General features: G+C 36.4%; 56 protein-coding genes and 1 tRNA gene (1 of these 57 only partly in view). 23 read left to right on the top strand and 34 right to left on the bottom strand.

Features of this window, described 5'->3' with window-relative positions; all coding sequences use genetic code 11:
- Positions 1-39: 39 nt before the first annotated feature.
- From M0G43_RS05575 to M0G43_RS05550, 6 genes are all read left to right on the top strand, one after another.
- Positions 40-1,659: a gliding motility-associated C-terminal domain-containing protein gene (locus M0G43_RS05575; RefSeq protein WP_317231447.1), complete on the top strand. Its 1,620-nt coding sequence runs from the start codon at positions 40-42 to the stop codon at positions 1,657-1,659.
- Between the two features lie 12 nt (positions 1,660-1,671).
- A complete protein-coding gene (locus M0G43_RS05570; protein ID WP_248024239.1) occupies positions 1,672-2,607 on the top strand; it encodes a type IX secretion system membrane protein PorP/SprF in 936 nt (311 codons plus the stop codon).
- Positions 2,608-2,618: 11 nt separating this feature from the next.
- Positions 2,619-4,571 carry an OmpA family protein gene (locus tag M0G43_RS05565; RefSeq protein ID WP_248024236.1) on the top strand — a complete coding sequence of 651 codons (1,953 nt, stop codon included), beginning with the start codon at positions 2,619-2,621 and terminating at the stop codon, positions 4,569-4,571.
- A 123-nt stretch (positions 4,572-4,694) separates the two neighbouring features.
- Positions 4,695-5,234, top strand: coding sequence for an isopentenyl-diphosphate Delta-isomerase (gene idi / locus M0G43_RS05560; RefSeq protein ID WP_248024233.1), 540 nt, complete (start codon positions 4,695-4,697; stop codon positions 5,232-5,234).
- Positions 5,218-5,628 carry a 6-pyruvoyl trahydropterin synthase family protein gene (locus tag M0G43_RS05555; RefSeq protein ID WP_248024231.1) on the top strand — a complete coding sequence of 137 codons (411 nt, stop codon included), beginning with the start codon at positions 5,218-5,220 and terminating at the stop codon, positions 5,626-5,628. The genes idi and M0G43_RS05555 overlap by 17 nt, the downstream gene beginning before the upstream one ends.
- Positions 5,629-5,634: 6 nt before the next feature.
- Positions 5,635-6,612 (top strand): type I phosphomannose isomerase catalytic subunit, encoded by a 978-nt coding sequence (locus tag M0G43_RS05550; RefSeq protein ID WP_248024229.1) that lies wholly within the window; start codon positions 5,635-5,637, stop codon positions 6,610-6,612.
- Positions 6,613-6,652: 40 nt separating this feature from the next.
- On the opposite strand, the gene M0G43_RS05545 is transcribed toward M0G43_RS05550, so the two are convergent.
- Complete coding sequence (locus M0G43_RS05545) at positions 6,653-7,033, bottom strand: hypothetical protein (RefSeq protein WP_248024227.1); 381 nt, start codon at positions 7,031-7,033, stop codon at positions 6,653-6,655.
- 444 nt (positions 7,034-7,477) lie between these two features.
- On the opposite strand from M0G43_RS05545, the gene M0G43_RS05540 reads away from it, so the two are divergent.
- Together M0G43_RS05540 and M0G43_RS05535 are read left to right on the top strand one after the other, a co-directional pair.
- A complete protein-coding gene (locus tag M0G43_RS05540) occupies positions 7,478-7,747 on the top strand; it encodes a hypothetical protein (RefSeq protein ID WP_248024225.1) in 270 nt (89 codons plus the stop codon).
- Between the two features lie 58 nt (positions 7,748-7,805).
- Positions 7,806-7,879 (top strand) — tRNA-Thr (locus M0G43_RS05535).
- A 66-nt stretch (positions 7,880-7,945) separates the two neighbouring features.
- Here M0G43_RS05535 and M0G43_RS05530 read toward each other — a convergent pair.
- The 10 genes from M0G43_RS05530 to M0G43_RS05485 all read right to left on the bottom strand — a co-directional run bounded on the left by M0G43_RS05530 (position 7,946) and on the right by M0G43_RS05485 (position 17,666).
- Complete coding sequence (locus M0G43_RS05530) at positions 7,946-10,261, bottom strand: transglycosylase domain-containing protein (protein ID WP_248024222.1); 2,316 nt, start codon at positions 10,259-10,261, stop codon at positions 7,946-7,948.
- Positions 10,262-10,354: 93 nt separating this feature from the next.
- On the bottom strand, positions 10,355-11,053 hold the full coding sequence (locus M0G43_RS05525) for a DUF4369 domain-containing protein (protein ID WP_248024221.1): 699 nt from the start codon (positions 11,051-11,053) through the stop codon (positions 10,355-10,357).
- A 52-nt stretch (positions 11,054-11,105) separates the two neighbouring features.
- Positions 11,106-12,398 carry a DUF819 domain-containing protein gene (locus M0G43_RS05520; RefSeq protein ID WP_248024790.1) on the bottom strand — a complete coding sequence of 431 codons (1,293 nt, stop codon included), beginning with the start codon at positions 12,396-12,398 and terminating at the stop codon, positions 11,106-11,108.
- 472 nt (positions 12,399-12,870) lie between these two features.
- The gene (locus tag M0G43_RS05515) at positions 12,871-13,059 is read right to left on the bottom strand and encodes an Arc family DNA-binding protein (protein ID WP_248024220.1); all 189 of its coding nucleotides are present in this window, start codon (positions 13,057-13,059) and stop codon (positions 12,871-12,873) included.
- A gap of 1 nt (position 13,060) precedes the next feature.
- Complete coding sequence (locus tag M0G43_RS05510; protein ID WP_248024219.1) at positions 13,061-13,996, bottom strand: alpha/beta hydrolase; 936 nt, start codon at positions 13,994-13,996, stop codon at positions 13,061-13,063.
- A complete protein-coding gene (locus tag M0G43_RS05505) occupies positions 13,993-14,499 on the bottom strand; it encodes a DUF1648 domain-containing protein (protein WP_248024217.1) in 507 nt (168 codons plus the stop codon). The genes M0G43_RS05510 and M0G43_RS05505 overlap by 4 nt, the downstream gene beginning before the upstream one ends.
- A gap of 1 nt (position 14,500) precedes the next feature.
- Positions 14,501-14,671 (bottom strand): DUF4177 domain-containing protein, encoded by a 171-nt coding sequence (locus tag M0G43_RS05500; protein ID WP_248024216.1) that lies wholly within the window; start codon positions 14,669-14,671, stop codon positions 14,501-14,503.
- A gap of 1 nt (position 14,672) precedes the next feature.
- A complete protein-coding gene (locus M0G43_RS05495) occupies positions 14,673-15,533 on the bottom strand; it encodes an SPFH domain-containing protein (RefSeq protein WP_248024214.1) in 861 nt (286 codons plus the stop codon).
- A 248-nt stretch (positions 15,534-15,781) separates the two neighbouring features.
- The gene (locus M0G43_RS05490) at positions 15,782-16,705 is read right to left on the bottom strand and encodes an alpha/beta hydrolase (protein WP_248024212.1); all 924 of its coding nucleotides are present in this window, start codon (positions 16,703-16,705) and stop codon (positions 15,782-15,784) included.
- A 328-nt stretch (positions 16,706-17,033) separates the two neighbouring features.
- The gene (locus M0G43_RS05485; protein WP_248024210.1) at positions 17,034-17,666 is read right to left on the bottom strand and encodes an alpha-ketoglutarate-dependent dioxygenase AlkB family protein; all 633 of its coding nucleotides are present in this window, start codon (positions 17,664-17,666) and stop codon (positions 17,034-17,036) included.
- Positions 17,667-17,698: 32 nt separating this feature from the next.
- Between M0G43_RS05485 and M0G43_RS05480 the strand changes: the two genes are divergently transcribed.
- A complete protein-coding gene (locus M0G43_RS05480) occupies positions 17,699-18,373 on the top strand; it encodes a M15 family metallopeptidase (RefSeq protein ID WP_248024208.1) in 675 nt (224 codons plus the stop codon).
- Between the two features lie 4 nt (positions 18,374-18,377).
- Here M0G43_RS05480 and M0G43_RS05475 read toward each other — a convergent pair whose 3' ends face one another.
- The 4 genes from M0G43_RS05475 to M0G43_RS05460 all read right to left on the bottom strand — a co-directional run bounded on the left by M0G43_RS05475 (position 18,378) and on the right by M0G43_RS05460 (position 21,944).
- Positions 18,378-18,731, bottom strand: a complete 354-nt coding sequence (locus tag M0G43_RS05475; protein WP_248024207.1) for a MauE/DoxX family redox-associated membrane protein — start codon at positions 18,729-18,731, stop codon at positions 18,378-18,380.
- Positions 18,724-19,701, bottom strand: a complete 978-nt coding sequence (locus M0G43_RS05470; RefSeq protein ID WP_248024205.1) for a hypothetical protein — start codon at positions 19,699-19,701, stop codon at positions 18,724-18,726. Before M0G43_RS05470 ends, M0G43_RS05475 begins: the two co-directional genes overlap by 8 nt.
- On the bottom strand, positions 19,691-21,490 hold the full coding sequence (locus M0G43_RS05465) for a DUF885 domain-containing protein (RefSeq protein ID WP_248024203.1): 1,800 nt from the start codon (positions 21,488-21,490) through the stop codon (positions 19,691-19,693). The genes M0G43_RS05470 and M0G43_RS05465 overlap by 11 nt, the downstream gene beginning before the upstream one ends.
- A 106-nt stretch (positions 21,491-21,596) precedes the next feature.
- Positions 21,597-21,944 (bottom strand): DUF6249 domain-containing protein, encoded by a 348-nt coding sequence (locus tag M0G43_RS05460; RefSeq protein ID WP_248024201.1) that lies wholly within the window; start codon positions 21,942-21,944, stop codon positions 21,597-21,599.
- A gap of 28 nt (positions 21,945-21,972) precedes the next feature.
- Here M0G43_RS05460 and M0G43_RS05455 point away from each other — a divergent pair, with 28 nt between their 5' ends.
- Entirely contained in the window at positions 21,973-22,683 is a 711-nt protein-coding gene (locus tag M0G43_RS05455) for an RNA polymerase sigma factor (RefSeq protein ID WP_317231426.1), read from the top strand.
- Positions 22,664-23,077 (top strand): hypothetical protein, encoded by a 414-nt coding sequence (locus M0G43_RS05450; RefSeq protein ID WP_248024200.1) that lies wholly within the window; start codon positions 22,664-22,666, stop codon positions 23,075-23,077. The genes M0G43_RS05455 and M0G43_RS05450 overlap by 20 nt, the downstream gene beginning before the upstream one ends.
- Here M0G43_RS05450 and M0G43_RS05445 read toward each other — a convergent pair.
- Together M0G43_RS05445 and M0G43_RS05440 are read right to left on the bottom strand one after the other, a co-directional pair.
- A complete protein-coding gene (locus M0G43_RS05445) occupies positions 23,074-24,309 on the bottom strand; it encodes a DEAD/DEAH box helicase (RefSeq protein WP_248024198.1) in 1,236 nt (411 codons plus the stop codon). The two genes, M0G43_RS05450 and M0G43_RS05445, sit on opposite strands and share 4 nt — an antisense overlap.
- 81 nt (positions 24,310-24,390) lie before the next feature.
- Entirely contained in the window at positions 24,391-26,640 is a 2,250-nt protein-coding gene (locus M0G43_RS05440; RefSeq protein WP_248024196.1) for an FUSC family protein, read from the bottom strand.
- 118 nt (positions 26,641-26,758) lie between these two features.
- On the opposite strand from M0G43_RS05440, the gene M0G43_RS05435 reads away from it, so the two are divergent.
- The gene (locus M0G43_RS05435) at positions 26,759-27,622 is read left to right on the top strand and encodes a bestrophin family protein (protein WP_248024194.1); all 864 of its coding nucleotides are present in this window, start codon (positions 26,759-26,761) and stop codon (positions 27,620-27,622) included.
- Here the strand turns inward: M0G43_RS05435 and M0G43_RS05430 are convergent.
- Both M0G43_RS05430 and M0G43_RS05425 read right to left on the bottom strand, forming a co-directional pair.
- Positions 27,615-28,685, bottom strand: a complete 1,071-nt coding sequence (locus M0G43_RS05430; protein ID WP_248024192.1) for a sensor histidine kinase — start codon at positions 28,683-28,685, stop codon at positions 27,615-27,617. The two genes, M0G43_RS05435 and M0G43_RS05430, sit on opposite strands and share 8 nt — an antisense overlap.
- 14 nt (positions 28,686-28,699) lie before the next feature.
- Positions 28,700-31,192 carry a M14 family metallopeptidase gene (locus M0G43_RS05425; protein WP_248024189.1) on the bottom strand — a complete coding sequence of 831 codons (2,493 nt, stop codon included), beginning with the start codon at positions 31,190-31,192 and terminating at the stop codon, positions 28,700-28,702.
- 114 nt (positions 31,193-31,306) lie between these two features.
- On the opposite strand from M0G43_RS05425, the gene bshC reads away from it, so the two are divergent.
- The 6 genes from bshC to M0G43_RS05395 all read left to right on the top strand — a co-directional run bounded on the left by bshC (position 31,307) and on the right by M0G43_RS05395 (position 37,685).
- On the top strand, positions 31,307-32,905 hold the full coding sequence (gene bshC / locus M0G43_RS05420) for a bacillithiol biosynthesis cysteine-adding enzyme BshC (RefSeq protein WP_248024187.1): 1,599 nt from the start codon (positions 31,307-31,309) through the stop codon (positions 32,903-32,905).
- A 98-nt stretch (positions 32,906-33,003) separates the two neighbouring features.
- Positions 33,004-34,539 (top strand): glutamine-hydrolyzing GMP synthase, encoded by a 1,536-nt coding sequence (gene guaA, locus M0G43_RS05415; RefSeq protein ID WP_248024184.1) that lies wholly within the window; start codon positions 33,004-33,006, stop codon positions 34,537-34,539.
- Positions 34,540-34,589: 50 nt separating this feature from the next.
- A complete protein-coding gene (locus M0G43_RS05410) occupies positions 34,590-36,509 on the top strand; it encodes a LysM peptidoglycan-binding domain-containing protein (RefSeq protein ID WP_248024181.1) in 1,920 nt (639 codons plus the stop codon).
- Complete coding sequence (locus M0G43_RS05405) at positions 36,506-36,907, top strand: OsmC family protein (RefSeq protein WP_248024178.1); 402 nt, start codon at positions 36,506-36,508, stop codon at positions 36,905-36,907. Before M0G43_RS05410 ends, M0G43_RS05405 begins: the two co-directional genes overlap by 4 nt.
- On the top strand, positions 36,907-37,455 hold the full coding sequence (locus M0G43_RS05400; protein ID WP_248024175.1) for a DUF922 domain-containing protein: 549 nt from the start codon (positions 36,907-36,909) through the stop codon (positions 37,453-37,455). Before M0G43_RS05405 ends, M0G43_RS05400 begins: the two co-directional genes overlap by 1 nt.
- Complete coding sequence (locus tag M0G43_RS05395; protein WP_411039852.1) at positions 37,455-37,685, top strand: DUF3820 family protein; 231 nt, start codon at positions 37,455-37,457, stop codon at positions 37,683-37,685. Before M0G43_RS05400 ends, M0G43_RS05395 begins: the two co-directional genes overlap by 1 nt.
- 3 nt (positions 37,686-37,688) lie before the next feature.
- On the opposite strand, the gene M0G43_RS05390 is transcribed toward M0G43_RS05395, so the two are convergent.
- The 4 genes from M0G43_RS05390 to M0G43_RS05375 all read right to left on the bottom strand — a co-directional run bounded on the left by M0G43_RS05390 (position 37,689) and on the right by M0G43_RS05375 (position 40,206).
- Positions 37,689-38,156, bottom strand: a complete 468-nt coding sequence (locus M0G43_RS05390) for a DUF1572 domain-containing protein (RefSeq protein WP_248024173.1) — start codon at positions 38,154-38,156, stop codon at positions 37,689-37,691.
- Positions 38,157-38,168: 12 nt separating this feature from the next.
- Positions 38,169-38,978: an anti-sigma factor domain-containing protein gene (locus M0G43_RS05385; RefSeq protein ID WP_248024171.1), complete on the bottom strand. Its 810-nt coding sequence runs from the start codon at positions 38,976-38,978 to the stop codon at positions 38,169-38,171.
- The gene (locus M0G43_RS05380) at positions 38,979-39,509 is read right to left on the bottom strand and encodes an RNA polymerase sigma factor (protein ID WP_248024170.1); all 531 of its coding nucleotides are present in this window, start codon (positions 39,507-39,509) and stop codon (positions 38,979-38,981) included.
- Positions 39,510-39,600: 91 nt separating this feature from the next.
- A complete protein-coding gene (locus M0G43_RS05375; protein ID WP_248024168.1) occupies positions 39,601-40,206 on the bottom strand; it encodes a superoxide dismutase family protein in 606 nt (201 codons plus the stop codon).
- Positions 40,207-40,456: 250 nt separating this feature from the next.
- On the opposite strand from M0G43_RS05375, the gene M0G43_RS05370 reads away from it, so the two are divergent.
- Positions 40,457-41,290 (top strand): universal stress protein, encoded by an 834-nt coding sequence (locus tag M0G43_RS05370; protein WP_248024166.1) that lies wholly within the window; start codon positions 40,457-40,459, stop codon positions 41,288-41,290.
- 83 nt (positions 41,291-41,373) lie between these two features.
- On the opposite strand, the gene M0G43_RS05365 is transcribed toward M0G43_RS05370, so the two are convergent.
- The 3 genes from M0G43_RS05365 to M0G43_RS05355 form a co-directional block, all read right to left on the bottom strand.
- The gene (locus M0G43_RS05365) at positions 41,374-41,640 is read right to left on the bottom strand and encodes a hypothetical protein (protein WP_248024164.1); all 267 of its coding nucleotides are present in this window, start codon (positions 41,638-41,640) and stop codon (positions 41,374-41,376) included.
- A gap of 7 nt (positions 41,641-41,647) precedes the next feature.
- Positions 41,648-42,526, bottom strand: coding sequence for a tetratricopeptide repeat protein (locus tag M0G43_RS05360; protein ID WP_248024162.1), 879 nt, complete (start codon positions 42,524-42,526; stop codon positions 41,648-41,650).
- Positions 42,527-42,770: 244 nt separating this feature from the next.
- Entirely contained in the window at positions 42,771-44,726 is a 1,956-nt protein-coding gene (locus M0G43_RS05355; protein WP_248024159.1) for a S9 family peptidase, read from the bottom strand.
- A gap of 172 nt (positions 44,727-44,898) precedes the next feature.
- Between M0G43_RS05355 and M0G43_RS05350 the strand changes: the two genes are divergently transcribed.
- A complete protein-coding gene (locus M0G43_RS05350) occupies positions 44,899-46,026 on the top strand; it encodes a vWA domain-containing protein (protein ID WP_248024157.1) in 1,128 nt (375 codons plus the stop codon).
- 52 nt (positions 46,027-46,078) lie between these two features.
- Positions 46,079-47,545, top strand: a complete 1,467-nt coding sequence (locus tag M0G43_RS05345; protein WP_248024155.1) for a magnesium chelatase — start codon at positions 46,079-46,081, stop codon at positions 47,543-47,545.
- 7 nt (positions 47,546-47,552) lie between these two features.
- Here the strand turns inward: M0G43_RS05345 and M0G43_RS05340 are convergent, their stop codons facing one another.
- On the bottom strand, positions 47,553-48,083 hold the full coding sequence (locus tag M0G43_RS05340) for an RNA polymerase sigma factor (RefSeq protein WP_248024154.1): 531 nt from the start codon (positions 48,081-48,083) through the stop codon (positions 47,553-47,555).
- 124 nt (positions 48,084-48,207) lie between these two features.
- Here M0G43_RS05340 and M0G43_RS15845 point away from each other — a divergent pair, with 124 nt between their 5' ends.
- Positions 48,208-48,510, top strand: a complete 303-nt coding sequence (locus M0G43_RS15845) for a hypothetical protein (protein ID WP_411039855.1) — start codon at positions 48,208-48,210, stop codon at positions 48,508-48,510.
- 147 nt (positions 48,511-48,657) lie between these two features.
- On the opposite strand, the gene M0G43_RS05335 is transcribed toward M0G43_RS15845, so the two are convergent.
- The 4 genes from M0G43_RS05335 to M0G43_RS05320 all read right to left on the bottom strand — a co-directional run bounded on the left by M0G43_RS05335 (position 48,658) and on the right by M0G43_RS05320 (position 52,022).
- Positions 48,658-49,098, bottom strand: coding sequence for a hypothetical protein (locus tag M0G43_RS05335; protein ID WP_248024152.1), 441 nt, complete (start codon positions 49,096-49,098; stop codon positions 48,658-48,660).
- Between the two features lie 203 nt (positions 49,099-49,301).
- Positions 49,302-49,688, bottom strand: a complete 387-nt coding sequence (locus M0G43_RS05330) for a hypothetical protein (RefSeq protein WP_248024150.1) — start codon at positions 49,686-49,688, stop codon at positions 49,302-49,304.
- Positions 49,689-49,984: 296 nt separating this feature from the next.
- Positions 49,985-50,443, bottom strand: a complete 459-nt coding sequence (locus M0G43_RS05325; RefSeq protein ID WP_248024147.1) for a hypothetical protein — start codon at positions 50,441-50,443, stop codon at positions 49,985-49,987.
- Between the two features lie 361 nt (positions 50,444-50,804).
- A complete protein-coding gene (locus M0G43_RS05320; RefSeq protein WP_248024145.1) occupies positions 50,805-52,022 on the bottom strand; it encodes an MFS transporter in 1,218 nt (405 codons plus the stop codon).
- A gap of 686 nt (positions 52,023-52,708) precedes the next feature.
- Between M0G43_RS05320 and M0G43_RS05315 the strand changes: the two genes are divergently transcribed.
- Entirely contained in the window at positions 52,709-53,650 is a 942-nt protein-coding gene (locus tag M0G43_RS05315; protein WP_248024144.1) for a hypothetical protein, read from the top strand.
- 60 nt (positions 53,651-53,710) lie between these two features.
- Here M0G43_RS05315 and M0G43_RS05310 read toward each other — a convergent pair whose 3' ends face one another.
- The 3 genes in view from M0G43_RS05310 to M0G43_RS05300 are tightly spaced (each overlapping or abutting the next) and all read right to left on the bottom strand, a layout consistent with a single transcriptional unit that may run on beyond the window.
- Positions 53,711-54,205 carry a YdeI/OmpD-associated family protein gene (locus M0G43_RS05310; protein ID WP_248024142.1) on the bottom strand — a complete coding sequence of 165 codons (495 nt, stop codon included), beginning with the start codon at positions 54,203-54,205 and terminating at the stop codon, positions 53,711-53,713.
- On the bottom strand, positions 54,205-54,780 hold the full coding sequence (locus M0G43_RS05305; RefSeq protein WP_248024140.1) for a YdeI/OmpD-associated family protein: 576 nt from the start codon (positions 54,778-54,780) through the stop codon (positions 54,205-54,207). Before M0G43_RS05305 ends, M0G43_RS05310 begins: the two co-directional genes overlap by 1 nt.
- Positions 54,780-55,365 carry the final stretch of a M28 family peptidase gene (locus M0G43_RS05300; RefSeq protein ID WP_248024138.1) on the bottom strand. It continues 746 nt past the right edge of the window, so 586 of the gene's 1,332 nt are visible here — the last part of the coding sequence; its start codon lies beyond the right edge, outside the window; it ends in the stop codon at positions 54,780-54,782. The genes M0G43_RS05305 and M0G43_RS05300 overlap by 1 nt, the downstream gene beginning before the upstream one ends.

Genomic DNA, 55,365 nt, shown 5'->3' with positions numbered 1-55,365 from the left:
GACTATACCATTACGCAAACGGACATCGATGCGGGCCAGGTGAGCAACCAGGCCACGGTGACCGGAACCAGTACGGGCGGAGTCGATGTGAGCGACCTTTCGGACGACAACAGCATTACCGAAGACGATACGACCGTTACCACGCTATGCCAATCGGCCGCGATAGCACTGATCAAGACAGGCGTGTTCAACGATGGTGACGGCGACAGCTGTAGTGATGTCGGAGAGACAATTACCTACACGTTCACCGTGACCAACGAGGGGAACGCCTCGATCACCAATGTTGTTCTGGACGATCCGATGCTTGGGGGCACGATTGCCCTGTCATCAGGCGACACGGATTCTGACGGCGAGCTTGATGTTGACGAGATTTGGATCTACACTTCGGACTATACCATCACACAAACGGACATCGATGCAGGCCAGGTGAGCAACCAGGCAACGGTGACCGGAACCAGCACGGGAGGTGTGGATGTGAGCGACCTTTCGGACGACAACAGCATTACCGAAGACGATACGACCGTTACCACGCTCTGCCAATCGGCCGCGATAGCACTGATCAAGACAGGCGTGTTCAACGATGGTGACGGCGACAGCTGTAGTGATGTCGGAGAGACAATTACCTACACGTTCACCGTGACCAACGAGGGGAACGCCTCGATCACCAATGTTGTTCTGGACGATCCGATGCTTGGGGGCACGATTGCCCTGTCATCAGGCGACACGGATTCTGACGGCGAGCTTGATGTTGACGAGATTTGGATCTACACTTCGGACTATACCATCACGCAAGTGGACATTGATTTGGGAGTAGTAATGAATCAGGCAACAGTAATTGGTGTTAGCAATGGTACAAATGTTAGTGATCTATCAGACGATAATAGCATTCTTGAAAATGATATAACAGAAGTCACCCTATGTATTCCAAATATAGTAGCTTCAATCTCACTTGAAAAAGTGGGTGTGTTTAATGATACTAATGGTGATGGATCAGCCCAAGCTGGAGAAACAATAAGTTATTCTTTCACCTTATATAACACAGGAGATTCGACGCTATTTAATATCGTTCTAGAGGATGAGTTGCCAAATATAATGATGAGTGGAAATATGATATCTCAACTCCTGTCTGGTGAAACGGACAATTCTACCTATACCGCAACATACGTGATTACTGATCTCGATATAATTAATGGGTTTGTCACAAATCAGGCAACAGTCATCGCTATGGATAGTAATGGTGAAAGAGTTACAGATGATTCGGATGATCCATTTAATTTTGATAACATAGATAACAACAATGATGGAGAACCGGATGACCCTACTGTCACAATCTTACCGGAAATATTAGCTGAAGAATTTGAAATCTTCAATGCTGTTTCTCCAGATGGTGATGGTCAGAATGATTTCTTTAGAATTGTTGGCATTGAAAACTATCCTAACAATAACCTCAAAATTTTCAATCGTTGGGGCGTGTTACTCTACGAAATGGATGGTTATGGAATCAATGGAAAAGTGTTTAGAGGTGTCTCTGAAGGAAGGGTAACGGTCAGCAAAAATGAAGAACTACCAACAGGATCTTATTTCTACGTTCTAAAAAGATTTGTGAGTGGTGGAGAAACACTGACCAATGAAGGATACTTATACATTAAAAGAAACTAAATCTCGAATCTCATGAAACATTATATCTTAATAATACTGACTTTATGCGTTACAAGTTTGGGTTTCTCTCAACAAGATGCCCAATACACGCAATACATGTATAACACGCAGAGTGTAAACCCAGCTTACATTACTTCTCTAGAGCATGCAAGTTTAGGATTGCTTTATCGAACCCAATGGGTTGGTTTTGATGGCGCGCCAAAGACTGGAACTTTCACTGCGAGCACTCCTTTAGGAGAGCTTAAAAGAATGGGACTTGGACTTTCAATAGTAAGCGATAAAATAGGACCTTCTACTGAAACTAATTTTGTGGTAGACTATTCTTATGCGTTGGTACTTTCTGATGCTTCAAGACTTTCTTTTGGATTAAAAGGAGGGCTTGATATTTTGGACGTGGATTATACCAAGCTTAACATTTATGATGAATTGGATCCTCAATTTATCAATAATGTTGACAAAAAGTTTCAGCCTCAAATAGGTGCTGGTGTCTATTTTAATACTAACAAGTTTTATGTTGGATTGTCGGTTCCTAATTTTTTGAATTCCAAACATTATAATTCTGAAAATATAGATGACGTTAACCAAAATGCACTTGCAGTTGAAAGACTTCATTACTTCTTAATTGCTGGTTACGTATTTGATATTAGTGAAAATGTAAAATTTAAACCTGCCACGATGTTTAAGGCAGTAAGTGGATCTCCGTTGCAAGCAGATGTTTCGGCAAACTTTATGTTCAATGAGAAGTTCATACTTGGTGGAGCTTACAGATGGGATGCTGCAGTCAGCGCTATGGCTGGCTTTCAAATTTCAGATCAATTTTTCATCGGGATGGGCTATGACTTCCAAACAACCGATATTGAAAAATACAGCGATGGTTCTTACGAAATATTCCTGCGATTTGACATTTTCAACAAAACAGAGCGTATCCTAACTCCTAGATTTTTCTAAACTTACAGATTATGAAAACATTTAAAACTATTATATGTCTTATGTTCTTTGGTTTCAGTCTTGTTTCAGTTTCTCAAGTTGGGAAATTGGAAAAAGCAAATCTGAAATACGATAAATATGACTACATCGATGCCAGACAGATTTATCTAAAAGTTGTAGAAAATGGCTATAAGTCTTCAGAAATTTACAGAAAATTAGGTGATACCTATTATTTCAATAGTGAATATTCTGGTGCTGCAAAATGGTATTATAATCTGATTAAAGAATTTCCAGATGATGCCACGACAACTGATTATTTTAGAGCTGCTCAATGTTTAAAAAGTATCAATCAACTTGAAGAATCGAAGAAGTTGATGGATGTTTACAAATCAAAAGGTGGTAAAGCCATAGCTCTATCATTTTATAAAAATGTTGCTGATACCTTGTTCAAAAAAGGTGTTCAAGATAAACTTTTTGAGATTGAGAAAGTTGCAATCAATACAGAGTTTTCAGACTTTGGACCCACATTTTATGGTGATAGCTTAATAGTGTTTACATCAAGTGATAGCTCTCTTAATACATTTGATAATAATTCTGTTGACCTTTCCGGCTGGGACAATCAGCCCTTTTTAGATTTATATCAGGCAAAACTCGATGGGAAACTAACCTTGACCAATTCTGAAGCGTTAAAAGGTGATATCAATTCCCCTTATCACGAATCGACAGCCGTTTTTACAAAAGATGGAAAAACAATGTATTTCACACGAAATAATTATTTGGATGGTAAGAAAAAACGAGATAAAGAACACGTTGTAAGATTAAAGATTTACAGTGCTAAAAAAACGGGAGATACTTGGGGTGAAGTAAAAGAATTGCCTTTTAATAACGACAGTTATTCGGTAGGTCATCCAGCTTTAAGTCCTAATGAAGATAGACTTTATTTCGCATCAGATATGCCAGGTTCAATAGGTATGTCAGATATATGGTATGTTAAGATTCTTGGAGATGATATTTTCAGCAATCCTGTTAATATGGGTGAACCAATGAATACTATTGCTAGAGAAACCTTTCCCTTTGTGAGTGCTGAAAACAATTTGTATTTCTCGAGCGAAGGGCACGCTGGTATGGGTGGACTTGACATTTTTGTCACAAAATTGACTGATGAAGGTCACGAAGAGATTGCTACATTCGGAGAACCGATCAATAGCGCTAAAGACGATTTCAGTTTCATTATTAAAGAAGATAGAATAGGATACTTTGCTTCTAATAGGGATGGTGATAAAGGCAGCGTCAGTGATGATATTTATCAAATTTGGGAGCGCTGCGAAATCACAATTGAGGGACCTGTTTTAGACGAAGCAACAAAAGAGATTATTCCAAATGCGGAAGTAGTGTTGTTGGATATTAATTATAATGAATTGAATCGCGTTGTTACTGGTGCTGATGCTATTTTCTCATTTGTGTTGGAATGCAACAAACAATATATTATTCGCGCTCAAAAAGAAGGTTACAATCCGAAGGAAGAAATTGTGGAAACGCCTAAAGATTCAAAGTCTATGAAGATGCCCATTATGTTGAAAATTCCAATGTCCTTAAAACCGTCAGACCCTTGTCCTCCAGAAGATTTAGGATGCCGTTTAACACTTCAGCCCATCTACTTTGATTTTGATAAATCTGACATCCGTCCTGATGCCGAAATTGAGTTGGCAAAAATTTTGACTGCATTGAATGAATATCCTCAATTAAAAATTCACATTGAGTCGCATACAGATTCAAGAGGAAAGGATGCTTATAATCTTAAATTATCTGAACGAAGGGCACAGTCAACATTGCAATGGTTATACTCAAAAGGTGTAGCCAAGAATAGACTCTCTGCCAAAGGTTATGGTGAAACACAATTGATAAATCAGTGCTCTAATGGGGAAGAATGCACTGAAGAAGAACATCAACTTAATAGAAGATCGATGTTCATCATCCGGGAGTAAATTGATTAATAGCCCAGTTTACTTTCCTAAATACCTTGCCTGTTATTCAGGCAGGGTATTTTCTTTTTAAAAAAATCTTAACAGCAATCTGAAAAACACGTGTATTTTGTAATTTTGTCTTCTATGAAAGAAGAAAAAGTGATTCTTGTCAACGAAAATGATGAGCAAATTGGCACTATGAAAAAGCTGGAGGCGCACGAAAAAGCCTTATTGCATCGAGCATTTTCGGTTTTTGTTTTCAATGACAAAAATGAGTTGATGCTTCAGCAAAGAGCTGCTCACAAATATCATTCGCCAAATCTGTGGACAAATACGTGTTGCAGCCATCAACGTGAGGGAGAAAGTAATATTGAGGCAGGAAAGAGAAGGTTGCAAGAGGAGATGGGTTTTACAACCGAGTTGAAGGACACAATATCTTTCGTGTACAAAGCACCTTTTGACAATGGCCTTACCGAACACGAATTTGACCATATTCTGGTCGGGTATTACAATGATGAACCAAATTTGAATCCAGAGGAAGTATCCGCTTGGAAATGGATGGATTTGGAAGCTATCAAACAAGATATTGAAAGAAAGCCTGATGTTTATACAGAATGGTTCAAAATCATTTTTGATAAATATTATCAACATATCAATTTAAAGACTGATGCGAGTAACCGTTAGCCGAAAAGCACATTTTAATGCAGCTCATCGATTATATCGAAAGGATTGGTCTGATGAAAAAAACGATGAGGTTTTTGGCAAATGCAACAATCCAAACTTTCACGGACACAATTATGAACTAATTGTGAGCGTTACTGACGAAATTGATAAGGAAACAGGTTATGTCATTGATATAAAGGTATTGAAAGACATCATCAAAGAAGAAATTGAAGATGCTTTTGATCATAAAAATCTGAACCTTGAAGTGTCTGAATTCAAAAATCTAAATCCAACAGCCGAAAATATTGCTGTTGTTATTTATAATAAAATCAAACCAAGGTTGAAATTTTCTAACCATCTTGAGGTGACTTTATACGAAACACCTCGTAATTTTGTGTCGTATTCCGGGCAATAATCTAAAATGAAAAGCACTCTTTATCCAATCAAATTCAAACCAATCCTGAAAGACAAAATTTGGGGAGGACAAAAACTCAAAACAATTCTTAATAAAGATACCAATTTGCCAAATATTGGTGAAAGTTGGGAAATAAGCGACGTAGAAGGGGATACTTCAATTGTTAAAAATGGTAGTTTAGCTGGACAATCGTTAAAGCATTTGTTGAGTACTTACAAGGCGGACTTTTTGGGCGAGAAGAATTATCAGCAATTTGGAAATAAATTTCCGTTGCTCATAAAATTTATTGATGCAAAAGAAGACTTATCCATTCAATTGCATCCGAATGATGAATTGGCGGCAAAACGCCATAATTCCTTTGGGAAAACAGAAATGTGGTATGTGATGCAGGCCGATGAAAATTCAAATTTGATAGTTGGATTTAATCAAAAAGTCACTCCAGAATTATATTTGGAACATCTCGAAAACAAATCATTGACCAAGATTTTGAATTTTGATGCTGTTACCACTGGAGATACCTATTTTATTGAAGTTGGTCGCGTGCACGCCATTGGAGCAGGAGTGATGCTGGCAGAAATACAGCAAACCAGCGACATTACCTATCGAGTTTACGATTGGGACCGAAAGGATGACAAAGGTAATGAGCGCGAATTGCATAATGATTTGGCGCTGGATGCCATTGGTTTTGATATGCTAAATGATTTTAGAGTTGGCTATGAAAAAAATCAAAATGAATCGAATGAAATGGTCAGTTGTCCTTACTTTACCACAAATTTTCTTCCAGTCACAACTGAAATCAGTAAGATCAATGATCTTGATTCTTTTATCATTTATATGTGCGTAAAAGGTAAACTGACTATTGAGGCGAATGGCATCTCAACAGAATTATCAAAAGGAGAAACTGTTTTGATACCTGCAGCAATCGAAAAGATTGACATTAAGCCTGAAATGGATTCAGAATTACTAGAGGTTTATATAAAATAAAATTCCCGAAACCTGTAGAAGACTCCGGGAATTTCTTCTCTTAAATGGCTATTTGTGTGTGCGTGTTAGTTTCCATATAAGGAAAATCAAAATATGCACTAGAAATAGTTTCCTCTGTTTTGGAAGCTTTCTTGCGTTTGGTCACAATCACGCTAACCATCAGTTTTTCAGAATGTGTTTGAATCAATTGCGCTTGGATAGTGAGTTGGTCATTCAAAAAAGCATTCTTATGCATTTTGAACTTATAATCACTCACTTGCGGCGACTCGTTGGAATAGAATTCTTTAATGGGATAGGTTGCGACGGTTTTTATTCGGTCGAAGAGAATATTGGGAAGTAAAAAACCGTTAGGGTTACTTGTAGCTTTGGTCACTACGAATTGAACATTGGTATGTATTGGATTTTTGAAATTTGCTTTCATGATATTTTAATTTTATGGGTATAACAATAGAGGTAAAGGTTCAAGGATTCTGCCATGATTCAATGAAAAAATTGAACAGGCATTTTTGATAATCATTTTGATTTGCATTTTTTTGTCTTGATAACGTTTCATAATAAAAAATTTAAAAATTAGACTTGCTAAAAATAAAAAAGGTGCTTTCTAATGAAGCACCTTTTAAGTTATGGTTAAAAAATATTATTGTTAACTTATACTGAAAAGATGCGGCAAATGTCTATTACGTTTAATATACATCTTATAGGAACACTGTTGTGCCCAAATATTATACTGCATAGTATGTTGCATCTCTTTCGGATTCATGGTATAAAGCTATGAAAATAAATTGAACGTTTGATAATATTAGAATAATTATAACATTTAATCCCAACATTTCGTGTAATTTTGCCCAAAATAAATTCAGTAAAAATGGCAAATGTTAGAAATTTAAAGAAAGACATCAACTATGTTTTGGGTGATATTATTGAGGCAGTTTATGTTTGGGAATACAACAATACATCTAAAGATACTAAAGAGAGCGAAGCAATTATTGATGAAGCAATTGACACTTTTGACGAGTTGATAGCTAAAGTAAACGACAAAAAAGTTGAAAACAAGAAAGCACATTTCAAGTCTATCCAAAACGAATTGGAAACTAAAGGTCGTGAGCTTATCGAAAAAGTAAATAAGTTAGGATAATTTCTTTTGAAAAGATTTGCAAATATGATTTTCGCAATTATATTTGCAGTCTCTTAAAGCCGATGTAGCTCAGCTGGCTAGAGCAGCTGATTTGTAATCAGCAGGTCGTGGGTTCGAGTCCCTCCATCGGCTCTAAATTCTACGGAAGTAGGAATCTGAAAGTTCAGTCATAAGACTGGACTTTTTTGTTTTTAAGGACTATTCCTTTTTCTTTTTCAACCAAGAAAAAATTCCTTTTTTCTCTTTCTTTTCAAATGTTTTCGTGTCTTTGTCACTTTTGAACAGTCGCTTAAAGAAACCATCTTTTTTGGTTGGTTCACAATCCAAAGAATTCAAAACCTCTGGCGCAGTTTCTTCAAATGATGCTTGAGTTATGGCATTGTAGTTTGAATCGCTATTGAGTTTCTGAAAATACTTCGCAAAAATAGGAAGAGCCGAATTGGCACCTTGACCAATTCCTGTTGAACTAAAACCAATCTGCTGATTATCGTTTCCAACCCAAGTAACTGTTATCAATTTAGGTGTGATGCCCACAAACCATCCGTCTTTATTATCTTGAGTTGTTCCCGTTTTGCCAGCAATGGCATTGTTGAGTTGGTATTTCGAGCGAAGTCGGTTTGCCGTTCCTTCATTTACCGTAGCTTTCATAAATTCCAACATTGCTTGTCGTGTTTCATCTTTAAACGCTTTCTCTTTATTTTTGGCTTTCGGATATAAATCCTCAAAGGAAGCAATTAAGTTTCCGTTTTTATCTTCGATTTTTGTGATGAAAATTGGTGTCGACGGAACACTTTCGTTTACGTAAGGTGTATAAACTTTTGCCAACTCGATCATACTCAAATTTGCAGAACCCAAAGCAATTGATGGCACTTCTTCGATGTCGCTTTTGATGCCCATTTTATGAGCTTGGTTAATTACCGTTTCAATGCCTGTTTCATATAAAACCTTAACGGCAACTGTATTCACCGAATTGCTCAATGCTTTTTCCAGTGAATAATTCAAATTATCATCATCGGGAATATCGGACGAATTGGTTGGTGTCCAATTATCAACATCTGTGTAAGTAATCGCTTTGGTCGGAAAATAGGTGCAAGGCGGCATACCATTTTCAAGAGCAGCAGTGTACACGATTGGTTTAAAAGTAGATCCCACTTGTCGCTTGCTTTGTGAAATATGATCAAATTGAAAATATCTATAATCAATACCACCAACATAACTTCGTATCTCACCTGACTTTGGGTCCAATGAAATCATTCCAGCATTCAAAAATTTCATATAGTATTCTAAACTATCCAATGTAGATAGTGATTGCACTTCTCCTTTCTCATCATCCCAAGAAAATAGTTCAGTTTCATAAGGTTTGCTCAAAGAATCATTGATGTCTTTTTCTGAAAGGCCTTGTGATTTTAAGGCTTTATATCTTTCTAAACGTTTTTTTGCAGCAATAAATGCAGGTTTGTTTTTTAGCCAAGGCGCATTTTTTCCATACGCTCTCTCATACTGATTTTGCAAATCCTTCATATGCTCTCGCATCGCTTCTTCAGCATAACGTTGCATCGTGTTGTCTAACGTTGTATATATTTTCAATCCATCGTGAAACAAGTTGTATTTGTCACCATTCGGCTTTCTGAATTGTTTCTGTTCCAAGATAGTATCCAACTGTTTTTTGATTTCTGCCCTAAAATATGGAGCCAATCCTTGATTTGGCGCATAGAACTCATAGTCCAAAACAATATCTTCTTGTTTCGTTACATTCGCCTTTTCAGTATCCAAATAACCATAGTTGACCATTTGCTGAAGCACCACATTTTTTCTTTGTTTTGCATTGTCTGGGAACAATCTCGGATTGTAATAATGGTTAGCTTTCAACGATCCGACCAAAATTGCTGATTGTACAAGACTCAAATCTTTCGTGCGAACATTAAAGAACTTTTCAGAAGCACTTTCAATACCATAAGTGTTGTCAGGAAACGGAACTGTGTTGAGATACATAGTCAATATTTCCTTTTTCGAGTAGATTTTTTCAATCCTTTTGGCAACAATACTTTCTTTGATTTTGTTGACAACAAGGCCTATAGCACCTGAACGATCTCTTCCAAAAAGATTTTTTGCCAATTGTAAAGTGATGGTGCTTCCTCCGCCCGAAGAATCGTCAGACAATAAAATGCTTTTAAAAAAAACTCGCAATAAACTTTTGTTGTCAACGCCATTGTGTTCATAAAAGCGTACATCTTCCGTGGCAATCAAAGCATCCAATAGATGTTGAGGAAAGTCCGAATATTTGATGGATTGTCTATCGTAGATGTAAAGTTTACCTATCAAATCTTCATTTCTATCAAGAATTTGCGTGGCCTGACTTTGTTTTAAATCAGCAATGGTTTCACTCGATGGAATTTTTCCCCAAAGCCCAAAATAGATGCTTGCGTAAAAGCAGATGAATGCAAGAAGAAGGCCGAGTAAGCTAAAACCAATAGGTTTTATGAATTTTTTGAGTCGTTTTTTGTTAAGTTTCATCAAGACTTATATACGTCGAAAAGCCAATTTTGGCCGAGTTAAACTTAACATTTTAACGCACAGGAGGGGTGTTTATTCTAAAATATAAATGCCTTAAATGCTATCGGCTTTTCTTTTGTCAATCAAATATTGCAATTCTTTGCCGTATTTTGAAGCTTTGACCTCTGGAGAAAGTACTTTATTTACGGTGTCTAAATATTTAAGATTTGCATCATAAATTTCAGATACAAGAAGATATGGAGCTACTTCACTATCTTTATTATTGATGGCAAAATTGACTGTGTATAAGTATCTCCTTTTTAAAAGATTATCGTGAGATTTAATCGTAGCATTGAGTTTTGCAGTGTCCTTGTCTTTTTGAGCATCAAAATTATCTTTTATCAAGTCGAGGTTTTGGTCTTGAAAACGTTTCATCATTTTTTTGTATTCTGCCCACTTTTCCTGCTGTTTTGAACCATTTATTTTAGTATCCAATTCAAAATTTTTCAAATTGGAATTTATTTCTGTGATGCCTTCTGCAGCAAAAAAAGGAATGATGTGCTCCTCATTGTCATTTTTGTGCAATTTCAAATACAGCACTTCTGGAGATTCCAATTCAGTTCCTAACTCAAATTCAGGGTTTCCGTTGATGACCAATGAATCGATGGTTACCAATGTCGTATCATTCAATTTTTGAAGGTAAACGGTTCCTTTCATTAAATCTTTAATGTTTCCTTTAAGGACAAAATTTAGTTTATCTTCTGCACAGGACAACATTAAAATCAAAGCGAGTAAAGCTGATATTTTCTTCATAAAATGATTTGAAATTTTGGAGCGCAAATATGCTATAATTATTCAATAAAAACTAACCAGCCGAAGCTATTTTCATAAGTTCGGCACACAAAATTGCTCCATAAGTTCCCACTACATATCCAAACACTGCCAACAAGGCTCCGACGGTAGCTAAACTAGGATGAAATGCCGCTGCAACCACTGGGGCTGATGCTGCACCACCTACGTTTGCCTGACTTCCAACTGCCAAGAAAAAGTAAGGTGCTTTGATGAGTTTTGCCACCAAAATCAATAAACCAGCGTGAATTGCCATCCAGACCAACCCGATAAGAATCAATCCGGGGTTTTCAAATATTTTGCCCAAATCCATTTTCATACCGATAGTGGCAACAAGCACATAAATGAAAACACTTCCAACCTTACTTGCACCTGCGCCTTCATAGTTTCTGGCTTTTGTAAAAGACAACACTATTCCCATCAATGTTGCGATGGAAATCAACCAGAAAAAGTCGCTCCCAAAAGAGGAGAGGGCACTTTTTGGATTGCTGACGGATTCAAAATTTTCAACTAAATATTTAGAGATATTATCAGCTCCAAAATGCGCAATTCCTACAGAAACAAAAGCGAACATTAGAATCATCATTAAATCGGTCAAGGTTGGCACTCTCGTAATTTTTTCCGTGAACGTTTGAACTTTGTGTTTCAGTTCGTCAATTGCAGAATTATCGGCCTTTAACCAATTATCAATTTTTTGTTTTTTCCCGATTCCGAAAAGCAAAACAGCCATCCAAATATTCGCGACAACGATATCTACCAATACCATTCCACCGTAAAGTTCTTGATTGTATTCATAGATTTCCAACATGGCAGCTTGGTTGGCTCCACCACCTATCCAGCTTCCTGCCAAGGTTGCAAGACCTCTCCAAACAGCATCAAAACCTGCGCCACCTACAGTTTCAGGTGAAAAGGTCGAAATGATTAAAATGGCTATGGGTCCACCAATGACAATACCAATGGTTCCTGTAAAAAACATTACCAAAGCTTTCCATCCTAGGTTAAAAACAGCTTTTAAATCAATACTTATGGTAAGCAATACCAACGATGCAGGCAATAAATAACGACTCGCCACATAGTACGTCTGCGAAACATCTGCATCAATCAATCCGAGTGAATTGAAAACGGCAGGAATCATATAGCACATCAATAATCCGGGAACATATTTGTAGAATTTTGGCCAAAATCCTGATTTTTTTGATTCTGTGTAAAAGACAAAGCCTAACGCAATCATTAAGATTCCAAATACAATTCCGTCATTTTTGAATAGAACAAATTTATTAGCTTCGGTTTCTTCAACTTTTGAATTCATTGTAACACCTCCATCGGAATTAAGGAAGTTTATTGATTCAATTTTAAGCAGTTTTGTTTTTGAGTATATACTATTTGTGAATAGATGGAGATAGAAAATCTTTTGTTTTTTACTTATTGAAATTTCATTTTGACCAATGTATTTAATGGTATATAAATCATTATTCGAACTGAAATCTAATGATCCAGCTGCCAGTTTTTTATCCAGGACTACTTGTTCAATTTTGAGATTTTTGTCAAGTGTCTTAAATGATATTTCAAAGCTGGTAAATTTTATAGAGTCAACCGCTACTGGCAATTGAAAGTTTGTGTCAAACTTATTATTAGCTTCTTCAACCGTTAAATTTTGACCAAATACAATGGAATTGATGAAAAGGAAACTAATTGTAAAAAATATGCTTCTAAAGATGGGCTTCATATTATCTTAAAGTTTAATCCGCAAAATACTACATTTTAAGGGTTTAAAAAAGCGACTACTGTGAGTCGCTGTTGTCAGTGTTGTTTGATTTTTTCTTTGGAGCTCGATTGGAGTCTTTCAAAGCTTGCATCAACATAAACTCAATCTGTCCATTGGTGCTCCTGAATTCATCAGAGGCCCATTTCTCAATTGCTTTGAGCATATCTTCATTGATTCGTAATGCAAAGGCTTTTTTCTTGGACATTTTATTGTTTTATAAAATCTTCTAATAATAAAACCAATTTTTGAGATAAAGGAAAATCTGGCGAAGAGTAGGAGGCCAAATTGTCTTCATCCTTTTCTATGTTTTTTAGCACATGGTTCATATTTTCAATTATGACCATTTTTGCGTCAGGTTTTGCCAACAATAAATTTTCAGCATCCTTTTCTTTAACTTGAATGTCTTTAGTACCATTAATGATTAGAACTGGAATATTTAATTTTTTGATTTCTTCCTGTGGATTCAAAACCAAATATTCTGCTAAAAAACTATAATTTTTGGGATTAAAGAGCAATGCCAGATTTGGATTGACTTCCTTGATGGTTCCAGTTTCTGATAATTCTTTGATGTGTTCTTCTACATTTTTACCAAGCGATTCATTCTGTGCAGAATATTGTCTAACTAGTGTACCTCCAACAGGTTCTCCTATTCCGGCCAAGGAAACATATTTATCAACATATTGGTTTGCAGCCATCATCGCGACTAATGAGCCTTGACTGTGTCCAACCAATGTAATGCTATCAAAGCGTGGGTCGTTTTTAAAATGCTCTATTATTGCTGTGACATCATCTACCAAATCTGAAAAGACATAATGTTTTAAAATTTGGGGAATGTTTTCTTTGGTGACGTTACGCTTATCAAAGCGGAAAAACGCTACGTTTTTGTCGGTCATAGCATCCGATAATTGTTTAATATAATTGCCATTGACACCAAATTGCGGTTGGTTACCGTTTCTGTCTGGATTTCCTGAACCGCTTACAAATATGATTAATGGCTGTTTTTCAGGTTCGCTGTTGAAGCTTAATGTTCCCGGAAGCAAAATACTGTCATTTTTGATAAGAATTTCTTCTGAAACAATGCTTTTTTGTGCGAATAAAAATGAAGAAAACAGCAGTAATAAGTAAACTAAAAAGTTTTTCATAATCTGTTCATTTTTTTTGTATGAATAAAGATATAAATAGGTAATGCTATGCTCAAACCGATAACTATAGTAACAAACCAAGGTCCAATAGGTGAATGATTGCCGTTTGCGGCTGATACAATTGAATATTGGATATAAGCAAATAAAATCATCGTAAATAACGTCACAAAACGCAAGATTCGAGTACTGAATCTGTAATTTTTCAAAGCATTCTCTTCCGTAATATTCACCATATAGTTATGAATGTGAGGATATCTGTTAAGAATATTGAAACCCACAAACATCGCTATACCTATGGCTGGTAAGAGCCACATTGTATGCTTACTACCAAAACCATCAGCCTCACCTTTAAAATTGAAATGCGTTGGAATAGTTTCAGGCATATCCTGAATTTGCAAAGCAGTATAAATGATGAGCATCACTACAAGTGCCAAAGAAAGCATGTCGACAATAACATCTATTGGCGCTAAAGGAACTTTGATTTTGGGTCTTTCGTTTTTCATGCTATCTATTTTTATCGCGCTCAAATACTATCATAAATACCGAGCCGTGACCATTGTCTACCATCGAGCACACTCGCCAGCCTTCTCGAGCATGAGTATTCAACAAATCTTCAAGTTTTTGTATTCTGTTTCTAAAACCCAATGATGGATTAATAACTTTGTATTCGTTCATTTTAATGATTTAGAGTTCCTGCATTTACGATAGGGGAAGCGTCTTTATCTCCACAAAGGATAACCATTAGATTGCTCACCATAGCGGCCTTACGTTCTTCATCCAAATCCACTATTTGCTTTTTGCCCAACTCGTCAAGAGCCATCTCCACCATACTCACTGCGCCTTCCACAATTTTATGACGTGCAGCCACAATGGCTGTGGCTTGCTGGCGTTTCAACATCGCGCTTGCAATTTCTTGGGCATATGCCAGATAACCAATTCTTGCTTCCAACACTTCAATTCCAGCGATGGCAAGACGCTCTTCAAGTTCTTTTTCAAGCGCTTCACTTACCTCATTGACACTTGATCGCAAGGTAATATCCTCATCAAGGCCTTCGTCAGCGAAATTGTCATATGGATACATACTAGCCAATTTACGCACGGCAGCATCGGTCTGTACCCGAACAAAATTTTCAAAATTATCAACATCAAATGCCGCCTTGAAAGTATTCTCAACACGCCATACCAAAATGGTACTGATCATTACAGGATTTCCCAGCTTATCATTGACTTTTAACCGTTCGCTGTCAAAATTACTGGCTCGCAAAGAAATCTTTGTTTTGGTGTAAAACGGATTCACCCAATAAAAACCATTTTTTTTGACGGTGCCTACATATTTGCCAAAAAGCAACAGTACTCTAGAATTATTAGGCTGCACCATAACAAATCCTGGTGCAATAAGAATTGCAGCAACTATAGCTAAGGCAAACCAAGGATTTTTTGTAAACGGAATGGCGAAAATGCCTCCAAAAAACAAGATTAAAAACAGGAATAGCATTAAATAGCCATTGGCAGGGACGATAATTTTCTCTTCTTTCATGATCGGTAAGTTTATAAATTTAATATGATATTAAAATGATATCATAAAGATATAATGTTTTGTTTTAATTTCCAAACTATTTTTTTTGGCACGGAGTTTGAATACTATAAATCGTAATTGATTATGCTCTACATCACAAAAAGGAGTAGTTAACCTTTGTAGATTGTTAACATTACACATTTTGGTTGGTTAGTTAATAGAAAAAGCACCTCTTTTGAGGTGCTTTTTTGATGTTATAAAAATGGAATTTACTTTTTTATAAAGCTAATGATTGTTTCGATAAGTTCTGAAGAGACTTTGCCGGCGTGATCGTTATAAGATTTAGAGTTTTCCAAATCATCTCCTTCAATGATAAAAAGCACGTGATTCATCTTCTCAATCAGTTTAAGTTCTGAATTTTTTCCAGCATCGTTGAGCAATTTGGCTTCCTCGACACTCACTTGAAGGTCTTTGGTACCATTGATGACCAATATAGGAATGTCCAACTTCTTGATTTCTTCAACAGGATCGTAGCTCATCCAATTGGCTATGAACTTCTGTACACTGATATCAAATATAGATGCCAAAGCTGGTGGATATTCGGTGGTTGTTTTGCCTTCTTTTAGGATTCCGAACACACGTTTCGTGTCTTCAATGAACATTGGAGCAGTTTTTTGCACCTGTTCAGTAATTACTTTGTCTATGGTTTGTCCTGCACCAGCAAGGGAAATAAATCCATGGGCTTTGTCCTTTGCAGCCAATAGACCAACCAAGCTACCTTGACTGTGACCAATGATATAAATCTTTTTGAAATTATTTTTAGCTTTAAAATAGTCTATAGTGGCAATGGCATCGGTAACAAAATCATCAAACTTAATATTTGGGTCAAGACTTCCTTTTCTTATTTGTTTTACGATTCTTTTATCATACCTAAAAGTTGCAATGCCATTATTGGTCAATGCAACTGCAAGCTTTTTTAGATTATTGGTCTTCAGGAAATTTTGATTGCCATCTCGGTCTGTTGGTCCAGAACCAGCCAAAATAATCGCTAGAGATTCCGCACCATCGTTTGGCGTCAACAAAGTACCGTCAATAAATTTTGAAATTGGAATTTCTGTTGATGTATACGAGGCTTCCTGTGAATAGCTCAAAAGGCCATTGGCTAAAAAAATAAATATGAATAATTTTTTCATCTCTTTGAAAATACAATTTTGACTAAAATTAAAGATTATTTGATAAACGTATGAGCCAATAATAAATTTTATTTGATGACAACTTGTTTCATTTTAAATGACCTAAAACAGTGCATTTCATCGATAAAAAGTAATATTTCATTGGTAAATGTTAAAATTTAATGTATTTCAACGATTTTATTTGTATTTCGGCAGATAAATTGAAATATAATTCTACATTTGAAGTGTACTAAAATTTAGTTTTTAGTTCAATGGATTAATTAATTAATATTTGCATTATGTTGTTGACTTTGGAGACCCCAAATCTGCAGGATAAAACGAAAGCAAATTAGGAAAGTCGAGGTTGAGGGACCTCGACTTTTTCTTTTATGGTCCTAAAGGTTAAATTTATTCGTTCGCCAATTTTTCTTTTGGTTTTAGGAACTTGATGCAGCCAGTAGTGTTGCATTTCTCCTTTCATAATCAGCAAACTTCCGTGTTTGAGTTCTAATTTGTGCTTTTCATCATTGATATGTCGATGTTTGAAGTGAAACAATCTACTTTCTCCTAAACTCAACGAAGCAATCACTGGATTTTTACCCAATTCCTTTTCGTTGTCAGCGTGCCAACCGTTACTGTCGTTTCCATTTCTATAAAGATTCAATAATACAGAAGTGAATTTGTGTTGTGTTTCTCTCTCAATATCTGTTTTGATGTCCAGCAACTGTTTGGTAAATTTTTTGGGAGTCATAACGATATTTGAGTAACTATATGGTAAATTGTTATTCGCGAAAAGTGCTGTAAGCCTTGGCTGTTTGTAGGTTTTTCCAAATACCTTTATATCGTCTTGTTGCCAAGGAATATCCTGCGTCAACGCTTCAAAATATCCATTTGCTTCTTTAACCTTATAAAAATCAGGAATGTAAATCAGTTCGGCATTTGGAAGATTAAATATAGTTTTATGAGAAGAAAACAAATCCATCCTATAATTTTTTCTAAATTAGCTCAAAGCTTATGAACTACAAAATTATAATATCGCTGCTGTTGTTTTTGATGTTTGTGCCTCAAAAGAGTGCCAAATTGCCTGAAGGTTTTGTGTATGTCAAAGAGGTGATACCGGATTTGGATGTGGAATTACGTTACTATTCTACAAACAATTTCATAGGAGACACGATCAGAGGTTACAAATCAAATAATCTTATTCTAACACATCAAACAGCAGAAGCCTTGAAATTGGTTCAAGATGAATTGCAATTGCAGAATGTTTGCTTGAAAGTTTATGATGGTTATCGACCGCAAAGAGCTGTGAATCATTTTGTGGAATGGGCGCGAATGCTGGGAGATACTATCAACAAACAGGAATATTACCCAAAAGTAGAGAAGCGAAATCTGTTCAATGAAGGTTATATCTCGTCGCGTTCTGGGCATAGCCGAGGTAGCACTGTTGATTTAACATTAACGGATGGAAATACGGGTGAACCCTTGGATATGGGAAGTCCGTTTGATTTTTTTGGTGAAGAATCGTGGGTCGCCTATAAGGATATTTCGGAAGAACAAAAAGCCAACAGACAATTACTTCAAAAAGTGATGCAAAAGCACAATTTTAGAAATTATGCCAATGAATGGTGGCATTTTACACTTCGTTGGGAACCTTTTCCGGATACCTATTTTGATTTTGAGGTAGAATAGTTTTTTACAAGTAGAACCAAGCCCAATACATCAAAAAGAACTGCAATGGAATTCGCAATATAAGAATCCACTTTGGAATGCCTGCTGATGCCTTTTCGCCAGATAGCATATAGAAATGTACAAGCAAAAATACTGCGAGCATTGCAATTATGCCATAAACGGAAAGTTCTCTTGTGGCTTCAAAACAAAGACCAATTCCTAGCAAAATCTCTGCAATACCACTTAAAAAGACCAATAATTTGTGTTGTGGAAGGTAACGTGGCATTATGCGCATATACATTTTAGGTTTTACAAAATGCATAATTCCGGCAAAAACATACATTGCTGCCATTGCATATAAATGCCAAGGACTATTCATCTTTATACACATTAAAAGTCAATCCAATACCGTAATTTTTATGGCCTGTTTTCAATAGTCCAGATTGTACGTCGCTGTCTTTTTCAAATACAGACCACTGATTATTGTTTAAAAATACACGTTTGATGAAAGTGCGGCTTTCTTCAAGTTCATCTGTAAATGGTAGAAGTGGCCTGAAATTTGTCGGAATTTTGACAATTTCGTTACCTGTTTTGATTTCCTTGTACTTTTTATTCGGAAGTAATTTGCCATTTTCATCCGTATATCCTAACACTTGAAGCGAAACAAAAATACCGTTTTCAGGCATCATTATATCATAATTTGACACATCAAGATTATAGACATCGCCACCTTTTTCTGTAGCTCCAAACACAATCGTTTCATAGAGAAGTTCTTTACCTGGAGAACCATTTTTGTTCGCATAAAATTTAGCTTTGAAAAGTGTTGAAAACGGTTGCTTTTCTGCATTTTTCTTGTTGCGCTTTTCCCAGTCTTTGGATTCTAATGTAATCGGGAAATGAACTGTCACAATCTTTTTGTCTTCTTCATTCTCATTTGGAAAAAATACAGCAATTTCAGATTCAATCGTTGGTAGCCAGCAATGGTAATAATCATCATCCAAATACGGCTTGAGGGTTTCTTCCTTGAATTTTCGGTCGATTTTTGTTCGAATGACCACCTCGTTCAATTCATCAACATCGATATCCAGATAAATGGTCTTTTCCAAATTGGAAGTTGCAATGGTTACAGGTTTATATCCCAATGCCGAAATGTAAAGCGAATCGACATCGGAATATAATTTTTCTGTAAAGATGAATAAGCCTTCATCATCTGCAAACATTCCATTTCCATTACCAAAAGAGATGTTGGCGTATGAAACAGGATAGTCTGTTTGCTTGTCTTTAATGGTAGTTTGACCAAAAAGACTTGCAGTCAATAAACAGATGATGAAAGAAATTTTATGATGCATTACTTAAAGTTGAAGATATCCAAGTATCGATTTTTCGTTCCAAAAGTTCAAGTGGTACACACCCAGATTCTAAAACTTGGTTGTGGAATTTTCCAATGTCGAATTTGTCTTTCAACTTTGCTTCCGCTTTAGCTCGCAGTTCACGAATTTTCAATTGACCTACTTTATAAGATAAAGCCTGACCAGGATTAGCCATATAGCGTTCAATTTCAGATGTGATGCTTGCTTCGCTTTCCGCTTCATTTTCCAAAGAATATTTGATAGCTTGCTCTCGAGTCCATCCTTTACTGTGCAAACCAGTATCTACAACCAATCGAATGGCTCTATGCATCTCTGCGCTCAACATTCCGAAGTATTGATAAGGATCAGAGTATAATCCCAATTCTTTACCCAAAGATTCTGAATATAAAGCCCATCCTTCGCCATAAGAGCTGTACCAAAGTGTTTTTCTGAAATCTGGCAAATCTTCATTTTCCTGTTGCAAGGAAATTTGGTAGTGGTGTCCTGGAATGGCCTCGTGCAAAAACAAGGATTCATCGGAAAAAATATTGTAGGTTTTAGCATCTACAATAGGAACGTAAAAAATACCTGGACGAGTACCATCTAAAGAACCAGGATTATATTCTGCACTGGCAGATGCAGCCCTAAAGGCTTCTGTCTGTCTCACTTCAAAAGGTGTTTTTGGTTTCATATCGAATAAGCGCTCCAATTGAGGCTGCATCGTTTCGTGAATTTTGTTGAAGTTGTCAATGACACCTTGGGCCGTATCAAAAGGCATTAATTCTTTATTGTTTCTCACATGGTCAAAAAATGAAACCAATGAGCCTTTGTAACCAACTTGTTCTTTCACTTTTTCCATTTCTGACAAAATCCTTGCCACTTCATTCAAGCCCAATTGATGTATCTCATCAGCAGTCATGTTTGTAGTAGTATAAAGCTTTATCTGGTGGTCATAATACTCTTTTCCGTTAGGAGTATCAGCAATACCACTTGTTGTTCTTCCTGCTTTCAAATAATCTGTCGACATAAAGTTATGTAAACTTGTGTAAGCTGGAATAATTTTGTCATTTACGTAGTTTTTATAGAGAATGGTAAGTTCTTCTTTTTCTGCATCTGTAAAACTATCTGGGAAATTCTTTATTGGAGTATAAAATAAGTGCTCATCAATATTAGGATTAGTCATTGCTTCCAATTGTGGCAATACTTTTACTATAAGTGATTTTGGTAATACATTTCCCGATTTGATGCCTTCGGCCATTTTTTCTTCTGCAAGTGCCATCCAGTTTAAATAGCCATCTAAACGTTTAATCCAATTTTTATAATCCTCTACAGTCTCAAATGGTTGTGCGCTGGTTCCACTAGCATATTGACCAATGCTTAATTGAAGTGTCCACATTTGATTGATAGGTGTCAAATCTTCCCTGAACTCTAATCTTTCAAGGTTGATATTACACTCCCAAATAAGAATTTCTTTACTCAAGCGTTCGGATTCTGATAAATCTTCATCGTTCAAAGCAGTTGCTTTCTTAAGATAAGTGGTGTAAAATAGTTTCTCTTTTTGTCTGAATTCATCTGTAAGCACATTTGGCAGCTGATCATTATACCTATTATCACCAGCAGAAGTAGCATTAAGAGGATACATTTTAAGACTCTCCTCATAATAATCGCTCAAAGTTGTTTCAAATTCACTCATTTGATCGGTGTCGGTGCCTTCATCGGCGGTTTCTTTATCTTTTTTACAACCAAAGAACATCATCGTTGCGCACAGCAAGATTAAGTATTTTTTCATTTAAGTATTGTTTTATTATTGATGCCATAAAGATACTTTAAAATGAAGCAAAAAAAAACTGCCATCAATTCGATTGGCAGTTTAAGAGATTGGTTGGTTAGATTAATTATTCTTTATCCAAATTTTTTGTCATATTGAACCCTACAAAAAGTCCAAGACCAGCCATAAGGAAAATTGTGCCTACGTAGAGAGGTCCTTCATCAAGGTCTGTCAAAGTCTCCAAAATATTGGCGATAAATGTTCCAATACCAATACCCATCAGCAGTAAAGCCAAATTCAAAATCAACACTTTCCAAACAGGTGCCGTATGCATTTTCCCTTTTACAAAAATGCTGGCATCTGCTCCTTTTTCTATCAGCGCCAAACGCTCTTTGTTGCGTGTTGAATAATACAGATAAAAGATTCCAAAAACAGCTGCTATCATCAGCGGCATAATTACAAATTCTGCTCCCATAATTTCTAGATTAAATTGTTCGTTTTAATTGATTAATTTTAATGTGTTCATAGCTTATGACGACAGCTTTTCAATAATGGTTACAATTTTTTCAAATTATTTTTTTCAATTCATTGTAACCGATGATGAAGATAGGTCGTCAAACATTCAAATGACCACCAACGAAGAACACATCATCAATCAAATCATTGAGGGCGATACCAAGGCGTTTGCTATTTTGGTGGAGCAGTATAAAGATTTGGTGTTTACGCTGGCGATTAGAATGTTGAAAAATAGGGAAGAAGCAGAAGAGGTGTCTCAAGATACATTTATCAAAGTATATAAATCTTTGGGAAAGTTTAAGGGTGAATCTAAATTTTCTACGTGGATTTATAGGGTAGCTTACAACACTTGCTTGGATCGAATTAAACGAAATAGACGTAAATTTGATGAGGTCTCAATAGATGAGTTTACTGAGCATAAGATAAAAACCATTGACAATGCTTTGGAAAAATTGGAGACTTTTGAGCAGGAACAAGCTATTCAGGAATGTATTCAGCTTTTGCCTAGCGATGATAGTTTTATTTTGACATTGTTTTATTTTGAAGAACTATCTTTGGAAGAAATTTCCAAAATAGTAAACGTGGAAGCCAATACCTTAAAAGTGAGGCTTCATAGAAGCCGAAAGAAATTGGCAACCATATTGAAACAACGATTGGAACCGGAAATACTTATTATTTATGAAAGAGAACGTCGATAAACATATAGAACAGTTAGTTGGGAAAGTGATGAAAAAATCTACTTTGGAATCACCTTCTCTGGATTTTACTGCGAATGTGATGTCTCAATTGGAGTCATCAAAACAGTCTCTTACGACGGTTTATAAGCCGTTGATTACGAAACGCGTTTGGGCTTTGATTGCTGTTGTATTCATTTCGTTTTTGGTTTATACTGTCTTTGTAAACAAACCTGAAACTTCCGATTGGTTTAATCGCATCAACTTCAATGAAATGAATTTAGACAAGATTTCGAATGTTTTCAGCCAAATAAAAGCACCAAAGACAGCTGCTTACATCGTCGGAGTATTTGCAATGATGTTATTGGTACAGCTTACATTTCTCAAAAATTACTTTGACAAACGTTTTGAAGGTTAATACCAGCGTTTTTTCCGGCCTTTAGAACCTTGTCCCTTTCGACCTTTTTTATGCTTACTACCTTGTTTTTTGTGCACGATGGGTTTTGCTTTCGGGTCTAATGGATACGGATGGTCTTCTTCAACAGGAATTTGAACATTGATAAGCTGTTGAATGGTTTTTACATACGTTTTTTCATCAGCTGAACACATAGAATATGCCATTCCTGCATTTCCGGCACGACCAGTTCTTCCAATGCGATGCACATAAGTTTCAGGTACGTTTGGCATATCAAAATTTATGACTGCATCCAGTTCATCAATATCAATACCTCTTGCGGCTACATCTGTGGCGATAAGAATGTTCGCTTCTTTGTGTTTGAACTTATTCAATGCAGACTGTCTGTCATTTTGAGTTTTGTCGCCGTGAATCGTTTCTACCTTGTAGCCATTTTTCAATAAGGTCTGTTCCAATTTATCAACTCCGAATTTTGTTCGTCTAAAAATCAGAATGCTTCCCTTGATAGTGTTTCTCAATAAATGTAGGCACAATTCTATCTTGTTTCTTTTTGGGACATAATATAAAACTTGACTTACGTTTTTTGCGGCAGATGAAGCAGGTGTCACTTCAATTCTCTCTGGCGATTTTAATATGGTGGTCGCCAATTGTTCTACCTTAAATGGCATAGTTGCTGAAAAAAGCAAGGTTTGCTTATCTTCCGGACAAAGCCTTTCAATTTTTCTGACATCGTCTATAAAACCCATATCCAACATTAAATCAGCCTCGTCCAATACTAAAATTTCAACGTAATCAAGGTTCAAAACATCTTGCTTATGCAAATCGAGCAAACGTCCTGGTGTACCCACTACAATATCAACACCCTTTTCAAGAATGTCAATTTGCGGCTCAATCCCTGTTCCTCCAAAAATCACTGTAGAGCGGAGATTGGTGTGTTTTCCGTAAGTTTTGAAATTGGCATTTATTTGAACCGCAAGCTCACGTGTAGGACTGACAACTAATGTTCTTATTTTTTTTCCTTTTTTGGGAGCATCTTGCTTGTCAAACAACAATTGAAGAATTGGCAAAGCAAAGGCTGCTGTTTTTCCAGTTCCTGTTTGTGCTGACGCTATCACATCTTTCTTTTCAAGAATCAGCGGAATTGTTTTTTCCTGAATAAGGGTTGGTTCAACGTAACCAGCTTCTTCAATGGCTTTTTGGATGGGTTTGTTGAGGTTTAGGTCTTTAAATGACATCAAGAATAATTTTTACAAAGATAGCTGAAAAGTTTTAGCCTTTTTAACGTAATCTTTACATGTGTTATGACTCTCGATGTCTTATTCAAATGTTGACTGGTAACGACGTGATGCTTTTTTCAAATTATCAGAGAGCGTTTGGAGCCAAATCAATTGATTATAGATTAAATGGGCTTCTTGCAGACGCGTCAAGGTTTGCTGATCAATTTCTGTGTTTCCTTCTTCAATTTTTTTGTCGCGCGCATCAGACAAATTTTGATAGGCTTTCAAAAGTGTATCTTGTGCATTTTGAACAGTTTGAATGTTGATATTCCCTTCTATTTGCTGCTGATTCAATATGGAAATGGAAGCATTCAACGAGTAATTTATTTTTGAGATGACATCATCAAATGCTTCAGATGCTGGAGTAGTTTGATGGTTGATGATAAAACTTCCTATAGATGCCGTAGCAGATAGAAAGGTTTGATTGAGTGTGACCATGTCATATATCAATTCAGATGATGCGCGTTTAGACTTTGGTTCTTGCATCAAACGTTGAAAAGCTGCGTTCAAATTTCCCGTGGCCAAAAAAGCTTGCTTTCGTGCTACCTTATACTTGAGCAAAGATTTGTTTTTATGATGATATAAGTCTTTGGTTTCTTCTAAATAATGCTTGTTTCGTTCGATAGCATCGAGCAATACAAGTTTGATATTAGAAGCTTCCCAAGTAGGCCACAATGCAAAGCTAGCAGTAAATGCGATGGCAGCACCAATTACTGTGTCAATGACTCTATATTGAATGACAGAAAATGCATCTGGATGCAACAAACCATATAAAAAGATGATACTGATTGTAATGAATGCTGCACCAGAGGTGTAATTTTGCTGAATCAAAGAAAACGCAAAAGTCAACGAGACAATAGATAAAATGGCATATAATGTTGCATTTTGTGTCATTATTACAATACCAATTGCAACTATGGCGCCAATGACTGTGCCGATAATACGTTGTTTGGAACGTTCCTTTGTGAGGCCATAGTTGGGTCTCAAGATAACTATAACGGTCAGGATAATCCAATAGGTGTTTTGGATATCCAAAAACGTTCCTAGAACAAAAGCGAACAAAATAGCAAACGTGATACGAAGTGCATGTCTAAAAATCGCAGAATTCAAACTTAAATGCTGCAATATCATGTCTAGTCGATATTCTTGCAAGGTTAAAAAATGACTAGAATCTTGTCGTTTGAAAGAAACTATTGATGCATTTTTCACATTGTCCATTACGCGCGATATTGATTGAATATATTGCAACATCTGTGCTTGGTAATCATAAAGATTTCTCAATAGAAGAGCGCCTTCTCTTGCTTTAGGAAGTTTTAGTGCTTCAATATATTGATTGATGGCATCGTTGGTGTTTTTTTGAGCACTCAATAAATCTTCATCCGAAGGAATTTTTGTTCTTTTAATGAACATTTCAGAAAGCTGCTTTAAATGTTTTCCCATCATTTTATTGAATTGCTGGAAGGTTTTCAATTGTTCTTGATGATCAGCAAATAGGGTGTCCATATGGTCGTAATCTAGATGGTTGGCAATAGCAAGCTCTAGCATGTCAACCGATGAAATGAAGATGAGCAGTCGTTTTTCATCCAAATGTGAACGACCAGAGCGTCTTCGTTCATCCAATAGTAATTCCCTTAAGGATTCGTGCCTGTCGTTTATCTGCGTTTGAAGTGTAAAGGTCTTTTGAAGCAATTCACTTCGTTTATCTTTCTTGGTGAGTAATTCGCCTCGAAGTTTGATGTAATCGCCAATTAAATAAAGTGTTTCTGACAGAAATTGGTCTTCATCCTTTCTTGGTAGGATTCGATGTAACGCTAGCGATACCAGCAGATACCATATTCCACCGATGCCCATAAATCCGACATGTGTAAAAATAGCTTCAGGTGTTTCTTTTTCAATTGCAAATGCCAAAACCATAGCTAAAAGTCCAGAAAACGAAAGCAAAGAAGCCCTAAATCCGAAGACAGAAATGAGTGAAATTGTAAACGATAAAATCATCATGACTATCAAAAGCAGTGGCAATAACGGTTTTGAAAAATGAACCAACAGCGTTACCAGCATAGTAAGGCAAACGCCTATCAAAATACCATTGACTTTTCGTTTGAGACTGCCTGGAATATCGGCAGGAGCATTTAAAAAAGCACCAATCACAATAGATGGAGCCCATTCAAAATGTCCGAAATAGTTAAGAATGAATAAAGGGCTAATAACGGCAACCGTCAAGACAATGCCTCTAAAAAAATGAGCGCTTTTTAGGAATAATTCGAGCGATTTTAAGTATTGACTTATCATAGAAATAATTCGTTGCAAAGGTAATTTATTTATGACCGAAGGGTTAATAACGAGACGTTAATTGTACCTTGACAAAAACATTTTCTATTTTAGCAACCCAATTGACAATCGATTCAGAATGGTACAATACAATCCTAAAGACTGGATAACTTTTATTTTTCGTTTTCATAAATCTGACACGTTTAGAAAACTGATTCCTATGATGATTTTTATGGGACTTTATACTTATGGTGTTGGCTATTTAGAATTGGAATATTGGCAGCTCTCTGAAAAAAGTCATTTGGCCAACATTACAGTGATGCATGGAATGCTTGGTTTTGTGATTTCATTGTTGCTGGTTTTTAGAACAAATACTGCTTATGACCGTTGGTGGGAAGGGAGAAAACTTTGGGGCGCATTGGTGAATAATAGCAGAAATCTTGCTATAAAACTTGCAGTTATCTTGAAGGAAAAACACGATAGGGATTATTTTAGGAAAACAATTCCAAGTTATGCTTCAATTTTAGGGAAACATTTGACAAATGTTGAAACCAGCAAACAATTATTTGATGACGACAGCATGGAAATTGACCATAAAAAACACAGACCAAATCAGGTAGCGAAAATGATATTTCAAAAGGTCAATGATTTGTATGATCAAAAGAAAATCACGGGAGACCAATTGATTGTTTTGAATGCAGAAGTGCAGTCGTTTACTGATATTTGTGGTGCGTGTGAACGAATCAAAAACACTCCTATTCCATACTCTTACAGTGCTTTTATCAAAAAATTTATCTTTTTCTATGTGATGACGCTTCCATTTGGATATGTTTTTAGTTTAGGATATTATGCCGTTCCTGTTGTCATTTTTGTCTTTTACGTTTTGGCCAGTTTGGAGTTGATTGCTGAAGAAATCGAGGATCCATTTGGATTGGATGCCAATGACCTTCCGATAGAAAAAATTGCTTCCAACATTAAAAAACATGTAGAAGAGATTATTTAGGCATATTGTTCACGGGAAATGTAAAGTAAAAATTGGAACCTTTATTCAGGTCACTTTTGACACCAATTTGTCCTTTAAAGGCAGTCACTATTTTTTTAACAATTGCTAATCCTAAACCTGTACTAGTTTCACCATCTGTGGGTTGTGTGCTCGTTTTTTGGAAATAATTGAATAGTTTTTTCTGTTCATCCAAAGGAATTCCTTGGCCTTTGTCTATAACTTCGGTCAAAATATGATCATCTTTGGATGAAATTTTCACTTGGATATTGCTATTTTTTTCTGAATACTTGATGGCATTTGATAGTAAGTTGTTGAGTACTTCCGTCATATAATGACTGTCGAAATCAGCAACAATTTCAGGGGTTTCAGATTGCAACTTAATATTGATACCTTTTTGATTGGCCAATAATTGATTGATATAAATCTGCTCCTGCACAAATTTTACGTAATCCTGTGTTTTATAATTGAGCTCTATTTTTCCTGATTCAATTGTAGCAACATCCAATAGATTCTTTATAATATCAAGAACGTTTTGGCTTAACGATTTCATCAATTGCACAATTTCCACTTCTTCCTCATTCATCTTGGAATTTTTATCGCTTAAAAGCAAATCAGAAAAACTGTAAATACCACTTACAGGATTTCGGATGTCATGCGCTGCCATTCCTATAAATCTGTTTTTTTCTTCATTTAAATCTTGAAGCTGTTTGTTGCTTTGTTTAAATGCATCTGTTCTTAAACGAAAGGAATATATCAACAATCCAACCGTTATAAATATTATCAAACGTACAAACGCATTCCAAAAAGGAAAGAATAATGATGAATATTCCTTACTGTTATAATCAACATAAAGCCAACATATAGCTGCTAGAAGAGATGCCGAAAAAATAATATGTTTGTTTGAGGTTCTACTAACAGAAAGAATGGAAACAGGAATCAGATAAAATATGGAGAATGACATTTCAGATCCAGATAAATAATCGAGAGATGTAATGATTGTAAATGAGATAAGTGTTAGCAGAATGGCTAATGGTCTGTTTTTTACTCTATCTATGTAAAACATGGGGATGTTAGTGATTACAGTTCAAAACTATTGTTATTAACGAAGAAAATGGCATTTGCCAAAAATAATTTACCGTTCTCCCAAAAACTTCTGAATAGCGTATTGTCGACCATATATACGATACTACCTTTGCCAAGGTTTTCTTCGCCAAATAAGAGTGTATTTTTCATATTCTTTTCGGCATTACTTCCTACAAAGCCAGAAACAGATTTGGCGTTTTCTCCAAGCCAAGCGATATTGTAACCATTATCTAGCAGACTGTAGCTATCACTTCCCAATTTTAAGGTAAAATATGAATTGTCATAACCAAAAGCCATAGGGTGCGTTTTATCCACATTACTCTTAAAAATAGCTCCAATAATAAAACCCTTTGCAGATTCTCGTTCTCTCTCGGCATAAGGGATAAGGTTGTTTTGAGCGTGAATTGTATCTTGAGATTTTGTACGCTTAAGATTAAATCCTTCTTTGTCAGCAAAAATTTTCAATGCACCATCGATGGCTATCAACTTTCCACCATTATTTACCCATGTTCTTAAAGATTTTAATGTATCATCGTCGAAATATCCTGAAAAGTAACCATTGGGAATAATCAAAATATTGTATTTGTTCAAATTAATTTTTTTAAAATCGTTTGTATTAATGGATGTTACTGGGAAGTTCAATTGTTGCTCGAAAAAATGCCACAATTCACCATAGTTCAAAGTAGAGACATAATCTCCACAAAGTATGGCTATTTTGGGTTTTGTAACCAATTTGACATCTGGAGAACCAAAATCAGGTCCAGATTTTGAAAAACCAGAAGAAACACTTGTTACAATTCTTCTGAATTTATTGGCGGCATCAATTATCTTGTCATCAAAATCCTTAATGGCACTGTTATCACCTCTTGTGATAATTAAAGAACCTCTATCAAAAGTTTGGTCTGTTGAAGCTGTTGTAAATGATTTTTCCGTAAAACGAACTTTAATATTTTGTTTCAATAATTCAGACAAGAATTTGGCATCTTTAAGATGATTCCATTTTGAAAGATAGGCCACGGCATTCTCGTTTTTGCTGTTCAATGTAGGTGTGGCAGTAGTCACACTTGTAGATGCTAGTTTATTCGTGGCAACAGCGTTTAACCCATATGCATACGGAAGACTCCAAGCGGTGATATCATAGGTCAAAGAATCCACAAGTTTGGTTTGAGGTTCAAATAAGACATCCACCATTTTCCCTTTTGGTTGATTGGTGCTTACTACCAAATCTGCTGAAGTGGTATTAATGCTTCCTTCGTTTTGTGAGTTATAATTGTAGCCACTAATTTTACCGTTGGAAGCATATCCATATTTAATTTGATGCTGATCCAAGAGTTCTTTCAGAGATTCGATTTTATCTTTATCACCTTGCAGAACATAACTTTTTGTTTTCAAGTTTGAATTTGAATCAAAGTATTTTTTGAATTCACTGTTGAGTTTTTCAGCATTTTGCGAAGCTATCTCTATAGTCGAAAGACCAGTAACTGTATGATGTGAAACTCTGTCCACAAGTGTCAGTACTATGCCTTCATCATTAAGAACTCCCAAACCAGACTGTCCAGCTTGCTCATAAGTCATTCCGATGGCTCCAAGATAGGTTGGATACGTATCGCCATAGCTAGGATAGAGCAAATCAAAGCGCTCTTTCGTAAAATACAGCCAACCGTTCTCATCAAAGTACTTCGCATTGTTTTTGCCTATTTGTGTCTGAAAATCGCGCTGCCAATCTGAAATGATCTCATGAAAAGGTTCTGCTGCTGGAGCAAAATAGTAAGGTTCATTCATACCTTGCTCATGAAAATCAACATGGATTTGAGGAAGCCAGTTGTTGTAAATTTTCAATCGTGATTGTGATTCCACCTGCGTTGCCCAAGCCCAATCTCTGTTTAAATCGAACAAATAATGATTAGGCCGTCCGCCTGGCCAAGGTTGATTGCTCTCACTGGCTTGCTGATTGGTGTCGTAAGGAGTTCTCGCTGTTTGGTTGTACCAGTTGACATATCTATCGCGTCCATCAGGATTTAAACAAGGGTCTATGATCACAACCGTATTTTTTAACCATTCTTGATGTTTCGTCAAGAGTTCATAAATAGTTTTCATAGAAGCCTCTGTACTTGAAGCTTCGGCGCCGTGCACGTTATAACTTAACCAAACAAACGCAACATCATTTGATGATGAATTGCCATCAATCACACCTATATTCTTAAGGTTGTTTTCACGAATTGTCTCTAAATTTTTTATGTTTTCTTCAGAAGAAATATAGGCCACATACAAAGGTCGATGCTCATAGGTTTCTCCATATTTTTCTAATTTAATCTGCTTTGGAAGCTCTGATTCTACCTTTTTGAAGTAGTCAACAACTTGATGATGTCTCGAAAAGCGAGTTCCCACTTCATAACCTAAAAAGTCTTTTGGGGAAGTGATTTGTTGACCAAAAAAAAGTGTTGTATGCCAGGCAATTACAATGAAAGCGAAGAACAGTTTTTTCATTTTTTGATACGAAAGATTAAGAAAGTAAAGATACTTACCAAATTGGAATTAACTAAAATTTAGTAGTTAAAAAAGTTAAGAACATTATCTTTACCAAAGAATTCAGAATCGACTATGCCATCAGACTCAATCGCGTTTAGAAATACCAATTATTTTTCACCCCTTATCTGTGATTATTTAGACGAAAATGAACATTTAAAGCCTTTCTGTAATCGTTTTCCTACTCTGGAAAATTTCAAATTGCAGATTGAGGAAAAACAAAAGTCTTTTGACCATTCCAATAGAAAGCAGTTGATAGAATCATTGATGTGTCAATATGAAGGGTTGAGCATTTCATCAATGACACTTACCAATATCGATTTACTGAAACACAATACCACATTTACAGTCACAACAGGGCATCAATTGAACCTTTTTACTGGACCACTTTATTTCTTTTATAAGATTATTTCGACCATTAATTTGTGCAAGGAATTGAAAGAGGCTTATTCCGAATTCAATTTTGTGCCAATTTATTGGATGGCGAGCGAGGACCACGATTTTGAGGAAATCAATTATTTCAATTTTAAAGGAAAGAAAGTTCAATGGAATAGAAATGCATCTGGAGCTGTTGGCGAATTGGATTTAACCGGATTGGACCAGGTTTTTGAGGTTTTTTCGTCGCAGTTGGACAAAAGCCGAAATGCAGAATCGTTGAAAGAACTGTTCAAGAATGCTTATTTAGAACATTCTGATTTAACCTCTGCCACACGTTTTTTGGTGAACGAATTGTTCAGGATTTACGGTTTGGTAATTATCGATGGTAATGATTCAACTTTAAAAAGACAGTTTTTGCCCTATGTTGAAAAAGAATTGTTGGAACATACGTCTTTTTCAAAAGTGTCAGAAACAAATCAGCAGTTAAACCACAATTCCAATTACAAAATCCAGGTTCATCCAAGAGAAATCAATCTTTTCTACATTAAAGATGGACTGCGTGAACGTATCCTTGAATCTGATGAAACTTTTGGTGTTTTGGACACAGAAATCAGATGGTGCAAAAATGAAATTATCAAGGAATTACACGAGTTTCCAGAACGTTTTAGCCCAAACGTCATCACTCGACCATTATACCAGGAAGTCATTTTGCCAAACCTCTGTTACATTGGAGGTGGAGGTGAATTGGCATATTGGTTGCAGTTAAAGTCTAGTTTTGAAGCACAGCAGGTGACGTTTCCCATTTTGTTGCTTCGTAATTCTGTACTTTTGATTACGGACAAGCAAAAGGAAAAACTTCAAAAATTGAATTTATCCGTCGCTGATTTGTTTCTTCATCAAGATGATTTGATGACGAAAGTCACAAAAGAGATTTCTGATATCAGCATTGATTTTACTCCGCAGAAAGAACATTTGAAAAAGCAGTTTGAAGATATGTATCGTCTTGCGGAACAAACAGATGCCTCATTTAAAGGTGCCGTTGCAGCACAAGAAACAAAGCAAATCAAAGGTCTTGAAAATCTGGAACATCGCTTGTTGAAAGCCCAAAAGAGAAAATTGGAAGATGTTCTGGAGCGCGTAAGATTACTTCAAAATGAATTGTTCCCAAGACAAAGCCTGCAAGAACGAAACCTAAATTTTTCAGAGTTTTATTTGGAATATGGCGAGGATTTTATTTCAAAGTTGATGCACGAGTTAGAACCACTAAAGTCTGAATTCTCGATTGTAACTCTTTAGAAATGATAAGTGTTTTCTGTTGGAATATTTGTTAAAAAGTAAGTCCAAAAAATACTGAATCGTAAAACGTAATTCCCAAATCCTTTCTATTTTTGCATATGCAACACAACAAAGTCCTTATTTTAGATTTTGGGTCTCAATATACCCAATTGATAGCAAGAAGAGTCCGAGAACTCAATATTTATTGCGAAATCCATCCTTTTAATAAAATCCCTTCAGAAATCGATAGCTATAAAGCGGTCATTTTATCAGGAAGTCCTTTTTCTGTGAGAGCGGAAGATGCACCACATCCCGATTTGTCAAACATCAGAGGTAAAAAACCTCTGTTGGCCGTCTGTTATGGCGCACAATATTTGGCACATTTTTCTGGTGGAAAGGTTGAAGCGTCCAACACTCGAGAGTACGGTAGGGCAAATCTATCTTTTGTAAAAGTAAAAGAACCATTGTTCAATCATATCGATGCAGGAAGTCAAGTATGGATGAGCCATAGTGATACCATCAAAGAACTGCCTGGAAATGGAATTTTGATAGCCAGTACCAAAGATGTTGAAAACGCAGCTTATGCCATTGAAGGCGAAATGACCTATGGCATACAGTTTCATCCAGAAGTCTATCATTCTACTGATGGCAAACAACTGTTGGAAAATTTCTTGGTGCACATCGCCAAGGTAAATCAAGACTGGACACCGCAATCATTTGTAGAAGAAACTGTGGAAGCATTGAAAGAACAAGTGGGTAATGATAAAGTGGTTCTTGGTCTTTCAGGTGGTGTAGATTCTTCGGTAGCAGCCATTCTTCTTCATAATGCGATTGGTAAAAACCTTTACTGCATTTTTGTAAATAATGGATTGCTTCGTAAAAATGAGTTCGAAAGCGTTCTCAAGCAATACGAAGGAATGGGACTCAATGTAAAAGGTGTCGATGCTTCGGCACGCTTTTTGGATGCCTTGAGTGGATTGAGCGACCCAGAACAGAAACGTAAAGCAATTGGTCGCGTGTTCATTGAGGTGTTTGATGATGAAGCGCATTTGATTGAAGATGTAAAATGGCTTGCACAAGGTACTATTTATCCTGATGTAATTGAAAGTGTTTCGGCAACAGGTGGTCCAAGTGCAACTATCAAGAGTCATCACAATGTAGGTGGATTGCCCGATTTTATGAAACTGAAAATCGTTGAGCCGTTGAAGGCCTTGTTTAAAGATGAGGTAAGAAGGGTAGGAGCTACGATGGGAATGGACAAGGATTTATTGGGACGTCATCCGTTTCCAGGTCCTGGTTTGGCCATTCGAATTTTGGGTGACATCACTGCCGAAAAAGTTCGTATCTTACAGGAAGTTGATGCGGTGTTTATCAATAATTTGCGAGAATGGGATTTATATGATAAGGTTTGGCAAGCAGGCGCAATTCTTTTACCTGTAAATAGCGTTGGTGTAATGGGCGATGAGCGAACTTATGAAAAATGTGTTGCATTGAGAGCAGTGGAAAGTACCGATGGAATGACGGCAGATTGGGTAAATTTACCTTATGAGTTCTTGCAAAAAACCTCAAACGAAATAATAAATAAAGTAAAGGGCGTTAATAGAGTAGTATACGATATTAGTTCTAAACCGCCTGCCACCATTGAGTGGGAATAATGAAGTAAGCAGTGGCAGTGGCAGTTTACAGTATATTTATAACAAAAACTATGAGAAAACTTCTTTTAATCATTATAGCAATAGTGTCTTTTCAAACATTTGCTGTCTCGCAAAACTTTAAGACACATATTGTTAAGCAAGGAGATACCGTTGAGAGTATCGCAAGGCAATATCAAATTACAACTGCTGATGTGTATGCCTTAAATCCTGATGCGAAAAAAAAGCTGTCTGTCAATGATGTTTTGATTATCCCGAATACCAAATTAACTTATGGTGGTAATGAGAAAGTCGAAAAGAAAGAATTAATTGGCTACGAAACTCATAAAGTAAAAAAGAAAGAAACTCTGTATAGCATATCCAAAGAGTACAATATTGAGATTTCAGACATAAAGGAGCACAATAGACAGTTGTATTCCGAAAACCTTAAAAAAGGTGATAAAATTCGTATTCCGAGATATAAGACCATCGTTTCCAATGTGACTGTAAAGGAAAATACTATTAAGAAATATGTTGTTCAGCCTAAAGAAGGCAAATGGCGAATTGCCTATAAGTTTGGGTTGACAGTTCCTGAATTACAGGCTTTAAATCCAAATATGGCAGAAGTGCTGCAGCCAGGTGACGAAATTAATGTGCCTAATCTTGAAACGACAGAAGAAAAATCAGCCGAACCAAATTACAACTATTATGAGGTTTTGCCTAAAGAAGGTTTTTATCGATTGAAAGTAAAACTGGGATTGACTGAAGATCAATTAGAAGCCTTGAATCCGGGAATCAAACAAACAGGACTGAAAGAAGGTATGGTGTTGAAAGTTCCAGCAAACGTCACCGTGGGAACAGTTGATGGTACTATTGAAAGTAGCGATCTTACAAAATCTCTAAAGAATACTAAAACAAAACGTCTGGGGTTATTGTTACCTTTCAAATTAAATAGAATTGATGCGGATTCAGTGCAAGAAGCAAAGGATTACATCAAGAATGATCGTTTGATTTCTGTGACGCTTGATTTTTATGCTGGTGTAAAAATGGCTTTGGATTCGGCCAAACAATTGGGTGTTTCAACAAATATGAAAGTGTTTGATACCGAAAATCAAAGTGCGGAAATCTCCAATATTCTTTCCAAAAATGACTTTTCAGGTTATGACGCAGTTATTGGTCCTATCATGGCAAGTCATTTTGATAGAGTAGCTTCCCAATTAAGAAGCGACCATGTGCCAGCAATTTCTCCTTTGATGAAACCAACTAGTCTTTATGATAATGTATTTCAAACTATTCCTAATGAGGAAGATTTGGAAAAAGCCATGATTACATATGTCAAAGCAGATTCTTTGCGGTCTAATGTGGTAATTGTTTCCGATGGAGCGAGTCGAGCTTTGAGTGACCGAATCAAAAGCTATATCCCGAATGCCTCTCAAATATTTTCAAAGAAAAACAAAGAAGGAAAGGATGCATTCTACGTCAATACAGCCGATTTTAGTGCTGTATTAAAAAGCGGAAAGAATTATGTGTTTTTAGAAACCAGCAATGCAGGGCTAGTATTGAATGTGGTTAGTACTTTGAATAGCATGACCAACAGGGAGAGAGAAATTATTTTGGTAACGACAAATAAAAACGATGCCTTCGACTACGAGCATTTATCCAATTTTCATTTGAGCAATCTGAAATTTCACTATCCATCTGTCAACAAACTTCACGATACCGATATGCCAAATGGTTTTGTGAAAAATTACAAAAAAGAATATGGCGTGGAGCCAAATAAGTATGCCGTAAGAGGCTTTGACTTGACTTTAGACGTTTTGTTGCGCTTGTCTTCAAATGATGATTTCTTTTTGGCTTCAACTAATGATGTGGAAACAGAATATCTAGAGAACAAGTTTAGATATGCCAAAAAGCTTTCCGGTGGTTACTATAACGAATCTGTTTACATTCTTCAGTACACTCCAGATTTAACAATTGTAGAGGCAAAAAGATGACTTCAAAAGTAACTTATCTAGGTGATTTACGAACGGAGTGTGTTCACCTTCAGTCTGATAATTCATTCATAACAGACGCGCCTTTGGACAATAATGGAAGAGGCGAAGCGTTTTCACCTACAGATACGGTTGCAACAGGTTTGGCAAGTTGTATGCTGACGGTTATGGGTATCAAGGCAAAAGATTTGAATGTGGATATACAAGGTACAACAGCTTCAGTTTTAAAAACTATGGCTTCCAATCCTCGAAGAATTTCTAAAATTGAAGTGACTTTTGATCTTCCTTTTGAAGCTGATGACAAAACTCGCAAGATTCTAGAACATACTGCCAATACCTGTCCTGTACATCACAGTCTGCATCCAGATATTGAAAGAGTGATTGTTTTTAATTGGCACTGATGCTTACGAGAGTTTTTTTAATACTGATTTGGGTTTGTTTTCCTTCAACAACTTCAAATGATGAAGCTATTTCTTGGAGCGATGACTTCAAGCTCAATTGGAACCATTTTAAAGGTTCTCCTCAACAAAATGTAGACGCCGTCGCGGTGACAGCTTCAGGAATTACATTTGAATTTTCACTACAAGAAGCAGACGGTAGGCCTGTAAGTTTTAACACGAAAGTATACGCCCATTTTTATCCAAAGAAATCTTGGTATATCAAAGAGCAAGGCACAGATTATATCTTGGCGCACGAGCAATTACACTTTGATATCACAGAGTTATATGTTAGGAAATTCAGGCAGCAAATCTCAAAATTGAAAGTGTCAAACAATCTCAAATCAGAACTTCGTGAACTGCATTTGAATATCAACAAAGAAGTAGCTGTTACTCAAAACCTGTACGATCAAGAGACTGATAATTCTAGAAATGTGGAATCTCAATTGAAATGGAATCTTTTTGTAAAGCAAGAGCTAGATAAGTTGAAAGATTTTAAATCGAAAGATTAATGTTGCAGCCTGACAAAGAATTTTTGATCAAATTGGCACATACCAAAATGCCTTTCGGAAAATACAAAAACTACTATTTGATAGATATTCCGGAGTATTATTATGTTTGGTATCAAGGAAAAGGTTTTCCAACTGGAAAATTAGGTGAGATGATGGCCCAGATGTATGAGATTAAACTCAACGGATTGGAAGATCTCATCCGAACCATTAAGCAAACCTACCCAAAGTAAAATTTACTTCAATAACTTCTTGATCAATACTATTTGTCCTAAATGGTAATAACAATGTTCTATCATTCCATCAATGTTTCGAAGGTAAGTGCCATATTTTGCATCAACAAACACGTCGTTTAATTTGGAATCAGGAATTTGTTCTACAAGTGTTGCGAAGCGTTCGGCATCATTCCAAAGATTGCTTTTTAAAAGCTCCCAATCATCTTTAGAAAAATTTGGCTTTATGTCAAAACTGAATTTATCACTAATCTCTAGAGAGCCGCCTTCCAAAACTTTCAACACTCCAGCTACATAATAATGAATATGAAATGTGAGTAAAGCAATAGTGTTTAAAGAGCCAATTTTCTTTGTGGCATCATCCAAAGTCACATTCGAAACCTGCTCCTTGAAATTCGTATTGGCTACCCATTTACCATTTAGGATGACTTCCCGGAATCTATTGGCCAGTTGACTACTTTGGGAATTCAAATTTTAAGAATTTTATGGATTACTCGCCACGACACCTAGAGTATACAATTGCTCCATAGTAGGTGTTTCACTTCCTCCAGTAGGCTCAAGTGTTATTCCAAATGCTTCACTTTCATTCAGGTTTTCGATTTCAAAGATTTTATTTTCATCCTGCATAAAATCGTCTATGGTTCCAAGACTTACTGGCGTCAATGGCGATAATTTTAAAGACCAAACCTGATATACTTTGCCTGGTGGAGGAGCTGGTAGACCTTTTGCATCTAAATAAATTTGTTTTGAGTTTTTATCCCAATACACTTTGGCATAAGTATCGGCAAAATTGCCCTGTCCACCCAATGGAACAGTGATGATATCTTTAGCTCGAAGTACATTCAATAATTCCTTGCTATCTTCAAGGTCAGCTTCAGCCTCGGCAATTTGTGTTTCCAAAGAGAATTGCTCCTTTTCGGCCACTTTCAAATCAGATTCCAATTGCTGGTTTTGGTTCAAGACCCAGTATAGCCCAATGCCAAGTATGATGGCAGCAGCCCATCCTGTATAAGTGAACCAGTTATATTTTGGTTTTGAGATTTCAACAACTTTGGATTGTTTATTGTTATTGAACTGAAGTTTCTCTTTGATAAGCGCAAAGATTCTAGCTTTTGTGCCTCTAGAAGTAGCAGCCGTAAGTTTAATAACAGCAGCTTCAATCTCCAACACTTCCTGAAGGATTTCAGGGTGTTTCAGCATTAGCTTGTAGATTTCTCTGTTTTCTTCTTCAGAAAGTGATCCAGCGACATATAGCTCCAATATCCCAGATTCTATGTAAGCGTTAATATCCATTTATCTCAATACGATGTTTCGCAATTCTTTAATACAGTTTCTATTTCGTGTTTTGACGGTGCCGATAGGCATGTCGAGTGCTTCTGAAGCCTCTTGCTGTGTATATCCTTTAAAATATAACAGCTCAATCACTTCAATACACTTTTTGGCTAGTTTGCTGACAAACTTCTTAATCCCGATGGCATCCGTCTTGTCATCTAGGTTATCGCTTGTTTGCAAAATATCTACGAAATATTCGGCATCTAGGTTTTTTTTAGAGTTTTTGAATGCTTTGGAGCGCGTTTTGTCTATGGCAGCATTGCGAGCTATGTTCAATATCCATGTGAAAAAGCGTCCTTTTTCTGCTGAATAACTGGCAGAATTGTTCCAAGCCTTGATAAAAACATCTTGCATTATTTCTTCAGCAATGTCGTTATCCCTAACGATGTTGTAAATAACACCATGCATACTATCACCATACATATCGTACAATTGCTCAAATGCTTTTTGGTCTTTTTGCTGAAATTTGGTAACTAATTCTTCTAATTCCATAGAGTTGTTTGAAGTATCTAAAGTAATGAATAATTTGATGTAAAAAAAGCTACCGACTAAAGTAGCTTGAGGAACTTTGTAAATAAAGAGTTTATTTTATGATGCCACCACAACTTATGCGTCCGCCAGCATCACCTGTAGGTTGCGTCTTAAAGTCGTCTACCCCTTCGTGCACAATGATGGCGCGACCTAGAATATCTTTATTTGGATCTCCACAACCGATACACCATTGGTCTGTAGTTAATACAGTCTTCGCATTTCCGTTAGCATTGGCTTCAACATTGCCTATATCGCCCTTATGGTAGCCTGCTGCATCACCCCATTTACCATGTGGTTGGTTTGTAGGATTCCAATGTCCTCCTGTTGAGGTACCGTCTTCTGCAGAACAATCTGATTTTTCATGTATGTGTATGGCATGTGTCCCTTCTTTCAATCCGTTAAGGACTGCCATCATGGTCACTACACCATCTTCTTGAGAAAAAGTAACACTTCCTTTAGCAGTACTTCCGCTTTTGGCTTCCAAAATCACACGTACTTCCTTTGGTTCACGACTATAAGTCTCTTGTCCTTTAACTTCAACTTCTGTGTTTTCTACTTCGGTAGATTCTTGCATCTCCGCATCTTGTTTCTTGTCGCTCTTACAAGATATAATTGTCATCAATCCGACGGTGGCAAGTATTAAGGATAATCGTTTCATGAGTGTTGTATTTTTATGTTTAAGTACTAAAATTACTACTAATTTGTTTCAAAGCAAACTAGTGACCTAAAATTAATTATATAAAACGTTAGTGTATGACTTATATCATGTTTTTTGTAGTGCATTTGCCATAATTTTGTAATGTTAATAAATATATAATTCAACGTTTCTACTTGATTTTACGCCTAAAATTAACTACCTTATTTAAAGAATCAAAAGTGTATTACAAAACGAAAAAACTCTACTATTTATGAAAAAAATAATTGTACCCATAGACTTTTCAAAACATTCTGAATATGCCCTAGAGGCGGCATCTATTTTGGCAAAACAAAATGGCGCTCAAATATTGGCGCTTCATATGCTTGAGATGTCCGATTCAATGTTGATCAACAGTGATAATGAACAAAATGCCAAAGCCGTTTTCTTTTTAAAACTGGCGGAACAAAAGTTTGAAAATTTTTTACAAAAGGACTATCTAAAAGGTGTAGATATTGTACCTATTGTAAAACATTTTAAGGTGTTCAGAGAAGTTAGCGAAGTTGCCAAAGAACATAGCGTAGATTTAATTGTCATGGGTTCTCATGGCACTAGTGGATTTAGTGAAATATTTGTAGGCTCTAATACCGAAAAGGTTGTGCGACATTCAGAAATTCCTGTTTTAGTGATTAAGAGCAAACCGGATAATATGGATTACAAAAAGGTAGTCTATGCCAGTGATTTTTCAGAAGAAGCAGTGAAGCCATATATCAAAGCATCCAAATTATTAGAGTCTTTTGGTTCTGAAATGCAATTACTCTATGTGAACGTGCCTGGAGAGCGTTTTAAATCGACTTCTGAAATGGAAAATACGATGCTCAATTTTCTTAAAACGGCCGATGGAAACTTGAATCGAATGAATGCCGTCAACTACGTCTCGGATGTAACAGTTGAAAATGGCATCCTAACTTTTGCACATAAAATCAATGCTGATTTAATTGTAATACCTACACATGGTCGTAAAGGATTGGCTCACTTTTTTGAAGGCAGTATTTCTGAAGATTTGGCAAACCATGCCGATTTACCTGTGATGACATTTAGGATTTAAACTCAATACGTGTGAGTATGAAAATGCCCTAGTTTTAGGGCATTTTTATTTATTTGAGTTATTTGAACTAGCGAAAAACAGATTTAAGTATTTTGTCCAATATAGTACAAGATGATTATAACGATTGAAATATAAAAAAGACTACCACAAATTCTCATATGTTTGGCCTGCCTTATTTTACGTTCAAATCCATATAATTCAAATCTTTCCATTTCAGTTTTATTAAAATCTGTATTTTCCCATTGGCCCCATTTTGCAAAGCCTATAGGTATAAAGAAAAATCCAGCTGCCTCTGCATTTGTCAACTGTGCATTTTTTCGCTTATCTGAATTTTGTTGCTCTAGATTCATTTTGTGGTCAATATACTTTCGACCGTTTTTTTCTTTTTCTAATATAAAAAACTATAGCCATAATAGTGAATAATGTGATTATAAAAACAATAGCAAAGTTGTTGCGTCTATCTTCAAATCCGATAATTTGTTCAAATTCCAATTTTCTTTGAGTCATCAAATGTGATGTAAATCCAAATTTTTCAGCATTTTTATAGCAATTAATCGCATTTTCTAGATAATCAGTTAACGCTTGAACATTGCCCAGATCATAATATAACTCACCTATAATCTCATTTTTTGGCTGGATGAAATTTAATCTTTCAGAGATTTGATAATTAAGATGTCTCAACAATTCATTGAGGTCGTAATTATTTATGTTTATGGGTTTAGAATCACGTCCAAAGTCTAGGCCAAGAACTGACGTATGCTTATTAGTGTTTAATTTGTGCTCTAAAATTTTTATGTGAATCCATTCAGAACCGTGGTGAGAGTCTGGATTTAATTCAATAGACTTTTTTATCCATTTTAGAGCTTTCTCGGGTTGTCCTAATAATTCATAGAGTGTTCCTACATTGGATGCTGTCGTGTACAAGTTGGGCTGTATCTGCTCAATTTGTTTATAAATGGTTAAGGCTTTCGAGTATTCTTTAAGATAAATAAGTTTAGCGCCATAATCTGAATAAAATTCAATTGAGTCGGTCTCTTGATATTTTTTTAGAAGATTCTCGGATTCACGTCTTAGTTTTAGAGTGTCTAATTCAAAATTACTAGAATGATAATCAAATGTTACGTTTACATAATGTTTACTTCCATTTAACTTGGTTCTGTATTCATTTATGCAGGAATATCCAATCACATGAATTATAAGAAAAAATATGAGGATAAAATTTTTAGAGATGTTCATTGAATATTATTGTATTTATTTCACTTTTGACAAGTTAATTGAATTCACTTCAAAAGATGCTCTGTTTTTCATTTTCTATAAAACTATGGACTCCGTCACTAATGTCTTTAGTTGCATATAATTTTCTTTCGTTGAACTAAAAGCCATACAAGATATTCTTTATAAATATACATTGCAAAGTCAAAAAAAACTTGATGTAGTTTCATAATAAAAAAAAGCCCTGAACGTCCAGGGCTTTTAACTATCATTTGGTTTCGGGTTCGGCTTTTATCTCGGTGCTTTGGGTTTCGCCGTCAATGGCTTGATCTTCTTTTTTGAGGTATTTATCCAAGAACTCCAATACTTTACTGTAAGCTTCTATTTGGTTTTCTTTCTTGATAAAACCATGTCCTTCATCTTCAAAGAGCACATATTCTACAGGTACACCATTTTTTCTGACACCTTCCACTATTTCGTCTGATTCTACCTGAAGAACCCTTGGGTCTTGTGAACCTTGCAATACAATGAGAGGCTTGGTCACTTTATCGGTATGGAATAAAGGAGAAATACGCTTTAACCTAACCGAGTCTGCCGAATAAGGATCACCCAGTTCAAGGTATAATGATTTGCGCATAGATTCCCAGTATGGCGGAATACTTTTCAGTGTTCGCATCCAATTGGTCACTCCAAAAATATTCACTCCCACATCAAATTCTTCAGGAGCAAATGTTAAGGCTGCCATAGTCATGTAACCTCCATAAGAGCCACCTATAATACCTATTTTGTCACCATCAATTTCTGATTGGGTTGCCAACCAATTCTTGCCTTCCACGCAGTCTTGTAAATCTTTTTCACCATGGTTCAAATCATCCATTTTGTAAAAAGTTTTTCCATAACCACTGCTACCACGATTATTGACTGCCAAGACGGCATAACCATGATTCACCAAATACTGCAGCATACTACTAAAATTTTGACGCGTTTGTCCACCAGGTCCACCATGTACCCAAACCATGGCTGGTACTTTATTCTTTTCTGATGCTTGATGTGGCAAATAATAAATGGCAGGTATCATCGTACCATCAAACGATTTGAAACGAACAACTGAAGCAGAGACCAAATCTTCTGGATTGATTTCAGAATTAAGAACATTAGTGATTTTGTACTGTTCTTTGGTTTCAAAATTATAGGTGTATAAATCTGATGGTGAATTCGAGCCACCTACATACATACGCATCCATTTTTCATCATCGCTAAAACCAACACTTGTGATGCTTTGGTCCCCAAAATCAGGAAGTGTCACAACCTTTTTGGAAGCCACATCGATAACTTCTATGGCATTTTTTCCGTCTTCATTAACATAGACTACCATATAGTTTCCTTGGTCGGTAAAACTGGCACCCATTATATCCCAAGACTTTTTTAGAACGGTCGATTTTTCTTTGGTGTTCAAATCAAACTCCATCAGATAGGCAAACTCTTCTCCGTCATCTGTGGTGTAATAGAATGCCGAGTTATCTTTTGAAAATGCTTGTGCCGAATTACCGCTTTGGTTGTCGTTGACTTTTGTTTTTTCCTTGGTCTGTTGATTATAGATGTAAAGATCACTGTCATTGGTGTTTAATGATTGTACCAAGGCAATATAATTTTCATCATTTGAAATGCCACTAAAGTTCATACCATCATCATTTTGATAAATCAACTTCGATTTAAAATCAGTGATGTCCATTTTATAAACATCGAAGTATTTCGGGTCACGTTTATTGGACCCATAGTAGAACGATTTGTCATCTTCGGCCCAACTATAAAATTGTGATTTGGCGGTTTTCTCTGGTGTTAAATCGATAATGGTGCCTGTGGTATCACGAAGGTAAATGTGATCGATTTCATCACCATTACCATCAGCAGAAAGCAACATTCGGTCATCATTTGGAAAAAAGGACTCTGCAAAATAACTGGTACTGTCAGATGCTGTGATAGGAATGTATTCACCACCAGTTGTAGGCACTGTGTACACGTTATAAATCCCAGAACGATTACTTGAAATCAACAGTTTGGAGTTGTCGTATGAAAAACTTCCACCGCTGACGGCTTCGTTATCCATAAACTGCTCAATGGTATATTCTTCGACTGTAACTGCAGCCTCTTCTTTTTTCATTTCTTTTTTATCCTTGCAGGATATCAAAAGAAGGATAGTAAACACTAAAATAAAATGCTTCATTGTAATCAGGTTTTGGTTGTTTTTAATATTTCAAAGGCAAAGAGAGACATTTAAATCTTTTTATATATACTCTTTAGTTGTTCTAAAGATAACTAAAACTTATCATAAGATTCTTAAAATAGATGTTAATGCCAAGCATCAAAACCTCAAAAATTGTTACTTTTATAATGCTATGACAAAAACGAATTCATTTAGAAAAGGCTTCGTCTTTAAATCTTATGAGGCGCCTTTTCAATCTCCTTTTGACAAGCTTTTTGATATTTTTAAAGAGTTGATTACGCACACATCTGGCGATTTTGATGAAGCCATCGACTGGTTGCGCGAATTGGATAAGGAATATAAACTCACCACTCCAGATTACACTATTGATGATTTTATTGAAGATCTCAAGAAGAAAGGCTATATCCGAGAAGAGATCGACCCAGACGGTAATGGTGGTATGGCGATTACAGCCAAGACCGAACGTGCCATTCGTCAGCAAGCGCTTGACCAGATATTTGGGAAAATTAAGCGAAGCGGACAAGGTAATCACAAAAGCAAAAGTCCTGGCATAGGCGATGAGCATACGGGTGATTTCAGAAATTATCAATTCGGCGATGCTTTGGAAAAAGTGTCCATAACCGAGAGTTTACGGAATGCACAAATCAATCACGGTATTGGTGATTTCAGTCTGTCGGAAGAAGATTTGGTGGTAGAAGAAACACTTCACAAATCACAAATGAGTACGGTGTTGATGATTGACATCAGTCACAGTATGATTTTATATGGTGAAGATCGCATCACACCTGCAAAGAAGGTGGCGATGGCATTGGCAGAATTAATTACCACACGTTACCCAAAAGATACTTTGGATATCTTGGTCTTTGGTAACGACGCTTGGCAAATCGAAATCAAGGATTTACCGTATCTCAAAGTCGGACCATATCATACCAACACCGTTGCGGGACTTCAGTTGGCGATGGACTTACTCCGACGCAAACGAAATACCAATAAACAAATCTTTATGATTACCGATGGTAAACCAAGCTGTCTGCGAATGCCAGACGGACAGTATTATAAGGATAGCGTTGGTCTAAATCCGTACATCACCAACAAATGCTATGCGATGGCGCAACAGGCACGTAGATTGCACATTCCCATTACAACCTTTATGATTGCGAAAGATGATTATCTGATGCAGTTTGTTCGGGAGTTTACGTATGCCAATCAAGGCAAGGCGTTTTACACAGGGCTCAAAGGTTTGGGTGAAATGATTTTTGAGGATTATGAAACGAACAGAAAGAAAAGAATACGTGGGTAGACCATAGATAATAGACTTTAGACATAAGATTTAAGACTAGAAAAAATTGAAAATGAATATAGAAAAGATACAAACACTAGGCGAATTAAAACAATCAGGTTACAAATCAAAATCTATTAAGGATGAATTGCGCGACAACCTGATTCAGAAAATCAAAAACAAAGAAACCACGTTTGAAGGGGTTCACGGTTATGAGAACACGGTGATTCCAGAATTGGAGCGTGCTATCTTGTCCCGTCATAATATCAATCTCTTGGGACTGCGCGGACAGGCGAAAACACGTTTGGCGCGTTTGATGTTGAACTTACTTGATGACTATATTCCAGTTATTGAAGGCTCTGAAATCAATGACGACCCATTGAATCCTATCTCTCGTTTTGCTAAAGAACTGATTGCGGAGAAAGGTGATCAAACACCTATTGCCTGGTTGCATCGCAGCGAACGTTTCGCAGAGAAGTTGGCAACGCCAGATGTGACCGTGGCTGATATCATCGGTGATGTGGATCCTATTAAGGCAGCCAATCTCAAATTAAGCTATGCCGATGACCGTGTCATTCACTATGGGATGATTCCTCGTGCGAATCGCTGCATCTTTGTTATCAATGAATTGCCAGATTTACAGGCGCGTATTCAGGTGGCGCTGTTCAACATCCTTCAGGAAGGCGACATTCAGATTAGAGGATTTAAATTGCGCTTGCCGCTTGACATTCAATTCTTGTTTACGGCAAATCCGGAAGATTATACCAATCGTGGGAGCATTGTGACACCGTTGAAAGACCGTATCGGTTCTCAAATATTGACACACTATCCAGCAGATATCGAAACCGCTCGAATGATTACCCAACAAGAGGCTGGGGTAGTGGAAGCGCAAAAGGATACCGTTTTGGTACCCGATTTGGCACGCGATTTACTGGAACAGATAGTCTTTGAAGCACGCGAAAGCGAATATATTGATGCCAAAAGCGGTGTCAGTGCGAGACTTGGTATCACTGCTCTTGAAAACTTATTGAGTACTGCCGAGCGTCGTGCTTTAAAAGCTGGTGATGACAAAACCACTGTACGCTTAAGCGACTTTGTTGGGATTATTCCATCTATTACTGGTAAGGTAGAGTTGGTGTACGAAGGCGAACAGGAAGGTGCCGCGGTGGTCGCCTTTAATTTGATTGGCGAAGCTGTGAAAAGTTTGTTCCCGGAATATTTTCCGAAGATAGAAAAATTGAAAAAGCAGGAAGAAGAAACGCCTTATGATGATGTTGTGTCTTGGTTTTTCAATCAAAAGGATGGTTTTGAATTGCTAGATGAGGTGCGCGACAAGGAATACAAACAAATCCTCGATGCCATCTCACCACTGGATGATTTATTGGGCGAATACCAGCCCAATCTTAAAAATGAAGACAGTTATTTTGTCAAAGAATTTATACTATGGGCATTGGTAGAATTCAAACAGTTGAGCAAATTCCGTTTTACCGAAGGCATACAGTTTAAAGACCCTTATGGCAGCTTTATCAGTGGCATTTAAACTAAAATCACACATGCATTAGTTGGCGCAAATCTGATAGTCCCTCACGGCTTCTATGTTTTAAGGTGCCTAATGGTATGTTGAGATATTCAGCGGCCTCTTTATGGGTGTACTCTTGTAGAAACAATAGGTCGATGACTTCGCAACGGCTTGCTGACAGCCTTGGTAGAAACCTTGAGACATAATTGGCATTGGTGCTCTTCTCATGGTCGCGGGTGCATCCTAAATCATAGCGTGCATCGACATCTGTGGTTTTTTGCGATTGCTTGTGGGCCTTCGACCGTAATAAATCTATCGAGGCATTACGGGCAATGTTCAAGATCCATGTAAAGAAACGCCCCTTATCTGGGGTGAATTTATGGGCATTTTGCCAAGCTTTTAAAAAGGTGTCTTGCACTAGCTCATCGGCTAGGTCTTTGTTCCTGACAATGTTGTTGATGAATATGTGGGTGTTTCGAGAATATAGGTAATATAGTTTCTCAAATGCCCTTTCATCCTTATGTCGAAACTGTTCTATTAGGGTGTCTATATTTTTCATACTACCTAAAGGTAGTTTTATGTTACACGTGGCATTTGCTCAATTAAAAATTATCTTAACTGTATTATTTGTTTAAATTGAAATGTTATATCACACGACACACATGATAGTTTGAACATGCAACATTACAGTTCCAACTTGCAACATGACAGTTCCAACTTATCACATGACATATCCCACGTGCAACATGACATATCCCACGTGCAACATGACATATCCAACGTGCCACATTACAGTTTCCACATGCAACATGACATATCCCACGTGCAACATGACAGTTCCAACTTACCACATGACATATCCCACTTGCAACATGACAGTTCCTTCGTGCAACATGACATATCCTACCCTAAAAAGGTATTTTACGACAATTTTTTTGATTTTTGGTTATTGGGGTTTGGTTTTGGTTTGGAGCTTTAAGCTGTAAGTGGTTAAAGCTCGCGGAGACGCAAAGGCGGAGAGATTGAACCGCCTTGCTGTAAACCAGTGTTACCAATTTTTGTTACCTCACAGTTGAGGGCACTCGTTGCAAACGAGCGCTAGCGGGGGGCTGGCGGGAGTTGTGTGTAGGTTTTTATTTTAATTTGATTATTTCAGGTTCAGTTTGGGATGCAATATTCATAATTAAGTTATCACTTAAAAAAGCATAATGTTTAAATTCTCCAGGATAATCTTTTGATGCGAACGAATCCTTTTTGATATAATATAGAAAATTTGATTCCGTGTATATTCTTGGGTTTATTCCAGTAAATTCTCCCTCTAATTGCCTTGCATAACTTTCATTTATTGTTGAATATCCAATATAGTTATTAAACCTAATTTTAAATTTTGGGCTTTTTTCATCAACGTAAATTCTTCGAGCTGGTCCAATATTTTGATTTCCTATAATAACATCTTCGTCATTGTCAGAAATTTGTGCTATTTCCAAATGAAATTCTAATACATATTCTTCAGGTTCTCGAATATTAGTTATAAAACCGTATTTTGCTGATGCAATTTCATTGAGATGTTTCATTGTGTTTTAATAGATGAGTTTTTAACTTACTTACGACGGTTTTGTATATAATATGTTGTGTGAAAATCCGCGAGGATTGTGCTCCGCCAGTTCGCACTTCATGCTCGTGTCGGCCGTAAACCGAAGTTAGGAAATTTGCGAGGACTTTCCGATAGGAAAGTCAGAAGCAATGAACTATAGCCGTTGTTGTGCGTTCGTTTTTTTTATTTCGTTGTTATTATTAAATAATCTCTATCCATTCTAAAAATTCGACTGTCTTTCGAGTCTTCGCCTTTCTGTATTCGGAAATCCTTAATCGCATTTGGGTCAAGTTTTATTTCCTCTGTAGTTTTGTCTGTCAATAAAATTCCATCAATTATTATAAATCCGATTTCTTTTTTATTCCAACCTCGACGACCTTTACTTAAACTGTCTAAATAAATATTATTCAAAGTAATTAATTCAGTTTTTTTTAATTGTTCAATTCTTACAGTTTTTGCTTTTCGGTCAATGGAAGTTACTTTTATATTATCCTTGTCTAAATATAAATTTTCAAGATTTACTTTCTCGGAATCTAATATGATGTCGAATTCCGTTGCGTATTTTTTCAATATTTTATTTCGGTCGTATTTTATATTCCGAGTTGCACAACCGAAAGTCAAAGTCAGCAATAATAGAATTAGAAATATTCTCATTTTTCTTCTTTAAATTCCTAAAATATTTCAATTCTGTTTTTCATAAAAACTCGAATGAGTGAATTATGTTTTTCGTTTAGTTAACGTGCTCCGTAAATGACGCACAACGGTTGGTGTATGATTAGGTGCGTGGCTAGCACCTAATTTAGTAAACAAAAACAGACGCAAGAAAATTCAGAAGGAATTTTCCAAATAGGCACCTGCCAAAGCAATTAATTATACACGGTGTGTAAGTAGTTTTTTCTTTCAGTTACTAATTCCGTTAATTTATTCAGTTTTATTTTGTCAATTTTTTTCCAATCCGCTTTATCAAATTCCAATGTGCTGAACTTTTTTAAACTCCTATACATTGGTAAAATGACAGACTCAAAATCTCCAGTCAGTTCATAAATTAGATTTCGGTTTTCTGTGATTCCACCACTTTTTGAGATTACAAAATCAATTCCTTTTTTGTTTGGTTTGAGTTCAAAGAAATAGCATTCAGGTTCCAGATTCCAGAGTGTTTCCGTTTTAATTCCATTAAGTGCTAAAATCAGAGATTCGCAAAGTTTGTCAGTCGGATTTTCTGGAATATTTGACGCACTAAAGTTCAATTCGAGGTCAGAATATCTCAAACTTGTCGGCAACCAACCATTTTTAGGAATTTCAAAATTTAATTTTAATTTACTCATGAAATCTAAATTTTAATTCCCAATAGAACTATAAAAGCGAATATTATACAAATGATTGAGAAGACTCTAAAAAAGATTTTCATTCCTTTAAAAATCCCTGGCGCTTTCTCAACTAATTTAGGGTTGTGTTTATTATGAAATTTTAATTGATATTTCACAATTATCGGTCCAATAAACCAAAAAAGTAAAGCTCCGAAAATGAAAAATAATGTTGGTTTTAGATTGTCCATTAGTGTCGGTGTAAATTACTTACAACGGTCTCGGCTATGAGTAGTTGCGTGGGTAAGCACTTAACTTTGCAAGTACACACCAAACTGAAAATCCGCGAGGATTTTCAGAAGTAGGCGAGAACAAGCAATTACTAATAGCCATTGTTGTAGGTAGTTTTTTTATTAATTATTATATATCCAATCAGTCCAATTCCAACAATTGTCATTCCTATTATTCCAATTTTCAGCCCTAACATTGGATTGTCATATAGTTTATCGTTAAACAATCCAAAAATTAAAGAAATCAATCTTGTAGGTAGAAAAGCTAAACTAATTAGAATTGCTAAATATTTTGGGTTAGAGTATTTTGTCAAAATCGAATGAATTATTGGTGCAATATGAATTTCCGAAATTGCGAGAAACAGTAAAGAAATCAAATATATTATTGTATGTTGTTCAGTTGGCACTTCTGGAATTAAGAATAATATTCCGAATGATATTACTCCAAAAATAAATCCAAGCATTAATTTAAGGAATTGACTGCTGTAATAGTAAGTCCACAAAATAATTGCAATTATACTAATTGGTAAAATGAATATAGAATTGATTGATTGCCATAAATGATTTGGAATACCTAAAGTCGATACTTCACTCAATTGTAACTGTAAATCAAAAGTCCGAATGCTTGATAATTCGTAAAATCCCCAAAACAACCCAACAACAATAAATGCAATTAAGATGTTTAAAATTCTTTTACTTATTGGAAACTCAATTTTCTCAATTTCATCTAATCTTTTTTCTTTTAAAAGAAGGATAGGAATAATTGAGATTAACATTAATATTCCAGATGTTATAAATCCAATGTTGTAGCCATATGTTTCTCCTAAATAGCCGATTAGTAAAGTTCCCAGGAATGAACCCAAATTTATTGCGAGATAGAATATCGTAAACCCTGAATCTAATAATTTAGTCTTGTTAAGATATGTCTTTCCGAAATTTGAGATGATATTTGGTGTGAAAAATCCGCTACCTAAAACGACAAGAAATAAACCTAAATAAAGTCCAGTTGTAGAGGGTAAATACAAAATAAAAGCTCCTAATGCTTGAATAATTCCACCAATTATTATTGATTTTTTATTTCCAATTAGTAGGTCTCCAAAAAGAGCTCCAACGATTTGAGAAAATATTAATGAAGCAGTAAACCAACCATAAATACTTAATGCTTCAGTTCTTTCCATTTTAAGCGTTTCCCCAACCATATAAAGAACCACCAAAGCTCGAAATCCATAATAAGATGCTCTTTCAACCATTCTTGCTAAAGAGTAGTAAAGAGTTTCTTTTGAGTGTTTCAGATTTTGAATTTTTTCCATTCAGTTTATTGGTTGGGCAAAATTACCTACAACTAGTTTATATGCGCTATAACCCTTCCAGTTTGAACCCATTTTAGGCGGCTATGCGCTACCTTTTTCACTTTTTTATAGCGAGTAAGAGCCATAGTCATTTCACTTTTATCAAGAATAATTGGGTTCTATCAATATTACCTTTTTTTTACAAAATATCAAAGTAGATAGTTTAGATCTTTACTTTGACCTTTTTTCGCAACAAATTTGCAATGATATTACATTTGTTTTTTGTTAAAAAGCCTGAATTATTTATTATTTATCAAAAATTTTTTAAAATATTTTTAAGATTCTAAAATATGAGAATTTATTAGTACTGGCGCGGGGTTGATAATTATTGTATTAATGCTTTTTATACTACATAATAAAACATTTTATCGAAGATATTTGCATTTCATAGAATTAATTCTATATTTGTATCGGTCAAATGACTACAAGCTGCTAAAATGATATCAGTAGCGCTCAAGGGACAAATGACTTCGGAGCCCGAATTATTGAGTTGAAGTTTTTATTACAGTTTTATAGTGAGTGATGGACACGGTTGTCCATAGTCCCGTAGGGATTAAATAAGTAATGCCGATAGGTACGCTGTATGTGTACGTGATGTAAGTGCATTATGGGTAACGTTGTATTTATTAATTAAACCCCAATCTATTATGGAATACAAACCATATGTTATGAATGGTACGGAGCTTAACGGCTCTACTACCAAGGGTGCGGACCTAAATGGTGCTGCTTCCCACAACGGACAATATGCTGTTGTAAAATCGGGTCCAGTAGCTGACAAAGCGAGCGAGCCAAATGTGAATGTTCAACACCAAGAAGTGGTTTCTGCCAATGCGCCGAAAGCTACCAAGGAGAAAACGAAGCGCAGTAGTGAGCCAGAAGTGGGCCTTGCTATTAACCTGCGTAACTTTAACTGGGTGATCACAGCCGTTTACGGTTGGGGCAATCAGTATGTGGCTCCTAATGCACTGTATGAACTTACGCATCTTATAGATGTGAAGACTGCAGTAGAAGAAGCTTTAGACACGGTACAAACACTTGAAGTTGATGCCAGCCATGCGGTGGGTGTTCAAAAGATAGCGTTTGATGGTTTAAAAGTAGATGTGACAATGGCTTATAACTACTTTGAGGTATGTGGTGCAACAGTAGAAGAGGTTCAACAAGCAAGGCATTTTAAGATGCTGCTGCAAGGAAAACCTGTGATTACTATTAAAAAAGGTGATACGGCAGACCATAATAGTGCCATACACCTTGCTTATGTGAACCAGTGTAAAAATCTGGATGGTTTTATTAAGGTTTTTGAGAAATCTGGTGTGTACACCACTACAAATGAACGTATCTCTCTAGTTGCCCTAAAGGCTAGACTAGATGCTATGCGTGAGGCTGTGGGTGCTGTTGAGAAAGCTAATAATGAGTTGAGCAACGCTATCTATACGAGAAACGTGCTTATGTACAAGATGGTGACTGGTATGGTGTTCTTGGCTTATGGTGTTAAGAAAACGGCTTTATCTCTATTTGGCTCAAAGGATCCACGTTACAAACAAGTAAGTAAAATCAGGTTTCATTTAATACCTGGTTATAAGAACTTGTAAGATGAAGAACGTTCAAAGAAGAAACCACAACTTTTGAAAAAGGGTTGTGGTTTTTTTATTCTAAAATTGTTGTTTAAAAAGCAACATCGGGTCGGTAACACCACGTTTAAGGTTGTCACAGAGTAAAAGCGCACGGTCCACGCGCAGTTGGGGGTTCTTTACCCGTATAATGGTGTAGATAATACTGCGTTGTTTGCCTGCCGTAAAGCCTTCAAAAATGGCATAAGCTTCAGCATCGCTCATCAAAACGGCTTCGAGCTCCTCGGGCATCTCCACGCCGTACTTCGAGGTGTCTTCCACCAACTGCAACTCAAAATAATCGTTCTGAAACACGCCCAAAGCCTTCTGATACCGCTTACTGAACATCATCACATAATCATCCGAGTTCTTATCCTTCGATACTGCGGCGTACAACTCAATCATCGCATCCTTATAAAATGCCTGTACCTTCACACGGCTATGCCTAGCGGCTGCAAAGGGTTCAAAAATGTGTTGTGGGATGTACAAGTGGTACTTGTCCAACAATCCCACTTCAAAACGTTCACTTTTTAGCATCACCAATCGCCTCTTTGTTTCACATTCGCCTCACACAGTTGGATGATCTCCACAATACGCTTTTCTCGCGTCGCTTCTCGTTTGGCTTGGTTCAGCCAATACAGATAACTCTTTCTATAAGAAGGCGCAAACCCTTGATAGTTTTCAAATGCAAGCCTATTGTTGTCAAAAGCCTGTTGCAAATCCTCGGGAATGACGCCGTTTTCCACATCATCCAGTGCCGTCCAGCTGCCATTCTCCTTACCAATCGCGATGATACGCTCGCCACTTTCGTGCATCAGTCCAGCCTCGGTGAGTTCTTCAATATAGCGTTTGTTCAGGGCGCTCCAAACGCTCTTTGGGTTTCTTGGTGTAAAGTATTGCCGTCGTTTGCCATCGCCCAGACTCTTCACTGTGGAGTCTATCCACCCATAACACAGCGCCACCTTTACGGCTTCTTCCCAACGCATCGAATCATTCTCGTGTTCCACCTTATAAAAGATCAAATACACCCCTTTTGAAGTGGAATGATTCTGATGCAACCACTCGCGCCATTCCGCATCGGTTTTAAAATAGTGATGTTCCAAGTCTGCCATTACTCTCTTAAGATTTGATTTGGAAACGTAACAATGCTTTCATAGCCATCTTTACCTACGGAAGCCACACCGAAGTAATAATTGTCAATAACGATGCCTTCCAATGTGAAAGATTCTACATTACCCACATATCTCGAATGGTCCCAAGTAGGAGAGGTGGTGTCGCGCCAATAAATCTTATAACCCACGGCGCCATCTACCTTGTTCCATTGCAATTTCGCCGAAGGTTCTACAATACCGCCAATCGCAACCGTAGAAGGCGAAGGTGGAGCAGACGCAATGGAGGCTAAACAAATGGCATTGACAGCCGTCAGTTTTTGGGCGTAGCCAAAGTTGACGTGCTCAAAGGTATCACCATACGCTATGCCATCCTCCACACGAATATCTTGATGTTGCTGGGTATAATTTTCGTGTGCTTCCATAATTCGGACACCAGCATAACCCACATCATTAAACGGTCGATGATGACCACCGCGACCAAAACGGTCCAAACGATACACCATCATCGGATTCATCTCTGGCATATAGGTTTTCGTAGTCTTGAAAATATAACGTGCCAACTGTCTAGAAATACCATCAACCTCG

The sequence above is a fragment of the Subsaxibacter sp. CAU 1640 genome, from assembly GCF_023156585.1.
Lineage (GTDB): Bacteria > Bacteroidota > Bacteroidia > Flavobacteriales > Flavobacteriaceae > JBPOFM01.
Note: the sequence above shows the minus strand (reverse complement) of the source record. Positions and strands in the feature narration are given on the sequence as shown.

Coding starts and splice junctions, on each gene's coding strand:
- M0G43_RS05570 (WP_248024239.1), top strand. CDS start 1,672: ATGAAACATTATATCTTAATAATACTGACTTTATGCGTTACAAGTTTG.
- M0G43_RS05565 (WP_248024236.1), top strand. CDS start 2,619: ATGAAAACATTTAAAACTATTATATGTCTTATGTTCTTTGGTTTCAGT.
- idi (WP_248024233.1), top strand. CDS start 4,695: ATGAAAGAAGAAAAAGTGATTCTTGTCAACGAAAATGATGAGCAAATT.
- M0G43_RS05555 (WP_248024231.1), top strand. CDS start 5,218: ATGCGAGTAACCGTTAGCCGAAAAGCACATTTTAATGCAGCTCATCGA.
- M0G43_RS05550 (WP_248024229.1), top strand. CDS start 5,635: ATGAAAAGCACTCTTTATCCAATCAAATTCAAACCAATCCTGAAAGAC.
- M0G43_RS05545 (WP_248024227.1), bottom strand. CDS start 7,033: ATGAAAGCAAATTTCAAAAATCCAATACATACCAATGTTCAATTCGTA.
- M0G43_RS05540 (WP_248024225.1), top strand. CDS start 7,478: ATGGCAAATGTTAGAAATTTAAAGAAAGACATCAACTATGTTTTGGGT.
- M0G43_RS05530 (WP_248024222.1), bottom strand. CDS start 10,261: ATGAAACTTAACAAAAAACGACTCAAAAAATTCATAAAACCTATTGGT.
- M0G43_RS05525 (WP_248024221.1), bottom strand. CDS start 11,053: ATGAAGAAAATATCAGCTTTACTCGCTTTGATTTTAATGTTGTCCTGT.
- M0G43_RS05520 (WP_248024790.1), bottom strand. CDS start 12,398: ATGAATTCAAAAGTTGAAGAAACCGAAGCTAATAAATTTGTTCTATTC.
- M0G43_RS05515 (WP_248024220.1), bottom strand. CDS start 13,059: ATGTCCAAGAAAAAAGCCTTTGCATTACGAATCAATGAAGATATGCTC.
- M0G43_RS05510 (WP_248024219.1), bottom strand. CDS start 13,996: ATGAAAAACTTTTTAGTTTACTTATTACTGCTGTTTTCTTCATTTTTA.
- M0G43_RS05505 (WP_248024217.1), bottom strand. CDS start 14,499: ATGAAAAACGAAAGACCCAAAATCAAAGTTCCTTTAGCGCCAATAGAT.
- M0G43_RS05500 (WP_248024216.1), bottom strand. CDS start 14,671: ATGAACGAATACAAAGTTATTAATCCATCATTGGGTTTTAGAAACAGA.
- M0G43_RS05495 (WP_248024214.1), bottom strand. CDS start 15,533: ATGAAAGAAGAGAAAATTATCGTCCCTGCCAATGGCTATTTAATGCTA.
- M0G43_RS05490 (WP_248024212.1), bottom strand. CDS start 16,705: ATGAAAAAATTATTCATATTTATTTTTTTAGCCAATGGCCTTTTGAGC.
- M0G43_RS05485 (WP_248024210.1), bottom strand. CDS start 17,666: ATGGATTTGTTTTCTTCTCATAAAACTATATTTAATCTTCCAAATGCC.
- M0G43_RS05480 (WP_248024208.1), top strand. CDS start 17,699: ATGAACTACAAAATTATAATATCGCTGCTGTTGTTTTTGATGTTTGTG.
- M0G43_RS05475 (WP_248024207.1), bottom strand. CDS start 18,731: ATGAATAGTCCTTGGCATTTATATGCAATGGCAGCAATGTATGTTTTT.
- M0G43_RS05470 (WP_248024205.1), bottom strand. CDS start 19,701: ATGCATCATAAAATTTCTTTCATCATCTGTTTATTGACTGCAAGTCTT.
- M0G43_RS05465 (WP_248024203.1), bottom strand. CDS start 21,490: ATGAAAAAATACTTAATCTTGCTGTGCGCAACGATGATGTTCTTTGGT.
- M0G43_RS05460 (WP_248024201.1), bottom strand. CDS start 21,944: ATGGGAGCAGAATTTGTAATTATGCCGCTGATGATAGCAGCTGTTTTT.
- M0G43_RS05450 (WP_248024200.1), top strand. CDS start 22,664: ATGAAAGAGAACGTCGATAAACATATAGAACAGTTAGTTGGGAAAGTG.
- M0G43_RS05445 (WP_248024198.1), bottom strand. CDS start 24,309: ATGTCATTTAAAGACCTAAACCTCAACAAACCCATCCAAAAAGCCATT.
- M0G43_RS05440 (WP_248024196.1), bottom strand. CDS start 26,640: ATGATAAGTCAATACTTAAAATCGCTCGAATTATTCCTAAAAAGCGCT.
- M0G43_RS05435 (WP_248024194.1), top strand. CDS start 26,759: ATGGTACAATACAATCCTAAAGACTGGATAACTTTTATTTTTCGTTTT.
- M0G43_RS05430 (WP_248024192.1), bottom strand. CDS start 28,685: ATGTTTTACATAGATAGAGTAAAAAACAGACCATTAGCCATTCTGCTA.
- M0G43_RS05425 (WP_248024189.1), bottom strand. CDS start 31,192: ATGAAAAAACTGTTCTTCGCTTTCATTGTAATTGCCTGGCATACAACA.
- bshC (WP_248024187.1), top strand. CDS start 31,307: ATGCCATCAGACTCAATCGCGTTTAGAAATACCAATTATTTTTCACCC.
- guaA (WP_248024184.1), top strand. CDS start 33,004: ATGCAACACAACAAAGTCCTTATTTTAGATTTTGGGTCTCAATATACC.
- M0G43_RS05410 (WP_248024181.1), top strand. CDS start 34,590: ATGAGAAAACTTCTTTTAATCATTATAGCAATAGTGTCTTTTCAAACA.
- M0G43_RS05405 (WP_248024178.1), top strand. CDS start 36,506: ATGACTTCAAAAGTAACTTATCTAGGTGATTTACGAACGGAGTGTGTT.
- M0G43_RS05400 (WP_248024175.1), top strand. CDS start 36,907: ATGCTTACGAGAGTTTTTTTAATACTGATTTGGGTTTGTTTTCCTTCA.
- M0G43_RS05395 (WP_411039852.1), top strand. CDS start 37,455: ATGTTGCAGCCTGACAAAGAATTTTTGATCAAATTGGCACATACCAAA.
- M0G43_RS05385 (WP_248024171.1), bottom strand. CDS start 38,978: ATGGATATTAACGCTTACATAGAATCTGGGATATTGGAGCTATATGTC.
- M0G43_RS05380 (WP_248024170.1), bottom strand. CDS start 39,509: ATGGAATTAGAAGAATTAGTTACCAAATTTCAGCAAAAAGACCAAAAA.
- M0G43_RS05375 (WP_248024168.1), bottom strand. CDS start 40,206: ATGAAACGATTATCCTTAATACTTGCCACCGTCGGATTGATGACAATT.
- M0G43_RS05370 (WP_248024166.1), top strand. CDS start 40,457: ATGAAAAAAATAATTGTACCCATAGACTTTTCAAAACATTCTGAATAT.
- M0G43_RS05365 (WP_248024164.1), bottom strand. CDS start 41,640: ATGAATCTAGAGCAACAAAATTCAGATAAGCGAAAAAATGCACAGTTG.
- M0G43_RS05360 (WP_248024162.1), bottom strand. CDS start 42,526: ATGAACATCTCTAAAAATTTTATCCTCATATTTTTTCTTATAATTCAT.
- M0G43_RS05355 (WP_248024159.1), bottom strand. CDS start 44,726: ATGAAGCATTTTATTTTAGTGTTTACTATCCTTCTTTTGATATCCTGC.
- M0G43_RS05350 (WP_248024157.1), top strand. CDS start 44,899: ATGACAAAAACGAATTCATTTAGAAAAGGCTTCGTCTTTAAATCTTAT.
- M0G43_RS05345 (WP_248024155.1), top strand. CDS start 46,079: ATGAATATAGAAAAGATACAAACACTAGGCGAATTAAAACAATCAGGT.
- M0G43_RS05340 (WP_248024154.1), bottom strand. CDS start 48,083: ATGAAAAATATAGACACCCTAATAGAACAGTTTCGACATAAGGATGAA.
- M0G43_RS05335 (WP_248024152.1), bottom strand. CDS start 49,098: ATGAAACATCTCAATGAAATTGCATCAGCAAAATACGGTTTTATAACT.
- M0G43_RS05325 (WP_248024147.1), bottom strand. CDS start 50,443: ATGAGTAAATTAAAATTAAATTTTGAAATTCCTAAAAATGGTTGGTTG.
- M0G43_RS05320 (WP_248024145.1), bottom strand. CDS start 52,022: ATGGAAAAAATTCAAAATCTGAAACACTCAAAAGAAACTCTTTACTAC.
- M0G43_RS05315 (WP_248024144.1), top strand. CDS start 52,709: ATGGAATACAAACCATATGTTATGAATGGTACGGAGCTTAACGGCTCT.
- M0G43_RS05310 (WP_248024142.1), bottom strand. CDS start 54,205: ATGCTAAAAAGTGAACGTTTTGAAGTGGGATTGTTGGACAAGTACCAC.
- M0G43_RS05305 (WP_248024140.1), bottom strand. CDS start 54,780: ATGGCAGACTTGGAACATCACTATTTTAAAACCGATGCGGAATGGCGC.